We start from the raw sequence: 57,671 nt of genomic DNA, 5'->3' as shown, positions 1-57,671 counted from the left end.
TTTCTCATCGAGCATCTTCAGTGCGGTTTCGCCACTGGCAGCGGTCATGCAGCGAATGCCGTCCAACGCCAGAATCTCCGCGAGCAGCTCGCGGGCGTCCTTGTCGTCATCGACGATCAGTACACGCTGCGGCGGCAGGTCGGGTTCGAGCATTACAGCGCTGAGCGCTTCACGCTCGGCGTCGCTCAAAATATCGTGGTCGGACATGGCGTTCTCTACATTTCCCAATCAATCACCTGGCTCAGTCGTCAGACATCGCCAGGCAGAGCTTCAATGTGCACTTCGTCGGATTTATTTCCAATAGCCGGGCGGGCGAATTTCCGACTGAATGTGTAGGTCACTTCCCAAATATGCCCAACGGCATCGCCAACCTAGACTTACGTCCAATGGGCACCCCGGCCGCAGGGGTCGACCATGGCTGCAACGATCCGACAACAACAATTCGAAAAAGACTGCGGTAATGGTTATGAGTAAAGCGGACGCCTTCACCCAGGCAGGGAAAACCGCGGTATTGCAGAACATTCAGGGCACTCTGCAATTCCTCCAGCGCTTCCCGCCCTTCAATCAGATGGAACACGCCCACCTCGCCTATCTGGTGGAGCAGTGTCAGCTGCGGTTTTACGGTCAGGGCGAGAGCATCATCAAACCTGCCGACGGCCCGGTGGAATACTTCCATATCGTCAAACAGGGCCGCGTGGTCGGCGAACGTCCGCACACGGCCAAGGGCGGCACTGAAACCACGTTCGAAATCACCACCGGGGAATGCTTTCCCCTGGCCGCGTTGCTGGGTGAGCGGGCAACTCGCACCGAGCATCTGGCCGGTGAAGATACTTTCTGCCTGCAATTGAACAAACAGGCGTTCATCAAACTGTTCGCCCTCTCCAGCGCCTTCCGCGACTTCGCCTTGCGCGGGGTCAGCAGCCTGCTCGATCAGGTCAATCAGCAAGTCCAGCAGAAAGCCGTGGAAAATCTCGGCACCCAGTATTCGCTGAACACCCGCCTCGGCGAGTTGGCGATGCGCCATCCGGTGACGTGCAGCCCCGACACGCCACTGCGCGAAGCGGTGAAATTGATGCACGAGCAACAGGTCGGCAGCATCGTTGCGGTGGATGAGCACAAGGCGCCGCTGGGCATTTTCACCCTGCGCGATTTGCGCCACGTGGTGGCCGAAGGTGTCGGCGATTTCAGCGAAGCCATCGAACGCCACATGACCCGCGCGCCGTTCTATCTGTCGCCGGACCACAGCGCCTTCGATGCCGCCATTGCCATGACCGAACGGCACATCGCCCACGTCTGCCTGGTCAAGGATCAGCGCTTGTGCGGCGTGGTGTCCGAACGCGATCTGTTTTCCCTGCAGCGGGTCGACCTGGTGCATCTGGCCCGGACCATCCGCAGCGCCCAACGCGTCGAACAACTGGTGACCCTGCGCGGCGAGATCGGTCAATTGGTCGAACGCATGCTGGCTCATGGCGCGTCCTCGACGCAGATCACGCACATCATCACCCTGCTCAACGATCACACCGTGTGCCGGGTGATCGAACTGACCCTCGCCGAAAAAGGTGATCCGGGGGTGCCGTTCAGTTGGTTGTGTTTCGGCAGCGAGGGCCGCCGTGAGCAGACGCTGCACACGGATCAGGACAACGGCATTCTCTTTGATGCCCGTGATGCGGCGCATGCCGCGGAAATTCGCGGCAAACTGCTGCCGATTGCCCAGCAGATCAACCAGAGCCTGGCGCTGTGCGGCTTCACGCTGTGCAAGGGCAACATCATGGCCGGCAACCCCGAGCTGTGCCTGTCCCGCGCAGAATGGGCGCGGCGTTTCGCGTCGTTTATCCGCGAGGCGACACCGGAAAACCTGCTGGGGTCGAGCATCTATTTCGATCTGCGCGTGGTGTGGGGCGATGAACAGGGCTGTGCGCAATTGCGTCGGGGGATTCTCGATCAGATCGGCGATAACCGCTTGTTCCAGCGCATGATGGCCGACAACGCCCTGCGCAATCGCCCGCCAGTGGGACGCTTCCGTGAGTTTGTGCTGGCGCGCAAGAACGGCGAGAAAGCCACCCTGGATCTGAAAGTCCAGGGCCTGACGCCGTTCGTGGATGGTGCGCGATTGCTCGCGCTGGCCAACGGCATCGATGCCAACAATACGTTGGAACGCTTCCGTCAGTTGGTGGAGAAGGGAGTCATCGAGCGACTCGACGGCGCGGCATATGAGGAGGCTTATCACTTCATTCAGCAAACGCGCATGCAGCAGCATCAGATCCAGAGTCGCGAGAACCTGCCGTATTCCAACCGGGTCGATCCCGACAGCCTCAATCACCTGGACCGGCGCATCCTGCGTGAATCGCTGCGTCAGGCCCAACGCCTGCAAAGCAGCCTGACGTTGCGGTATCAGCTATGAGTCTGTTTTCGTGGCTGCGTCCGGCCAGCCCGGTGGTGCCGGCTGATCTGCAACAGCGTCTGGCGAGCCTGCCGGCGATCAATCAACTGGGCGATTGCAGCCTGCGCGAACAGCGCTGGGTGGTGCTCGACCTCGAAACCACCGGGCTGAACCTGAACAAGGATCGACTGTTGTCCATTGGCGCCGTGGTAATCGAGGACGGCGCGATCGACTTCAGCCAGCAGTTCGAACGCACGCTGCAATGCTCGGAGGTGAAGCTCGGCGCCAGTGTGTTGATTCATGGCCTTGGGCCGAACGCGATCGCCGCTGGCAGCGACCCGGCCGAGACGTTGGTGGAATTCATGGAGTTTGTCGGTGACAGCCCGGTGTTGGCGTTTCATGCCCCGTTCGATCAGCACATGCTCGGACGGGCGCTGAAGGAACATCTGGGGCACAAATTGCAGCATGTGTTTCTGGATGTCGCCGACATTGCGCCGTTGGTGTGCCCACAGGCGAACATTCGCGAGGCCGGGCTGGATGAGTGGATCGAGTGGTTCAAGCTTGAGGTCTTCGAGCGGCACAACGCGAGTGCCGATGCGCTGGCGACGGCGGAGTTGGCGTTGATACTGTTCAGTCGGGCGCGGGGGCAGCAGATTCATAGTCCGTTGAATTTGCAGCAGCGATTGAGCCAGTGGAAACGTCGGCAGCAGGCGCCCTCTTTCTGAGTCTCTAGATCAATCAAAAGCCCCTCACCCCAGCCCTCTCCCGGAGGGAGAGGGGGCCGACCGAGGTGTCTTGCGCTATCCATCGACCTGAAAGTCCGCGGCGATTATGGATCAGCCACGGCATCAGACCTGGGTCGGTTGTGGATTCGGCACAGAACGCTCAGGTCGGTTTATCTCCGGAATATCCCCAGATCAGTCCCCTCTCCCCCTGGGGGAGGGTTAGGGTGAGGGCCTGCCCCTAAGCAACAACCACCCGACCAGTGGCCAATTGCTAACCATTCCCACCTCTGCCACAATCGCGAACAGTTCGCGTTAGTTAATATTTCCCAATCGGTGATGTCCGGTGTCGTCAGTCCCAAGCCCTCACAGTGAGCTCGTCGGTGCGATGTATCGCGACCATCGCGGTTGGCTGCTGGCGTGGCTGCGGCGCAATGTGGCGTGTCCGCAGCGTGCCGAAGACCTGAGCCAGGACACTTTCGTACGCCTGCTCGGCCGCGATGAACTGCTGACACCGCGCGAGCCCCGGGCCTTCCTGGTCGCGATCGCCAAAGGTCTGCTGTTCGATTACTTCCGCCGCGCTGCGCTCGAACAGGCTTACCTCACCGAACTGATGCTGATTCCCGAAGGTGAACAACCATCGGTGGAAGAACAGCAACTGATCCTCGAAGACCTCAAGGCCATCGACCGCCTGCTCGGCAGACTGTCGACCAAGGCCCGCGCTGCGTTCCTTTATAACCGCCTCGATGGCCTCGGCCATGCCGAGATCGCCCAGAAGCTCGGTGTGTCGGTGCCCCGCGTGCGCCAGTATCTCGCTCAAGGCATTCGTCAGTGCTATATCGCGCTGTACGGTGAGCCAACATGAGTCCGGCCAGTTCCAGATCGGTGCCGGCGCATGTGCTGGACGCGGCGATAGCCTGGCAACTGACGCTCGATTCCAGCAGTCCGCTGGAGCGCGAAGAATTCGTCAAGTGGCATGCGGCCCATGAAGAACACGCCCGCGCCTGGCGCCAGTTGGGCATGCTCGATCAGCGATTCAGCGTCGCCAAAGGGCCAGCCCGCAGTGCGCTGCTGCAATCACGCGAAAGCATTCGCCGCCGCGTACGCAAATTGGGGAGTGGTCTGGCCAGTGTTGTCGCGGTGGTGGGTCTGACCTTGTTTGCCGGTGAACGCTATCTGCCGCTCGATTACTGGCTCGCCGACCAGCGTACCGCCACCGGCGAACAGCGCATTGTGCGGTTGGCCGACGGCACGTTGCTCAACCTCAATACCCACAGCGCCGTGGATGTGCGTTTCGATGAAAAGCAGCGCCTGATTGTTTTGCAGGAAGGCGAAATCCTCATCGAAACCGCTCACGGCGATACGCGACCTTTCATTGTCGAGACTCGCGAAGGCAGCATGCGCGCGCTCGGCACACGGTTCCTGGTCAAGCGCGAGGAACAAGGCACGCGCCTGAGCGTGCTGCAATCGGCGGTGGCGGCACATACGCAATCGAACCCTGAAGAACAGATCCTTCGCGAGGGCCAGCAAGTGCTGCTGCGCAGTGACGGGCTCGGCTCGATTGTCGCCCTCACTCCCGGCGCCGATGCCTGGACTCGCGGGATGCTGGTGGTCGACAACGCGCGACTGAGCGATCTGGTCCATGAACTGGGTCGCTATCGCCGCGGGCATTTGGGCGTGGCGCCGGAAGTGGCCGATTTGCGCATTACCGGCAGCTTCCCGTTGCATGACACCGATAAAGCCTTGAGCGCGCTGTTACCGACCCTGCCGGTGCAGATCGAGCAGCACACACCGTATTGGGTCACCGTGGCGAAGGCTGATACCACACCTGAGTAATTGGTTGCCTGAGCTGCCGCCATCGCTGGCAAGCCAGCTCCCACAGGGTTTGTGCTGAGGATGAGTTTTGTGTATAGCCCTGAAAAATGTGGGAGCTGGCTTGCCAGCGATGAGGCCCGCACAGTCTCCATTTCCAGTTAATCGAAATTATTTTCATCCAGCCCTATCACTTTTTGATTTTCATCCGGCACACAGGCAATTGAGAAATATTTTCATTCAGGAGCCTCCGTATGTCCCGTTCGCTAGACACCTTGTTGCGCCCCAGTTTGCTGGCGGTTGCCATTGCCCTCAGCGCTCCGCTGGTCAGCAGCCAACTGATCGCCGCTGAACAAGCGTCCAGCGTTCGCGCCTACAACCTGCCGGCCGCGCCGCTGTCGACCACCCTGAACCAGATCGCCAGTCAGGGCGGCCTCGCGCTGTCGCTGAACCCGGCGCTGGCGGCGGGCAAAACGTCAGCGCCCGTGAGCGGCCAATACGACGCCGCCGGCGCTTTGCGTGCAGCCCTGCGTGGCACCGGCCTGCAACTGGAACAAAGCAGCACCGGCACTTACACCTTGGTGGCTGTGCCGGAAGGCGTGATGGCGCTGCCGGAAACATCGGTCATCGGCGTAGAGAATCTGGAAACAGCCTGGAGCCCGGTCGAGGGCTACACCGCCACCCGCACCGCCGCCGGCAGCAAAACCGACACAGCACTGGTCGAAGCGCCACGTTCGATCTCGGTAGCGACCCGTCAGCAAATGGAAGACCGAGGCGTGCACAGTCTCGATGACGCCGTGCGGTACATGCCGGGCATCACCGCCAGCAGCTACGGCAGCGACACTCGGGCCGACTGGCTGCGCGTACGCGGCTTCGAGCCGACCCAGTTCCTCGACGGTCTGCCGCTGCCAAAAGGTGTGTACGCCAATCCGAAACAGGAAACCTGGAACCTCGACCGCCTCGCCCTGCTCCGCGGCCCGGCGTCGTCCGTCTACGGCCAGACCCCGCCGGGCGGCTTGCTGGACATGGTCAGCCGTCGCCCAAGCGACGTCGCCAGCAGTGAAATCCAGTTGCAGTACGGCAGCGACAACCATCGCCAGATCAACTTCGCCAGCACCGGCAAGATCGACGAGGCCGGTCAGTTTCTCTATGGCATCAGCGGCGTGGTGCGTGACAGCGGTACGCAGGTCGACCACGTCGACAACAAGCGCTACAACATTGCGCCGAGCCTGACCTGGAACATCGACGACGACACCAAATTCACCCTGCTGTCGCAATTCACCCGCGACGATACCGGCATAACCAGCCAGTTCCTGCCGATTCAGGGCACCAAAATCAAATCGCCATTCGGTGATATTTCCCATCACAAAAATCTCGGTGATCCGGATTGGGAATATTACGACCGCACCTACTACGCGCTGGGTTATGCCTTCGAACATCGCCTGAACGACACCTGGCAGTTCAAGCAGAACCTGCGTTACACCAAGTCGGACCTGTCGTTCCAGGCACTCACGGTTGGCTCGTATCCATTCACTGAAGTCAATGACCAGGGCAACGTCGGTCGCTCGTCAACGAGCGTCGATGAGGACATCAGCCAGTTCGCCGTGGACAATAACTTCCAGGCCGACTTCACGACGGGTGACATCCGCCACACCCTGCTGCTGGGTCTGGATCATCAGCGCAGCAACACCAACTACACCTCGATTTTCGGCTTTTCGGATACCACCCCGGGCACCAACGTGATCAACCCGATCTACGGCCAGCCAATCGTGCGTCCGGCGCGCTCCACGGCGTTCTACGACTACAACCAGAAGACCTACCAGACCGGCCTGTACGTGCAGGACCAAATGGCCCTCGACCAGTGGCGCCTGACCCTCGGCGGGCGTGAAGACTGGGTCCACACCAGCACTCAGTTCATCAACAGAGGCGATGCCACCAACACCCAGCGCGACAAGGCGTTCAGCGGCAACGCGGCGCTCAGCTATGTATTCGATTCGGGTTTCGTGCCATACCTGTCGTATGCCGAATCCTTCCAGCCGACCACTGGCGCCGACGCCACCTCCACCGGTTCGCTCAAGCCCACCGAAGGCAAGCAATGGGAACTGGGCATCAAGTACCAGCCGCCGGGCAGCAAGACCCTGCTGAGCGCCGCCGTGTATGACCTCACCCAAAAGAACGTCTCGGTCAACACCTTCGTCGACGGCGTGTCGATCACCAGCCAGACCGGCGAAGTGAAAGTCAAAGGCCTGGAGCTGGAAGCGGTCTCCGACGTCACCGAAAACCTGAAAGTCATCGCCGCCTACACCTTGGCCAAGTCTGAAGTGCAGAATGGCGCCGACAAGGGCAATCGCCTGCAACTGATGCCGAACCAGCAGGCCTCGCTGTGGACCGACTACACCTGGCACACCGGCGTGCTTGACGGTTTCGGCGTGGGCGCCGGCGTGCGTTACACCGGCAACACCTACGGTGACAAAGCCAACACCTGGCTGGGCAAGGCGGACGCTTACACCGTGTTCGACGCGAGCGTGCATTACGACCTCGGTCGTCTGGACAACAGCCTCAAAGGTGCGTCGCTGGCACTCAACGCGACCAACCTGTTCGACAAGGAATACATTTCCACCTGCGACAGCTTCTATTGCTACTACGGCGACACGCGCAGCGTCGTCGCCAGCGCCACCTACAAGTGGTAAGCGACTGAGCTGAAACAGGCCCTTTACCCTCCGTGAGGGCCTCTTCGCGAACAAGCTCGCTCCCACAGGATTTGCGCCCTTCAAAAATGGCGCATGACCCTGTGGGAGCGAGCTTGCTCGCGAAGACGGTCTGTCAGACGACAAAGATCCGTTCCCTGTGGACGGCTTTGGTGTTTTTGAAGGTCATGCAATGAAAAGTAAAACAATTCGCCGCTGGTCGTTCGTTCACACCTGGACCAGCCTGATCTGCACTGTGTTTTTGCTGATGCTGGCATTGACCGGACTGCCGTTGATTTTCAGCCACGAAATCGACCATCTGCTGGGTAACGCCCCCGAGTTGCGCGAGATGCCGGCCGACACGCCGCAGCTCAACCTGCAACAACTGGTCGACGCCGCGCAGAAGCATCGCCCGGGCGAGGTCATGCAGTACTTCGGCTACGACGACGAAGAGCCGAATGCCGCATTCGCGATCATGGCGAAAACCGCCGACACCGAACCGAACTCCTCGCACACCTTCATGCTCGACGCGCGCACCGGCGAAGCGCTGGAAACGCCTTCGGCCAACGGCGGTTTGATGCTGTTCATCCTGCGCCTGCACGTCGACATGTTCGCCGGGCTGCCGGGCAAACTGCTGCTGGCGTTCATGGGTTTGCTGTTTGTCATCGCGATTGTTTCGGGGACGGTGTTGTACCTGCCGTTCATGCGCCGGTTGAAATTCGGCACCGTGCGCCAGGACAAATCCACGCGCCTGCGCTGGCTCGATCTGCATAACCTGATCGGCGTCGTCACCCTCACGTGGGCGCTGGTCGTGGGCGTGACCGGCGTGATCAGCGCCTGCGCCGACTTGCTCATCGCCGCTTGGCGCAACGATGCGCTGACCACGCTGGTCGCACCCTATCGCGATGCACCGCCGCTGACGCACCTGGCACCGGCCACACGCTTGCTCGATATTGCGGCGGAAGTTGCCCCAGGCATGAAGCCGGATTTCATCGCCTTCCCCGGCACGCGTTTTTCCAGCGAGCACCATTACTCGGTGTTCATGAAGGGCGGTACGCATTTGACCTCACACCTGCTGACGCCGGTACTGATTGACGCCACGACGTTGAAGGTCACCGCCGTGGCCGAACGCCCGTGGTACATGGACGCCATGGGCATGTCGCAGCCGCTGCACTTTGGCGACTATGGCGGCATGCCAATGAAAATCCTCTGGGCGACGCTCGATGTGCTGACGATCATCGTGCTCGGCAGTGGCGTGTACCTGTGGGTGGTTCGGCGCAGGGCAGCCAAGCCTGTGCTGGACACTGCGGAGGCCTGCGCATGAAGCCGCGTCAGTCGAATTTCTGGAAGGTGTTCAGCACGCCGCTGGTGATTGCGTTGCTCAGTGCGGCGGGGTTGTTCGCGGCATTGTTGGGTGATGGCCTCTGGGATGCGTTGAGCTGGATCGGGCTGGGCGTGCCTGCGGTTCTGGCCATAAAAGGATTGCTGCAGCACGGGTGATTTTCAGGTTGCCCGTGATGGCCTCATCGCTGGCAAGCCAGCTCCCACAGTGAGCACCAGTGAACCCGGAATTTGCATTGAGCACAAAACCTGTGGGAGCTGGCTTGCCCGCGATGGCAATCTCAGGGGCACCCTCAAACTCCTCGCCAGCTACGCGGCTTATGACTAGGCTAACCTCCTGCTCTTCGACGACCACCGAGGTTTGCCAATGTCCGCCCCCAGCATGACCCTGTTCCACAACACGCTCTCCCCGTTCGTACGCAAAGTGATGGTGTTGCTGCATGAGACCGGTCAGCAGGATCGCGTTGCGTTGCAAGACTGCGTCCTCAGCCCGGTCAGCCCGAGTGCCGAGCTCAACGCCGACAACCCGTTGGGCAAGATTCCGGCCCTGCGCCTGGCCGACGGCACCGTCATCCATGACAGCCGCGTCATCCTCGAATACCTCGATCACCAGCATGTCGGCAACCCGCTGATCCCCCGCGAAGGCTCGGCCCGCTGGCGGCGCCTGACCCTGGCCTCGATGGCGGACGGGATCATGGATGCTTCGGTCATGGTGCGTTATGAACTGGTGCTGCGCGCGCCAGAAAAACACTGGGACGAGTGGCTCGAAGCGCAACGCGAGAAAATCCGCCGCGCTCTGGATCTGCTGGAGAACGACGCCATCGCCGAGCTGACCAGCCTCTTCGACATTGCCGCGATCAGCGTGGCCTGTGCCCTGGGTTATCTCGACCTGCGCTTCCCGGACCTGGGCTGGCGCGAGGCCAACCCGCAACTGGCCAACTGGTTCTTTGAAGTCAGTCAGCGACCGTCCATGATCGCGACCATGCCCAAGCCCTAGATCGGCGATGTCTGTTCCGGCCTCATCGCTGGCAAGCCAGCTCCCACAGTGGATATGGGTGTAACAGAGATATCTGTTTCATCACAGAACCTGTGGGATACAGGTATGGCAGAGATATCCGGTACGGCACAGAACCTGTGGGATCCAGGTGTGACAGAGAAATCTGCTTCAGCACAGAACCTGTGGGAGCTGGCTTGCCAGCGATGGCACCATCTCGGTTCCGGCGGTAGTGACGCAACAATCAGCGTCACCAGCACCTCAGCCTCCCGCTGATCCTCTCGCAATCCACTCATTGCATCGCCTCCACATCAAACTCCAGCGACTTGGCCGGTTTCTGCCCGATCCCGTACCAATCCAGTCTGCGCGTCAGCACCATGAATACCCCCAACAAGCCAAACAGCAGCAACGAGCCCATCAACAGCGCATAGTCCTCGGCGCTCAACAAGCCATAGAGCAAGCCATACAACGCCGCCAAACCCGCCGAAAAACTCAAGCCATGCCGCACGCTGTGCAGCACATGGCAGACATAGAACCCGATCAACACCACACAACCGCTGGCCGATAGCAGATACGCCGGGCCAAAACCGATGTGCTCCGACAGCGACAGCAACAACAGATAAAAGAACGCCAGCGCCACACCCACCAACGCGTACTGCACCGGGTGCACCGCCAGGCTCTTGAGCACTTCGAACAGGAAGAAACCGGCGAACGTCAGCACGATGAACAGCAGCGCATATTTGATCGCACGGTCGCTCTTCAGGTACTGATCCACCGGATCGATGAAACTCACGCCAAAGCTGCGGGCGTTGAAGGCCTCGCAATCATTGCTGCTCACGCAGCGGCTCATGGCGTCCTGCAAGTTGGTGGAGAAGAACGTGGTCTGCCAGTCAGCGCTGAAACCGGCGTCATTGATTTCACGTTTGGCCGGCAGGAAGTTGCCGATAAAACTTGGATGCGGCCAATTGGCGGTGAGGCTCACGCTGCTGCTCTTGCCCACCGGCAGCACTTGCAGCGAGCCGGTGCCTTGCAGGCGCAGATCAAAGCCGAACGCCAGTTCCGTGGTTTTGCTGGCGTCGAGCGGTGGCAACGTCACCCGTACCCCTTCGCCTAGCCAGCCGACTTGCGTACCGGGAACGAAGTCCAGGCGCTGGCCGTCGAGTTCCAGTTTCAAGGCGTTTTCGATGCCGCGAATGTCGCTGATGCCGACCGCAAGAAACGGTGCATCGAACTGGTAGTCGACGAAGTCTTCCTTGATGCCCAATTGCGCCGGCAGGGAGAAATGCCCGTTGATGCGGTTATCGGCGTGGAACAGCCGCGCCTCGTAAATGCCCCGCGCGCGCAGTTCGGTTTGCACCTGACCATCGAGCTCGAAGCGTTCCGGCAGGAAGTACAAACGCCCGCGCTCTTCGCCAGGCTCGTCATACCGCTGATTGGTCTTGTCGTTGATCTTCCAGTTGTGCACCACTTTGCGATACGGCACCACCATCACCGGCCCGCTCAACTGCTGGCTGTAACTGGCGCTGCGGGCGATGTCTTCAAGCACGCCGTCACGCAGTTGCTGACGATCATCGATGACGCCGTCAATCATCAGCAACGGCACCAGCAACAGCAGGATCAACAGGCCAATGGCCCCGAGTTTTATGGTCAGACTTCGGTTCATAAGGACGCTCCCTTGTTGGAATGGGATCGAGTCTGAGAGCGCTGCATGGTTTTGTTATGGAGGTTGTGTGGGATTTGCGTGGAAATACGTGTAGAACCCGTTTCTCGGCAAGCGCGGTTTATTTCAAACCGGCTCACCTGGAACACTCTTTGGGTAAAGGACTATCACGTTGCACAACAACTCATTCGATTTGATCAGGCACATCGCTGCGTTGCTGGTGCTGGTCAGTCACCACTTTGTACTATCGGGCCGGGAAGAACCGGGTATTGCCGGTTACAACTCGCTGGGCGGCATCGCCGTCACCGTGTTTTTTGCGATATCCGGCCTGTTGATTACCCAGAGCTACATCAATGCGCGCAGCTTCGGCGATTACCTGAGCAAACGCGTCGCGCGAATCTTCCCCGCGTTGATCCTATGCGCGTTCGTCATGACTTATATCGCTGGCAGTCTGTTCGCCGAAGGTTATGTCAGCGGTTCAAGTGCCTTGATCGACTTCATGCGTATTTCGGTTTTTGGCAGGGCCGACATCAGAGAAATTACCGACGGCTTTATTTTCGCCGACTCCTTTAATGGCAGTTTGTGGACACTGAAAATCGAGTTCGGTTTTTATCTGCTGCTGGCGCTCGCGCTTGGACTCTTCCGACGATCTCTGCTGCCTTGGATTCTGTTGGCGATGTTTGTGATGGCCACCTACGTTCTGGGCAATCACGTGACGGGCGCGCTGGCGCAGAAACTGGCGGTGTACAGCACGGCCGGCATCGCGTTCTTTGCCGGGGCCGTGATGGCTTTCTATAAACAACACTTGAGCGACCCGCGCGTGCTGGCTATCACGCTGGCAGCCGGGATTGGCCTGGTATTGGTCAGCATCGGGACGACGTTGGCCGGTGTACTCGCGACGCTTGGCTTTTGTATCGCCACCGTGAGTATCGGCTTACTGTATGTCGACCAAAGCATTCGCGGGCGCTTCGATATTTCCTACGGCATTTATCTTTACGCATTCCCGGTACAGCAACTCGTGATAAACAAAACGTCGCTTGGTTTTGGTTGGTCGATGCTGGTGTCCACGCTGATCGTGATTGCGCTGGCAACCGTGTCCTGGCGTCTGGTCGAGCAACCGGCGCTGCAATATATCCATCGCAAGCATCGTCAGCGCGCTGTACAGGCATCGGCGCCAACCTGAGCCTGCGCAATGCCTCTAAGGCAGGCGCACTGTCACTTGCACACCGCCCGGCACATTGCAGATCGCGAGTTGGCCACCATGCAACTTGACCACTTCTTCAACGAAATTGAGCCCAAGCCCGGTGCTCTTGCGCCCACTGTCCGGACGCGGCAGCGAGTAAAAACGTTCGGTCAAACGCGGTAAGGCGTAATCAGGAATCGGTGAGGTTTCATTGAACAAGCGCACTTCGATCTGTTCCCCCAACCGTTCGGCACTCACGCGCAGCAAGCCCTGACGCGGGGTGAAATCCAGCGCATTCTCCAGCAGATTGCCCAACGCCTGACGCAGCAGAAATGGCTCGCCGATCAGCAACAGATCCGCCGCGACCGCTTGCTCAACGCGCAACTGTTTGCCTTCAATTCGCGCAGCCTGGGCGTGCAACAACTCATCGACCAATACTGCCAGCGGCACGGCCACGCGTTCCTCCAGACCCTGGCGCTGCTCCACTTGCGCCAGATTCAGCAAGCGCTCGATCAACTGCTGCATTCGTGCACTTTCGCTGTCGATGTTGCCGACAAAACGCAGGCGCTGCACCGGTGCCATCTCACCTTGCAACAACTCCGCCGCGCCACGAATCGCCGCCAGTGGACTTTTCAGTTCATGGGTAAGTGTGTGCACGTAACGCTCGACGTAGGCCTTGCCCTCCAGTTGCGTGCGCATCTGCTCCACCGCTGTCGCAAGCTGCTCCAACTCACCACCGCGATAGTGCGGCACTTCCACCCGCCGCCCTTCGCTGACGGCCTGAGCGTAACCGGTCAAGCGATGCAGCGCGCGACTCAGCCACCACGATAGCAATGCGCCGAACAGCAGACCGAGGCCGATCAACCCGGCGCCGTAAAGCAACAGGCGCCGCTCGGTGCGATCAACATACGGCTGCAAAGAGCTGTTGGGCTTGGCCACCGTGACCACACCGATAATGCGGCCGTTGTCACGAATGGGCGCGCCGACGTGCATCACCGAAGAACTCGGGTCATCCGCATCGCTGCGACTGGAACGGGCACCGTATTCACCGCGCAGGGTCAGGTAGACGTCGTTCCAGCGCGAATAGTCCTGCCCCACCGCCACGCCATTGGAGTCCAGCACGACAATGCCATTGGCGTCGGTGACATAGATGCGGTGGTTGACCTGATTCTTCGGCAAGCCCCAGATCGTCGCTTGCGGCTGGCGTTCGCCGTAAGCGCGGAGCAATTGCGGCCAGCGATTCTCACTGAGGGTGCCGGCCTTGAAGTCGTCTCGCAGGATCTCCGCCATCAGGTTGGCGGTATCAACCAGCGTTTCTTCGGTGGACTGACGTACACCGGGGCGGATTTCTTCCATCACTGTGTTGAGCACGAAATAACCGGTCAGGCCGACAAACAGCACATACACCAGAAAAATTCGCAGGCCCAACGACATCAGCTATGCCTCGGGCTGTAGCTGTAGCCGAGACCACGATGGGTCTGGATCGGCTCGGCTTCAGCGCGGACCAGGCGCAATTTGGCGCGTACGCTTTTGATATGGCTGTCGATGCTGCGCTCGTATCCGGCATCGGCGGCCACGCCCAGCGCATCGAGTAATTGTTCGCGACTGAACACCCGCTCCGGTTGTTCGAGCAGGCATTGCAGCAGGCGGAATTCATGGCGCGTAAGGCTCAATGTCTGATCGCGATAGCTGATCTGGACGCGCTCGGGATCAATGCGAAACAGTGTCGAAGTGGCCTCAATGACAGGACGCGGCGCCATACGCTTGAGGATTGCCCTCACCCGCGCCGCGACTTCCCGTGGGCTGAACGGCTTGACCACGTAGTCGTCAGCGCCGATTTCCAGCCCCACCACACGATCAATCTCGGCATCGCGAGCACTGAGGAACAGCACCGGCACTTCACTGAAACGCCGCAGCTGTTTGCAGGTTTCGAAACCACTGATGTCCGGCAGGCCGATGTCAAGGATGATCAGATCGGCCGGCGTCTGCCGTTGATGCTCAAGCGCCGCCTCGCCAAGGCTCACCCACGTGGTGGTGAACCCCTCGCCCTGCAAGGCAAAAATCAGCGTGTCGGCAATCGCCGCTTCGTCTTCGACAATCAGGATATGAGGCATGGCATCCGAGCCCGTGGGTTATGTGCGCGAACGTTGCCCCAAGCCTGACGTTACGTCAATGAGACCACTTAGCAGTCAGGCTTGTCAGCCGTGTAACGACGTGCCGGGTTTACTGCCGCGTCAAACTCACGCAAGGCTTTGGCCCCGATCAGCAGCGGATAGTTGAAATGGCTGCGGTCGGTCAGGTTGACCTCCACGGTACGCTTGACGTTACCCAGGCACAGCTCCAGATCCACCACCGGGCGTTTGGCCGCTTCAGTGGTTTCGCGCTCCTCGTCGTCCTCGTCGGAACGGCTTTTGATCTTGCTGATGCGCGCGACCTTGTGTTCATAAACCTTGTTGCTGGCATCTTTGGTGGCGAGACGGAAACGAACCCAATCGTCGCCATCGCGGGTGAAGGTCTCGATGTCCTTGGCCGACAGCGAGGCAGTCAGCGCGCCGGTATCCATCTTGGCCTTGAGCACTTCACCACCGATTTCCGGCAACGCGATGTATTCATAGCGCCCGTAGAGGGTCGGCTCAGCGGCCATGACCGGCAGAGCGACAAGGGCAAACAGTGCAAGGAGGGATTTCACGTAAGGGACTTCCTTGGGTGAGTTAGGCAATGGGATTTTAGACCGTTGTCTTTGAATTCGTTCGGCAAACCCAAGATCAAAGGTGAAACACTCGTCAGCGCAAATTTGGCCTGTCGCCCGAAGCTGCTTATCATGGCGAGCACATCCGTCTTCAAAGAGTTGCTTATGCGCCGCCTGCTCACCGGCTGTTTCGTCACCCTGCTGCTGTTGCTCAACACCCTGATCCTGATCGGGCCGTTGCTGGTGTTTGCCTTGCTCAAACTGATTGCGCCCGGCCGCTGGCGCGATCATGCATCAGCGGCAGTGATGTGGATCGCCGAGACCTGGGCGGAAATCGACAAGCTGATTTTCCGCCTGTGCATCCCGACTCAGTGGGACATTCGCGGTGGCGAAAACCTGCGCCGGGACACCTCGTATCTGGTGGTCAGCAACCATCAGTCGTGGGTCGACATTCCGGCACTGATCCAGACCCTCAACCGACGCACGCCGTTCTTCAAGTTCTTCCTTAAAAAGGAGCTGATCTGGGTGCCGTTCCTGGGTTTGGCCTGGTGGGCACTGGATTACCCGTTCATGAAGCGCTACACCAAGGCTTTTCTGGCGAAAAACCCGGAGCTGGCGGGCAAGGATCTGGACATCACCAAAGCCGCCTGTGAGCTGTTCAAGCGCCAGCCGGTGACGGTGGTGAATTATCTGGAAGGCACGCGCTACACGGCGGCCAAAAGCAGCCAGCAGCAATCACCGTTCAACCAATTGCTCAAGCCCAAGGCCGGCGGCGTGGCGTTTGTGCTGGCGGCGATGGGTGAACAGCTGGACGCGATTCTCGACGTCACCGTGGTTTATCCACAGCAGAAGATTCCGGGATTCTGGGACTTGATCAGCGGCGGCGTGCCGCGAGTGATCGTCGACATCCAGACCCGCGAACTCGACCCCGCGCTGTGGCAGGGCGATTACGCCAACGATCCGGTGTTTCGCGAGAAGGTCCAGAACTGGGTCAACCAACTCTGGACGCTCAAGGATCAACGCATCACCGAGTTACGCGGCCAGCGGAGCTGATTCAGCTACCGGTGCCGGTGCCCCAGATGCTGCCAAGGCTGCTCAACAGCGAACCACCGACGCCCTGCTGACCGAGGTATTGCAGGATCACCGGGGCAAATTGGCCGATCATGCCGCTGTCCATGCCCAACGCGCTGAACGCATTGTTCAGGTCATGGGTGTCCTTGACGTTGCCCAGCGCGTTTTCCAGACCGGCGGATTTGCCCGACGAACCGAGCAAACCGCTCAATGCCGCCAGATTGCCGCTGCCACCCGAGAGCTTGTCGATGCCCGGCACTTCCTTGGCCAGCTGCGAGTAGTCAGTGCTGCTCAGCTGGTTTTTCGCCAGGCCCAGCATCGCACTGGTGCCACCCACGGCTTGCTGCGGCGTGACGTCCAAAGCGCTAAGCGCGCTCAACAGACCGGCGGTTTCCGAGGTCGGCGCCGCGGCGGCAGCCTTGTCACCGCCCTGCATGCCCGAAACCGCCCCCGCTACATCGTTGAGGCTGAAACCGGCAAGCGCGGGGCCTGCGGCCAGCGCCATCAATGAGGCCAAGGCAAAACCGCGTGCAATCTTCATTTCAGACATCCTCTTGTGGCGTGAGAACCACCCATCACGGGCGGTGAAAACTGCCGTTTTGACCGGAAGTCCTCCGGCATGTTCCGAAGCAGTGCGTCCATATTTACCGCGCTCGCGTATATAAATCGTGAAACCAGCGAGTGCCCTCACCCTAACCCTCTCCCAGAGGGAGAGGGCTGGGGTGAGGGGTCGCTCCTGATCTGATCTTCCAATAAAAACGGCGACCCGAAGGTCGCCGTTTTTCGTTGCCTGATGATTACGCCGCACTGAACAACTTGTGCGGATCAATCACAAACTTCTTCGGTACACCCGCATCGAACTCGCCGTACCCTTCCGGCGCCTGATCGAGGCTGATGACCTGCACGCCAACCACTTCGGCAATGTTGATGCGATCCCACATGATCGCCTGCATCAGTTGGCGGTTGTACTTCATCACCGGCGTCTGGCCGGTGTGGAAGCTGTGGGATTTGGCCCAGCCCAGGCCGAAACGAATGCTCAGGCTGCCCATTTTCGCCGCGGCGTCGACGGCGCCCGGATCTTCAGTCACGTAAAGGCCCGGGATACCGATCTTGCCGGCCACGCGCACGACGCCCATCAACGAGTTGAGTACGGTGGCCGGGGCTTCGGATTTGACGCCGTCGTGACCGTGTCCACGGGCTTCGAAGCCAACGCAGTCCACCGCGCAATCCACTTCCGGCTCGCCCAGCAGCGCGGCGATCTGTTCGTGCAGCGGGGTGTCTTTCGACAGGTCGACGATCTCAAAACCCTGCGCTTTGGCGTGGGCCAGGCGGATGGTGTTGACGTCGCCAACGATCACTACCGCTGCGCCGAGCAGGCGTGCCGATGCGGCAGCGGCCAGACCGACCGGGCCGGCACCTGCGATGTAAACCGTGCTGCCCGGACCTACGCCCGCGGTGACTGCACCGTGATAACCGGTTGGCAGGATGTCGGAGAGGCAAGTCAGGTCGCGGATTTTCTCCATGGCCTTGTCGCGGTCCGGCAGTTTCAGCAGGTTGAAGTCGGCGTACGGCACCAGCACGTATTCAGCCTGGCCACCGGTCCAGTCGCCCATGTCGACGTAACCGTAAGCGCCGCCGGCACGGGCCGGGTTGACGGTCAGGCAGACGCCGGTGTGTTGCTCTTTGCAGGAACGGCAGCGCCCGCAAGCCACGTTGAACGGTACGGACACCAGATCGCCGATTTTCAGGTTTTCGACGTCGGAGCCTTTTTCGATCACTTCGCCAGTGATCTCGTGGCCCAGCACCAGACCGGTCTGCGCCGTGGTACGGCCGCGCACCATGTGCTGGTCGGAGCCGCAGATGTTGGTGGAAACCACTTTGAGAATGACCCCGTGCTCGATCTTGCGACCGCGCGGGTCCTGCATTTTCGGATAGTCGATTTTCTGTACTTCGACCTTGCCAGCGCCGAGATACACCACACCACGATTGCCAGACATGCTTTCACCTCGCTGTTGTTTTTATGGAACCGCGTTGCCCAGACAGGCAGCGCGTTGAGTGCTCGGGTACAGATGCTGTGTATGTGTTGCCTGTTATGGCCTCATTGCTGGCAAGCCAGCTCCCACAGGATTCGGGTTGGATTGAAATTTTGTAACCAACAAAAATCCCTGTGGGAGCTGCGGTGCGACGATTCGACTTGCCAGCGATGGCGATCTAAAGGACGACCGTACGATTGGCGTTAAGAAACACCCTGCGCTCTATGTGATAGCCAACGGCGCGGGCCAACGTCAGGCCTTCGATATCCCGCCCCTTGGCAATCAAATCTTCCGGGTAATGGCTGTGATCCACCGCCTCGACACCTTGGGCAATGATCGGCCCTTCATCGAGATCGTTGTTGATGTAGTGCGCCGTCGCGCCGACCAGTTTCACGCCCTTGTTGTAGGCCTGGTGATACGGTTTGGCGCCCTTGAAACCCGGCAGCAACGAGTGATGAATGTTGATCGCCTTGCCATCGAGCTTGCGACACAGCTCTGGCGACAGCACCTGCATATAGCGGGCGAGGATGACCAACTCGGCGCCAGACTCTTCGATCACCTGCCAGACCTGGCGCTCTTGCGACGGTTTGTCGTTGGGATCGAGAGGGAAATGGTAGTAGGGAATCTGGTGCCAGTCGGCCAACGGCTTGAGATCCGGATGATTGGACACCACCGCTGCCACGTCCATCGACAATTGACCGATGCGCTGGCGGTAGAGCAAGTCGTTGAGGCAGTGATCGGCCTTGGAAACCATGATCACCACTTTCGGCCGGTAGTTCGGCGCGGTCAGTTCGAAGATCATGCCAAACGCCTGACCCCGTTCTGCGAGGCCGGCGCGAAAGGCTTGTTCGTCGAAGCCGTCGGGCTGGCGAAATTCCACGCGAATGAAGAAGCGGCCGGAGAGCCGGTCATCGAACGAGTGGTGCTCGGTGACGTAGCAACCCTGCTCGAACAGAAAACGCGTGACCGCGTCCACAGTGCCGAGGACGCTGGGGCAGTCGGCGGTCAGAATCCATGTGTCTGGGGCGCGGCTCATGGTGCGGTGACTCCTGTTCTTTTGTGCGGGGTGTCAGGTTTTCCCCTCACCCTAGCCCTCTCCCGGAGGGAGAGGGGACTGACCGAGTTGTGCTTTCGAGCTACGCCGACCTGAAATTCCGAAAGTGAATGCAGATCGCAAAAACACCCGAGATCTGCTCCCTTTCCCCTCTCTCCCTTGGGGGCGGTCCGACGTTTCGGGAGGGCTGGGGTGAGGGGGAAAAAATCTCCAGCCCTACACGCAAGCACGCTCAACGCAATTCACTTCAAGCCTGAACACTAAGCCCGTATTCAGCCGAAGCATCCTGCAACCACAACCACCAGTAATCCGAGAAACTACGACGGATCAGCAACTCCCAAGTGTCTTCAGCAGTATGGCGAATCATCAGTTGCGACTTGGCGAACACCGTGCCCACCGCTTTACCGACCGGGAAGCTGTTCGGATGCACGTCGTAGCTGGTGGACTTCATCAGCACCTGACGCACGTTCGGCCCGCTCAGTTCGAGCAATTGCTGGCCACCGCTGACGTTGACGATCGCGATGTGCAGATCGCCCAACGCTTCACGCAGTTTCTGTTCGGCGGCGAATTCTTCACCGCTTGGCACGATCAGCAGCCACTCATCCGGGCCCATCCATTGCAGGCTGGTTTCGCCTTTGACGATCACGCTCAGGGCGCCGGGCAATTCGATGCCCAGGGCTTTGTGCACGCCAGCGGCGAACGCTGCATCGTGACCATCGCCACGAATGGTCAGATGGCCGAGGAGTTTACGCTCGCGCACGATCACGCCGGCGTTCTTGCGGCCCTTGCCGACCAGGCTGGCGAGGTCGGCATGGTGCAGCGACGACTCGGCACGGGCACCGGTGGTGGGGCGTTGTTGGTACACGTTGGCTGTGGTCATAAAGCACCTATATCAATTCTGTTGGTTCCGGCCCTTGGGGTGGCTGCTTTGCCGCCTTCGCGAGCAAGCTCGCTCCCACACTGGACTGATGCCTGACACAAATCCCATTAACAACCCGAAACCTGTAGGAGCGAGCTTGCTCGCGAAGGCGATATCCGCCACCCCACAGGACCCGAAGCCATCAAATATTCTGGCGATCACCCTTCGGATCGAAGAACACCGAAGAAACGATTTCCGCCTCGATCACGCTGCCATCCGCCAACGGTGCAAACACCCGCTCGCCAAGACGCTTCAAACCGCCCTTCACCACGCCCATCGCAAACGAATAGCCCAGGGAGTTGTGCGCATAGCTGGAAGTCACGTGGCCGACCATGGTCATCGGGATCGTCTGTTTAGTGTTGAACACCAACTGCGCGCCTTCCGGCAGCCATTTGGTCGGATCGATCGGCTTCAGGCCCACCAACTGCTTGCGCTGATCACGCACGCAGTCTTCACGGTTCATGCCGCGCTGGCCGATCCACGAGAACGGTTTGGTGCGACCGACACACCAGCCCATGTTCAAGTCGTCCGGGGTCATCGAGCCGTCAGTGTCCTGGCCGACGATGATGAAACCCTTCTCGGCGCGCAGGACGTGCATGGTTTCGGTGCCATACGGCGTCAGGTTGTACTGCTTGCCCGCCTCGACGATTTTCTCCAGCACGCCCATCGCGTAGTCGGCCTGCACGTTGACTTCGTACGACAGCTCACCGGTGAACGAGATGCGGAACACCCGCGCCGGCACACCGCCGACCTCGCCTTCTTTCCACGTCATGAACGGGAACGCTTCGTTGCTCAAATCGATATCGGTGACCGCGCTGAGCAGCTTGCGGCTGTTCGGGCCGGACAGGGTCATGGTCGCCCAGTGGTCGGTGACGGAGGTGAAATACACCTTCATGTCCGGCCATTCGGTCTGGTGGTACAGCTCCAGCCACTGCAGCACGCGCGCCGCGCCGCCGGTGGTGGTGGTCATGACGAAATGGTTGTCCGCCAGGCACGCCGTCACGCCGTCGTCGAAGACCATGCCGTCTTCTTTGCACATCAAACCGTAACGGGCCTTGCCCACATCGAGTTTGGTCCAGGCGTTGGTGTACACGCGGTTAAGGAACTCGCGGGCATCCGGGCCTTGAATGTCGATCTTGCCGAGGGTCGAGGCGTCGAGCAGGCCGACGCTGTCGCGCACGGCTTTGCATTCGCGCTTCACCGCGGCATGCAGGTCTTCACCGTTTTTCGGGAAGTACCACGGACGCTTCCACTGGCCGACGTCTTCGAACTCGGCGCCGTTTTTCAGGTGCCATTGATGCAGTGCGGTATAACGCACCGGCTCGAAGATGTGCCCGCAGTGGCGGCCGGCGATCGCGCCGAAAGTCACTGGCGTGTAGTTCGGGCGGAACATCGTGGTGCCCATCTGCGCGATGGTCACGTTCAGCGAACGGGCGGCGATGGCCAGACCGTTGACGTTGCCCAGCTTGCCCTGATCGGTGCCGAAGCCCAGCGCGGTATAGCGTTTGACGTGCTCGACCGATTCAAAGCCTTCGCGGGTCGCCAGTTCGATCCCGCCTGCGGTGACGTCGTTCTGTAAATCGACAAACTGCTTCGGCGCACGCGCAGAATTCTTTTCATGCGGCACCTGGAACAGCGCCAGCGTCGGCTCTTCGTGACGGCTCAAGGCTTTTGGCAGCACGCCTTCAACGGTCTGGAAACCGGCTTCGGCAGCGGCGCGCACGCCACCTTCAAAACCGTCAGCCAGCGAATCGCCAAGACCGTAGACACCGTTGATGCCACCGACGCACACGCGTTTCTGCGGTGCTTCACCCGGTACGAAACCGAGGATGTCTTCGCGCCAGGTCGGCTTGCCGCCCAAGTGCGAGGCCAGGTGAACCACCGGGCTGTAGCCGCCGGAACTGGCGACCACGTCGCAGTCGAGCCATTCGCCCGGACTGGTCACGGCGTGCGCTTTGACATCAATCGCGGCGACGCGGGCAGCAGTGACGCGCTTGCTGCCTCGGGTCTCGATCACGGCGCTGCCGGTGAGGATGCGGATGCCTTTGGCGCGAGCCTCTTCAACCAAGGCACCACGCGGATTGCTGCGAGCATCGGCGATGGCCACCACTTGCAGGCTGGCATCGAGCCAGTCCAGCGCCACGCGGTAGGCGTGATCGTTGTTGGTCGACAGCACAAGCTTCTTGCCCGGCGCCACGCCGTAACGGCGCACGTAAGTCGAGACCGCACCGGCGAGCATGTTGCCCGGCACATCGTTGTTGCCGTAGACCAGTGGACGCTCGCAAGCGCCAGTGGCCAGCACCACACGCTTGGCGCGAACGCGGTGGATGCGCTGACGCACCTGACCGATCGGCGCACGGTCGCCGAGGTGATCGGTGAGGCGTTCGTGAATGGTCAGGAAGTTGTGGTCGTGGTAACCGTTGACCGTGGCCCGCGGCAGGATCAGCACGTCCGGGGTATTTTTCAGTTCGGTGATGACGCTGGCAACCCACTCAATCGCTGGTTTGCCGTCGAGGCTTTCGCGCGAATCGAGCAGGCTGCCGCCGAACTCTTCCTGCTCATCGGCGAGGATCACGCGAGCACCGCTACGCGCAGCGGCCAGTGCTGCAGCGAGACCGGCCGGGCCACCGCCAACAATCAACACGTCGCAGTGCTGGTTCATGTAGTCGTAGGTGTCCGGATCATTCTCGGTCGGCGAGCGGCCAAGACCTGCAGCCTTACGAATGTACTTCTCGTAAGTCATCCAGAACGATTGCGGGTACATGAAAGTTTTGTAGTAGAAACCCGGCGGCATCAGCTTGCCGCCAACCTTGCCGAGAATGCCCATCATGTCGTTGTTGACGCTCGGCCAGCCGTTGGTGCTGGTCGCGACCAGACCTTGATACAACGCCTGTTGCGTGGCGCGCACGTTGGGGATCTGCGTGGCTTCGGTAGCACCGATCTGCAGCACCGCATTCGGCTCTTCGGCACCGGCAGCGAAGATCCCGCGAGGACGCGAATACTTGAAGCTGCGGCCGATGATGTCGACGCCGTTGGCGATCAGCGCCGAGGCCAGCGAGTCACCCTCGAAGCCTTTGTAGCTCTGACCGTTGAAGGTGAAGCTCAGCACTTTGTTGCGGTCGATCCGTCCACCGTTGGACAGGCGATTGGTCTGGCTCATACCTTCTCTCCCAGCGCCGTCGTGGCTGTTTTCGCAGCATCAGCCTTGTCGGTGAATTGCGGCTTGGTGCCGATCTTGTAGGTTTCGAGAATCTCGTAGGTCACGGTGTCGCGGGTGACGTTGAAGTACTGGCGGCAACCGGCAACGTGATCCCACAGCTCGTGGTGCAGACCGCGCGGGTTATCGCGGAAGAACATGTAGTCGCCCCACTCCGCATCGGTGCAGCTTGCAGGGTCCAGCGGGCGCGGAATGTGCGCCTGACCGGAGGCATGGAATTCCTCTTCAGAGCGCAGCTCGCCGCAGTGAGGACAGAAGATATGCAACATGGGATTTCTCCTGTTAGTGGGCGACAGCCGCAGCGCCGTGTTCATCGATCAACGCACCGTTGTGGAAACGGTCGATGGAGAAAGGGGCGGCCAACGGGTGCATTTCACCCTTGGCCAGGCTCGCGGCAAACACGTTGCCCGAGCCAGGTGTTGCCTTGAAGCCACCGGTGCCCCAACCGCAGTTAAAGAACATGTTCGGCACCGGGGTTTTCGAAATGATCGGGCACGCATCCGGCGTGGTGTCGACGATGCCGCCCCACTGACGGTTCATGCGTACACGCGACAGCACCGGGAACATCTCGACGATGGCCTGAATGGTGTGCTCGATCACCGGGTACGAACCGCGCTGGCCGTAGCCGTTGTAGCCGTCGATACCGGCGCCGATCACCAGGTCGCCCTTGTCGGACTGGCTGATGTAACCGTGCACGGCGTTGGACATGATCACACTGTCGATAATCGGTTTGATCGGCTCGGACACCAGCGCTTGCAGCGGGTGGGATTCGATTGGCAGACGGAAACCGGCGAGTTTGGCCATGTGCCCGGAGTTACCGGCCGTCACCACGCCGACGCGCTTGGCGCCGATGAAACCCTTGTTGGTTTCAACGCCGATGCACACGCCGTTTTCCTTACGGAAACCGATCACTTCAGTCTGCTGGATCAAGTCCACGCCCAGAGCATCAGCGGCACGGGCAAAGCCCCACGCCACGGCATCGTGACGGGCGACGCCGCCGCGACGCTGGACGGTTGCGCCGAGCACTGGGTAGCGAGTGTTTTTCGAGCAATCGAGGTACGGAATCTCGTTGGCGACTTGCTCAGTGTTGAGCAACTCGCCGTCGACGCCGTTGAGGCGGTTGGCGCTGACCCGGCGTTCGGAATCGCGAATATCCTGCAAGGTGTGGCACAGGTTGTAGACGCCGCGTTGGGAGAACATCACGTTGTAGTTCAAGTCTTGCGACAGGCCTTCCCACAATTTCATCGCGTGCTCGTACAGATGCGCCGACTCGTCCCACAGGTAGTTGGAACGCACGATGGTGGTGTTGCGCGCGGTGTTACCGCCGCCCAGCCAGCCCTTCTCGACCACGGCGACGTTGGTGATGCCGTGCTCTTTCGCCAGGTAATAAGCAGTTGCCAGACCGTGCCCGCCGCCGCCGACGATGACCACGTCGTAGACCTTTTTCGGGGTCGGCGTGCGCCACATTTTCTGCCAGTTTTCGTGATGGCTGAGCGAGTGTTTGAAGAGGCCGAAGCCCGAATAGCGTTGCATAGTCATGTACTCCAGAACGCTCAGCGATAAACCGGGAAATCAGCGCACAGGGCCGCGACGTTTTTCGCCACATCCGCCTCAACATCGGCATCGCCAAGGTTATCGAGGATGTCGCAGATCCAGCCGGCCAGTTCAGTGCACTGCGTCACTTTGAAGCCGCGAGTGGTGACGGCCGGGGTGCCGATGCGCAGACCGGACGTCACGAACGGCGACTGCGGATCGTTCGGCACCGCATTCTTGTTGACGGTGATGTGTGCACGGCCAAGGGCGGCGTCGGCGTCTTTGCCGGTCAGGCCCTGACGGATCAGGCTGACCAGAAACAGATGGTTGTCGGTCCCGCCGGACACTACATCGTAGCCACGTTTGATAAATACGCTCGCCATCGCCTGGGCGTTGTCGATCACTTGCTGCTGATAAGCCTTGAAGCCCGGCTCCAGCGCTTCCTTGAAGCACACGGCTTTACCGGCGATTACGTGCATCAGCGGGCCGCCCTGAGCGCCGGGGAACACCGCAGAGTTGAGTTTCTTTTCAATTTCTTCGTTGGACTTGGCCAGGATCAAGCCACCACGCGGGCCGCGCAGGGTTTTGTGCGTGGTGGTGGTGACCACGTCGGCGTACGGCAGCGGATTCGGGTACAGACCGGCCGCGACCAGACCGGCGACGTGAGCCATGTCGACGAACAGCAGCGCACCGACCTTGTCGGCGATCTGGCGGAAGCGCGGGAAATCCAGCGTCTTGGAGTAAGCCGAGAAGCCGGCGATGATCATTTTCGGCTGGCACTCGACGGCCAGACGCTCGACCTCGTCGTAATCGATCAGGCCGGTATCGGTGTTGATCCCGTACTGCACGGCGTTATAGAGCTTGCCCGAGGACGACACTTTGGCGCCGTGGGTCAAGTGACCACCGTGGGCCAGGCTCATGCCCAGAATGGTGTCGCCCGGCTGGATCAACGCCAGGTACACGGCGCTGTTGGCCGAGGAACCGGAGTGCGGCTGGACGTTGGCGTAATCGGCGCCGAACAGTTGCTTGGCGCGCTCGATGGCCAGCGCTTCGACTTTATCCACATGCTCGCAGCCGCCGTAGTAGCGCTTGCCCGGATAGCCTTCGGCGTATTTGTTGGTGAGGCCGCTGCCCTGGGCTTGCATCACGCGTTTGCTGGTGTAGTTCTCCGACGCGATCAGCTCGATGTGATCTTCCTGACGTTGCTCCTCGGCATTCATCGCCGCCAGCAGTGCATCGTCGTAACCCTGGATCTGGTCTTGCTTGCTGAACATCGCGTCTCTCCCAGCGGCGGCGGTGCGCCATTCGTCTCGGTCAGGCACCTGCGTGCCCTTTGATGCGATGGTATGACCGGCGCAGACAGCTCAAATGCCTACGGACGCCACGCAAAGGTGCGTTTACGACATGGCCGGAAATGCCCTTGCCAGACTCGATCTCAAAAACACCAGAGAACCTTGTGGGAGCTGGCTTGCCAGCGATGGCGGTGACACATCAGGCATCGATGGCGGCTGACCCAACGCGATCGCTGGCAAGCCAGCTCCCACAGGGTCAAGCGGCGATCTGGCGGATAAGGAGTAACAGCAGGAAATGTGCCGGATACAGGGCATAGGCCCAGCGCCGCATGGGTGGCGGCTGGGTCGTTCGGGCATGTCGCAAAAGAACCCTCCCAAGCAATGGCGCAATCAGGCAAATGATGAGGCCGAAAATCGCCAACTCATTGCCGAACCGCGCAGATTCGAACAACACCCGCCACTGATTCGCCACCAGGCACACCAGCCCCGGCAACAGCGCGAAATGCCACGGGCGACGAATCACCCACAACGTCGCCAGCGGCAGCAAAACCCCAAAGAAACCGAACATCAGCCGTTCCGAGAACAACACAGAAACCAGCAACGCGCCGGCACCGAGCACGCGCGATGCCAAGGCCCGATCCTGCCAGCCTCGCGCCACCAGCAATCCCAACGCCAGCGTTGGCATGACGTTCAACGTGTCGGGATCAGGAATGTACAACCGATACGGAATCTCGCTGATCAGGCTGAACAACAGCAACCAGCCCAGATACCGCCACTCGGTCTGGCGCGCACCCGCACGATCAAGATTCGCCGCCATTGCCAGACAAAACCATGGAAACGCCAACCGCCCGGGCACATACAGCCAATCGACGGAGAACCCGACATATCGCAGGTGATCGAGCAACATGCTCAACAGCGCCAGCCACTTGAGCAGATCCAGCGCGCCGTCGCGTTTTCTCAGGTGCATAATCGGCCCGTGTCCTTGTAGAGTTTTGACAGCGACATCTCGTGTGCTCCCCGGAAGATCTTCGGTAAAGTGCGCACCATCATTGACCAACGAAGCGCCACAAGCGTTTCGATCACGGAAGCCGGCCATGACCGACAAGAGCCAACAATTCGCCAGCGACAACTATTCCGGCATTTGCCCTGAAGCCTGGGCTGCCATGGAACAGGCCAACCACGGCCACCAACGCGCTTACGGCGACGACGAATGGACCGCTCGCGCGGCCGACCATTTCCGCAAGCTGTTCGACACCGATTGCGAAGTCTTCTTTGCCTTCAACGGCACCGCCGCCAACTCGCTGGCCCTGTCGTCGCTGTGCCAGAGTTATCACAGCGTGATCTGCTCGGAAACTGCCCACGTCGAAACCGACGAATGTGGCGCCCCGGAATTCTTCTCCAACGGCTCGAAACTGCTGATCGCCGGCACTGAAAACGGCAAGATCACCCCGGCCTCGATCCGCGAAGTCGCGCTCAAGCGTCAGGACATTCACTACCCTAAACCGCGTGTCGTGACCCTGACCCAGGCCACTGAAGTCGGTAGCGTCTACACCCCGGAAGAAATCCGCGCCATCAGCGCCACCTGCAAAGAGCTGGGCCTGAACCTGCACATGGACGGTGCGCGTTTCTCCAACGCCTGCGCGTTCCTCGGCTGCTCGCCAGCGGACCTGACCTGGAAGGCCGGTGTTGATGTGCTGTGCTTCGGCGGCACGAAAAACGGCATGGCCGTCGGTGAAGCGATCCTGTTCTTCAACCACAAACTGGCCGAAGACTTCGATTACCGCTGCAAACAGGCCGGACAACTGGCCTCAAAGATGCGCTTTCTGTCGGCACCGTGGGTGGGCATCCTCGAAAACGACGCCTGGCTCAAATACGCCCGCCACGCCAACCACTGCGCGCAACTGCTGGCCGAATTGGTCAGCGACATTCCGGGCGTCGAGCTGATGTTCCCGGTCCAGGCCAACGGCGTGTTCCTGCAACTGTCCGAGCCCGCCATCGCCGCACTGACCGAGCGCGGCTGGCGCTTCTACACCTTTATTGGCAAGGGCGGTGCACGCTTCATGTGCTCTTGGGATACCGAAGAAGAGCGCGTACGCGAACTGGCCCGCGACATCCGCGAAGTCATGAGCGCCTGACCTGACACAACCCCCTCTCCCTGTAGGAGCTGCCGCAGGCTGCGATCTTGAATCGCAACCTGCGGCAGTTCTGCACGGCCCCTTCGTCGATTGCCTTTCTGCGCTTGGTCTACATTGTCTGTCGAGCCCTCCGCTCACATAACAATAAGCAGGAGCATCGGCATGTCGTTACAAGGCAAAACCCTGTTCATCACCGGCGCCAGCCGTGGCATTGGCCGTGAGATCGCGCTGCGGGCCGCGCGGGACGGGGCCAATATCGTGATTGCGGCGAAAAGCGCCGAACCCCATGCCAAGTTGCCCGGCACCATCCACAGCGTCGCCGCGGAAGTCGAAGCGGCGGGCGGCAAAGCCTTGGCGTTGCAGCTGGATGTGCGTGACGACGACGCGGTGCGCCAGGCGTTAGCGCAGGCCAACGAACATTTCGGCAGCATCGATGCGCTGGTGAACAACGCCGGGGCGATCAAATTGACCGGCGTGCAACACATCGAACTCAAGCGTTTCGACCTGATGCACCAGATCAACACCCGCGCAGTACTGCTGTGCAGCCAAGCCGCCCTGCCCTATCTGAAGAAATCCGCCGGGCACATTCTCAACCTGTCGCCGCCACTGAACCTGGCGACCCAGTGGTTCGCCCAATACAGCCCCTACACCGTGACCAAATATGGGATGAGCATGCTGACACTGGGCATGAGCGAGGAATTCGCCGGGTACGGGATCAGCGTCAATTCACTGTGGCCGCAGACGATGATTGCCACGGCAGCGATTGAGTTTCAGCTGGGCAACAGAGAGTCGTTCAAGCATGCGCGCACGCCCGAGATCATGGCGGATGCGGCGTATGTGATTTTGAGTAGCAGCAAGCGGCAGATCACGGGGCGATTGCTGATTGATGAGGAGATTTTGCGCGAGAGCGGTGTGAGCGAGTTTGAGCACTATCGCTTTGAAGCGGGCAGCAGCGCGGCGTTGATGACGGATTTGTTTGTTGACTGAAAGAGCCCCTCACCCTAGCCCTCTCCCGGAGGGAGAGGGGACTGACCGAGGTGTTTGGTCGAGGTACGCCGACGTGAAATACCGAGTCGAACTTAGATTTTGAACAACATAAAAATCGGCTCCCTCTCCCTCGGGAGAGGGCTGGGGTGAGGGGCAAGCCGAGCGCAGCAGCCCGCCCCACCGCCAATCAGAACTCGATACGGACGTCGCCCTTCGGCACGCTGCAGCACGACAAGATAAATCCTTCCGCCTCGTCGTCCTCGGTAATCCCGCCGTTGTGCTCCATCTCCACTTCGCCCCCAAGCTTGAGCACCTTGCACGTCCCGCAAATCCCCATGCCGCAGGCTTTCGGGATCATCAGGCCAAGCTTGGCCGCCGCCGCATGCACCGTCTCGCCCGGTGCCACGCGAATACTCTTGCCGGACGAAGTGAATTCCACCTGATGCAGATCCGCCGCGTCGATTTCCGGGGCGTCGGCTGCCTGCTCGGCCTGTTCGACAGCATCGGCGCGAGCCTCGGGTGGCGTGGCACCGAAGGATTCTTCGTGGTAGCGCGACATGTCGTAACCGGCGGCTTCCAGCAGCCGCTTGACGGCGTGCATGTACGGCGTCGGCCCGCAGCAGAACACTTCGCGCTCGAGGAAGTCCGGCACCATCAATTCAAGCATCTTGTGATTGAGGTAACCGCGATACCCGGCCCACGGCTCACCCAAGCCATGCTTCTCGCAGATCAGGTGCAGGCTGAAGTTGTCGATCCGCGAGGCCATGTGTTCCAGCTCGCGGTGGTAAATGATGTCTTTGGGCGAGCGCGCGCTGTGGACAAAGGTCATGTCGACATTGGCGTTGGTGTCGTAGAACCAGCGCGCCATCGACATGCATGGCGTAATACCCACGCCGCCGCTGAGGTACAGGACTTTCGGACTCGGATAGTCCATGGCATTGAACAGCCCGACCGGCCCGTGCACCGCCAGCTCCTGGCCTTCATGCAGCGTGTCGTGCAGCCAGTTGGAAACCTTGCCGCCCGGCACCCGTTTGATCGTCACCGAAAAGCTGTAAGGCACCGACGGCGAACTGGAAATGGTGTACGAACGCATGATCGGCTGGCCTTCGATTTCCAGCTCCAGGGTGACGAACTGCCCGGGCTTGAAGAAGAACAGGATCGGCTGATCGGCCATGAAGCAGAAGGTGCGCACGTCCCAGGTTTCCTGGATGACTTTGACGCAACGGACAATGTGTCGACCATTGGCCCAGGTCTGGGTGGTGACCGGATTCAGGAAGCTGTTGGACATGCTGTTCTCCACGGCCGACTGTCGGCCTTCATGTGGCGATTCTGCGTATAGCGCAGACCGCCCGTTTACCTATCCGCGACATCGGCATACTTATCGCGACCAGCCCCCAACCACCGGGGGTTGCGCGTCGGGAACAGATTGCACCATGTCGCCCATGGATAAGGTTCCGCCCAGCGCCGGGCCCACACTCGCCCCAACACCAAGACAGATTCTTTACACCTTGCGTAGCAACCGTTAGCAGCACACCTGATTAGCCACTTTCGCCGGCCACGCAGATGGCCATGAGGATCACATCGATGGACGTCACCGCAAAAATCAGCCTGGGCGATCCGCTGGAACCCGCACGCAAGGCCACCGCCCAAATGTTGCAGGAGCGCGAGCGCACCTTCTCGCTGCCGCAACCGTTCTACAGCGACGAGCGGCTGTTCGATATCGACATGCAGGAGATTTTCCAGAAAGAGTGGTTGATCGCCGGCATGACCTGCGAAATCCCGACCAAGGGCAACTACCTGACCCTGCAGGTCGGCAAAAATCCGATCATCGTCATCCGCGGCGCCGAAGGTGTGGTGCATGCGTTCCATAACGTCTGCCGCCACCGTGGCTCGCGCCTGTGCACCAGTGAAAAGGGCAAGGTCGCCAAACTGGTCTGCCATTACCACCAGTGGACCTATGAGCTGGACGGTCGCCTGCTGTTCGCCGGCACCGAAATGGGCGCTGACTTCGACATGAAGCAGTACGGCCTCAAACCGGTAAACGTGAAGACCGCTGGCGGCTACATCTTTATCAGCCTGGCGGAGAATCCACCGGCCATCGATGACTTCCTGTCGACGCTGAACCACTACATGGAACCGTACGACATGGAGAACACCAAGGTGGCGATCACCACCACCCTGGTGGAAAAGGCCAACTGGAAACTGGTGCTGGAAAACAACCGCGAGTGCTACCACTGCAACGCCTCGCACCCGGAACTGCTGAAAACCCTGCTGGAGTGGGACGACGTCACCGACCCGCGCGCCGATCAGGCGTTCAAGGATCACGTTGCGGCCTCCGCAGCGGCCTGGGAAGCCGAAAAGATCCCGTACGCCCACGCCAGTTTCGGCCTGCGCAACCGCATCGTGCGCATGCCGCTGCTCAAGGGCACCGTGTCGATGACCCTCGACGGCAAACAGGGCTGCGCCAAACTGATGGGCCGCATCAAGAACCCGGATCTCGGTTCGATGCGCATCCTGCACCTGCCGCACTCGTGGAACCACTGCATGGGTGATCACATCATCGTCTTCACCGTGTGGCCGATCAGTGCCCAGGAAACCCTGGTTACCACCAAGTGGATCGTGCACAAGGACGCGGTCGAAGGCGTCGATTACGACGTAGAACGCATGCGCCAGGTGTGGGACGCGACCAATGATCAGGATCGGCGTCTGGCCGAAGAAAACCAGCGCGGCATCAACTCCACGGCGTACCAGCCGGGGCCGTACTCGAAGACCTATGAGTTTGGCGTGGTGAATTTTGTCGATTGGTACAGCGAAAGACTGCTGAGCAATCTCGGCGCAGAACCTGCGCCTTACCTCAAAGGCGTCCCTGTCCAGGGTTAAAGCAAGATCAAAAGATCGCAGCCTTCGGCAGCTCCTACAGGTTTTTGTGTCGCTCACAAATTCGGTGAACACCAACAACCCTGTGGGAGCTGGCTTGCCAGCGATGGCGTCCTGACATTCACCTTTGACATCCAGTGGATGAATTTTGATCAACCACGCCACACACCATACCCACCAAGCCCCCCAGCCTTCCGCAAACAACTTATCCACATACCCACCCACAGCAAATGGGGACAACTGTGGATGACTCGAAAAATATTCCACTGGTTTGCCAAGAAAAACCGTGACTTATGCAGAACTACGGTTTGGGACAGGTATTGGGTGTTTTTTGATCACATCTCTGCATGCAGCGGTTTGTATGGCTTGCAGAGGATGACGAACACCTTATCCACAGAAGCGCCGACAGAGATCGGGGGTAACTTTGCTGACGCTGTGGAAAACCATCCAAAACCTTCATAAACCGAGGCTTTCAAGGTTTTAATCGGAATTCGGAAGCACATTGATCACTATTCAACCAAATGGTCCAAGGCCTTCATATACAAGGCCTGTGGCCAATAGCGAACATCTTATCCACAGAAGCGCCAACAGACTTTGGGGGCAAATCGAAAATAAGCAGGAGCCTTATCCACACAAAAAAACCCGCAAAAACCGTGGGTTAGCCTGATCAGTTTTCATACAGCAGGCTACAGGCCCCGCTTTACGTGCCCCACAGAGAACCACAAACAACTTATCCACATGCGTGTGCACAGCGATTGTGAGTAACATGCTACCGGCTTGAAAATCGCGCGAAATCACTCGGGCCAAAAGTTCATCTACACTCACTTTTGCAGTTATATCCAATGGCCTGGGTTAATGCAGAAGTCCTTGGCGTTATAAAAGGAGGTAGACCAGTGATGTGGCAGGGCACGCCCAGCCATCACTGCGCCAAAAGTTTTACGCTGATTGAATTACTACTGACGCTGGCCTTACAGGCCACGTTTTCGACAGTGGCCTATCTGCTGACGGCGTTGATGGATAAACGCAACCGGGGACTTGACCTGCAACGCTGGTTGCGGGAAATACGCCGTGCGGTTGACGCCTGTAAAGAAGCCAGCCACGACAGTCGCCTTGAAAAAACTGTCAGTGGCAGCGTCCACCCGCCCTCTTTGAGGGTATTAATCGAGAGGGGCACGCCCCAGCACTTGCGCCTGCACACCAAAGCCCGGCAAGCCGTGCTGCGTAATCACTCGTCCTCCATTCGCCAAACACTGGGCCCATACCGCGCGCCCCCACTCTCTGCAAATCCTTCTGGAGCGCCGCTCCCTGCGTCGGGCCTTTGCTCGCCCACTGGCCGGCACGGCCAACTGGGGTGGCGGGCGCCAAGCCATTCGCGCCAATCAACTCTCAGTCATCAATCACAGCTTTACAGGGCAAGGCTGTTATCAAGGGTGGATGTTTCTGTCTGGCCCTGGGCAGAACAACTCTGCAACTTGCATCACTCCCATGGGAGATCAGCTAACCCCTGATGCCAATTGAACCAGCACACTGATCGTTCCAGCAGTTCGGAACTTGTTTATCTGAATTGAAGGTGGACTAGAGCATGAATAAATACGCGAAAGGATTTCTCCAATGGACGCTGGCAGCTTTTTGTTTGGCGCCGACCTTGAGCTGGGCCCATGGCGCCCTGGATTTCCCGGCATCTCGTGCGGTGAACTGTCAGGCTACCGGAGGCTACTGGCAATCAGAAGATGGCTCCTCCATCGTCGATAAAGGTTGCCGAGAATCAGCCAAACTCTTTAATACCCCTGCCGAAAAAGCATTCGCCGCCCAACAATGGAATGAGGTTGCACACATCCCGGAGATTGATAATCCATCGTTGGATCAGATCAAGGCCATTATCAAAGATGACCAGATCTGCGCCGCGAATGACCCCAGAAAAGCCAGCCTGGATTACCCCACACCCTTCTGGACCAAGACCGACGTTGTATCCGGGCAGGCACTGACCCTGCGGCTTATTGGCACCGCCCCCCATGTCCCCAGCAGGTTCTATGCATTTACCAGTAAACCAGGCTTCAACTCGGCAACTGACAAACTAAAGTGGAGCGATCTGGTGCAGTTGGGCCAAGAACAAGTCTTTACCGTGGCTGAAACAAACTGGGGGGAGCTACCCAAACTACCCGCATCAGGATATTTCGAGATAGTCAGAACTATCCCTGACGGGCTTTCAGGGAATGGGCTGGTTGTCGGCATCTGGATACGGAACGACCCGAATGGCGAGTTTTTCATTTCGTGTTCGGACGTGAGCTTCAAAGGTGGAGGTGTACCCGAAGAACCTTACAATATCGGCAGCTTTATCAACGGCGATATGGCTGCCCTCAAGCCGGGCGACTCTGTGCACTTTCGGATCTTTGGTAACGATGGGGCAAAAAAAGAACTGGTCGATATCATTCATAAAATCAGCGCAGCTAATTTGCCGCCTGCTCAATGGGGAAAGGAAATAGCTGACCAAGTCGACCCCGCTATCGCCCGTATTGGCGAGCTGGACGGTTCGACCGTTACTTACAACGTGCAAAACCCTTCAAGCAACTCGACATATGCCACTCAAAAAGGTTACAGCCAGGCCATGTCGATCATCACAGGCGAGGACCCAGGCCCTGTTAATCCGGCGCCACCGGTCGCGCGCATCACCGGGCCTGCGACATTGAAGACGGGACAACCTTTCACGTTCAACGGCACGTCATCATCGGCAAGTAATGGTGCCCTGCTCTTTCAGTGGGCCGTTCCAGGGATGACAGGCGCACAGAACGGCCCGACCGTCAGCGGCATCGCATTACCCGTCACACAGCCCAGCAAGTTCACGGCCCGCTTGAATGTTCGCGATCCGAAAAATGGCAAAACGGACCAAGCAGAGTTCGAATTTACCGTAACGCCAGCCAGCGACGGCGGAGAGTACCCGCCCTACAAAGAAGGCACCCCGTACAGGGCCGGCGATATCGTGACGAACGCGGGCAAAAACTATCAGTGCAAACCCGAACCTGTTACTGCCTGGTGTGCCGGCGCCGCGTGGGCTTATGCCCCAGGGGCAGGCTCTTCATGGAAAGAGGCCTGGGATGAAGTTGAGTGAATCATCAGCCCGCAAGTACACGTCGCATAGCGCCTTATTTCGAGCACCACTGTGGACCATGGACTTGAACTGCAACAGGCCGGGCGCGTTATCCACATGAAGATCAGCTTGCCGGCGATGGCGGTGTAACGGTCAGCTATATTTTGACTGTTGTGCCGCTATCGTCGGCAAGCCGGCTGCTACGAGGGTTGGCGTGCCCATGAATTAACGGATCACACCTTCTTCGATCAGCAGCTTGAGAATCGCCTGAGCGCCCTCTTCGGCGCTCACGCCCTTGAGCACCTGTCCCCCGCCACCACTGGCCTTGGCCGTGGCGGCTTTCATGCGGTCGGCACCGCTCTTGGCTTTGATGACCTTTAAACGTTTTGGCCGAGGCTTGGCCGGTTGCAACGTGGCGACAGACAAAAGCTCATCGTCGATCACTTCGACGTTATCAGCCTCCAAGAGCCCGCGCCGCGCCGGTCCATAGGCACTCTGCCTCGGCTTCGGCGCCGCGTTATCCACAGTGGCCAGAAACGGCAGCTTCACCTTCAACCGTCTCCGTTGCCCACGCGGTAGCGCTTGCAACACCAATGCCGAGCCATCATTGATCGACTCGACCTGAGCCAATCCGACCACCAGTGGCCAGCCCAAACCTTCGGCCAGAAGGAACGGCAACATGCCCGAGCCCTCGCCGGTTTCTGCCTGGCTACCGGTCAGCACCACTTGAGCACCGGCCTCACGCAGATACGCCGTCAGCGCCGGCAACGCGTCCGCGCCCGCCGGTTGCTCCAGCACATGCATCTGCTCCAGGCCCATGCCCAGATAGGCGCGCAACGCCGGTTCGGCAACGTCGCCGGCATGCAGCACTTGCAGGTTATCCCCAGCCAGTTGCAAACCCAGTTCCACTGCCCGTGCATCCTGCTCCGCCCGGCGTGGGCGGCCGGAGGTTGGATGGGCGCCGATTGAAACCAGACTGATGATTTTTGTGTTCATAGCGTTTCCTTAAGCCGCATCGCGCTTGGCGTCGTTGCGGTAGGCCGCTACCGCCGCGATCAAGGCTTGAAGAATCTCTGCGCTCTCGCCGATCACCGACAGGTCGGCACGTTTGATCATGTCGCAACCCGGATCAAGGTTGATCGCCACCACTTTGTCGCAGGCGCCAATGCCTTGCAGATGCTGGATCGCACCGGAAATCCCCACCGCCACATACACCCGCGCAGTGACCCAGGTACCGGACGCGCCGACCTGACGATCACGCGCCATGTAGCCGTCGTCCACCGCCACCCGCGAAGCGCCTTCGGTGGCACACAGTGCGGCAGCAGTCTGGTGAAACAGCGCCCAGTCCTTGACCCCGTTACCGCCAGAGAAGATGAACTCGGCCTCGGCCATCGGAATGGCCGCCGGGTCCACCGCCACCGCGCCCAGATCCTCGATTCGCGACAAGCTGCGCGCAACGCTTGTGGATAACTCCACGGGCAGCGCTTCGTGGCGGGTTTCGCTGACCGGTTCGGCACATTCGGCCGAGGCCAGAATCAATCGTGCGACCGGACGCGCGAGGTCTTGCAGCCCCGCACCGGCGCGGCCGATGCATTGCTCATCCTTCACCTGCCAGACCCGTGTGGCCGGGCGTTCCCCCAACGCTGCAGCAAAGCGACGGCCGAGTTCACCGCCACCGCTGCGACTGTCCGGCAGCAGCCAGTGACGCGGATTGAACTGGTTATGCACAGCCCGCAGGCCCTGCACCCGTTGTTCCGGTGCATAACCGTTGAACGCTTCGCCATCGAGTACCAGCAAGCGATCAACGCCCGCCGTGGCAAATGCGCTTTCCTTGTGCTCGCCGAACACCACCGCCAGCACCGCCCCATCCTTGCCGGCCAACTCATGGGCAAGCCCCAGCAAGTCGCGGTCGTGGCTGCTCAAGCGGCCACCGACCATGTCCGGCACCACGCTGATGTAGAAGGCCGGGGCCGGCACCTGATGCAGGGGCAATTGCACCTCTACAGCGGCGGATCGTTTAGTCGCCCCGCCCTGTTGCGCGCCGCTGCGGTCAATACGCTTGATGCCGTTGGGGCCAATAAAACCGATGCCGTGCAGGTTTTTACGGATGACGCCGTTCGGCCCCATCCAGCTGTGTTGTGCCGGTTGCATCGCCGCGTGCAGCGGATGCAGTCGGTTGCGGGCGATCCATTCGGCGCGCGGATCGCGGCGGATAATGTCGCTCATCAGTGGGCCTCCGCGGGTTCACGTTTGGCCGGCGTGGTCGGCTTGCTTGGCGCGGCGTCTTCGAGCAGCGCGTCGGCAACCAGTTCGGCAATGTCCTTGATCAGCGGACGCGGTTCGACCACGCCTTCGAGCATCGCCGTGCACTGTGGACAACCCACGGCCACCAGTTCAGCGCCGGTTTCGCGGATGTCGTCCATGCGCATGTCGGGGATACGCTGTTTGCCCGGAATGTCGGTGATCGGCGCACCGCCACCGCCGCCGCAGCAACGCGAACGGAAGCCGGAACGTTGCATCTCTTTGACTTCGATACCGAGCGCACGCAGCACCTCACGCGGCGCTTCGTACTCGCCGTTGTAGCGGCCGAGATAGCATGGATCGTGATAGGTCACGCTGTTGCCTTTGTGCTGCCCGAGGTTGAGCGCGCCGGCCTGAATGATTTCCGCCATGTAGGTGCTGTGGTGCTGCACCCGGTAATTGCCGTCGAACGCGCCGTACTCGTTTTTCAGCACATGAAAACTGTGCGGATCACAGGTGACGATGCGGTTGAAGCTGTACTTGGCCAAGGTCTGGATATTGCGTTTGGCGAGCTGCTGGAACGTCGCTTCGTCGCCCAGACGACGGGCCACGTCGCCGCTGTCGCGTTCCTCAAGACCGAGTACGGCGAAGTCGACTTTCGCGGCCTTCAGCACTTTGACGAAGGCGCGCAAGGTGCGCTGGTTGCGCATGTCGAAGGCGCCGTCGCCAACCCAGAACAGCACGTCGGTGGATTTCTTTTCGCTGAGCAGGTTCAGGTTCAAATCCGCCGCCCAGTTCATCCGCCCGCCCGGTGCGAAACCGCCGGGGTTGTCGGTGGCGATGAGGTTTTCCAGCACCTCGGCGCCCTTGTTCGGCGTTGCGCCTTTTTCCAGGGTGAGGTGGCGGCGCATGTCGACGATGGCATCGACGTGCTCGATCATCATCGGGCACTCCTCCACGCAGGCGCGGCAGGTGGTGCACGACCACAGGGTCTCGGCGTCGACCAGACCGTTGACGATCGGTTGATGCGGATTGCCTGCATGCTCGCCGACGGGTTTGCCTGGATACGGGCTGCCTGCGAACTTGGCATCGGTGCCGCCAGCGAGGCCGACGACCATGTCCTGAATCAGTTTTTTCGGGTTCAGCGGCTGGCCGGCAGCGAACGCCGGGCACGCGGCTTCACACTTGCCGCACTGCACGCAGGCATCAAAACCGAGCAACTGGTTCCAGGTGAAATCCTTGGGTTTTTCCACACCCAGCGGTGCTGTCGGGTCGTTGAGGTCCAGCGGTTTCAAACCGGTGGAACGACCGCCGCCAAAACGTTCGGCGCGACGGTGCCAGGCCAGATGCAGGGCGCCAGCGAAGGCGTGCTTCATCGGCCCGCCCCAGGTCATGCCGAAGAGCAATTCCGACACGCCCCAGAGCACGCCAATCCCGAGAATCACTGCCAGCAGCCAGCCACCGAAGTGCTCCGGGAGTATCCCGGCCACCGGCAACGTCACCAGAAAGAATGACGCCGAGAAGGCCAGCAGGCTTTTCGGCAGGCGCATCCACGGGCCTTTCGACAGCCGTGCCGGCGGGTTGCGCCGACGCAGATAAACGAAGATCGCCCCGACGAACATCACCGCCGACATCAGCAGCAAGGCGTAACCGAGGATGCGGTTATGCAGGCCAAAGCCGTGCACCAGAATCGCCAGCACAATCGACGCCACCGCGCCGCCGGCCGTGGCCACGTGGGTATTGGCGATGTATTTGTCCCGCGCCACCACATGGTGCAGATCGACCATGTAACGCTTGGGCATGGCCAGCAGGCCGCCGATCAGATCGACCTTCGAGGCTCGGCCCCGACGCCACATCGCCACCCGCCGCAACGCGCCAAGGACAGCGAGGCCCAGGGCTGCGAACAACAGGATTGGAAGAAGGGTGTTCAACATAGGTGAAGCTCCCAAAGACCTCGGGTCTTGCAGGTCGAGATGCCTTACTCGGTTCCTGTGGGAGCGAGCTTGCTCGCGAAGGCGGACTGACATTCAACATCGATGTCGACTGACCCACCGCTTTCGCGAGCAAGCTCGCTCCCACAGGGTTGTGTGCAAGCCTTTAGAAGTCTTTGCACAGTCTGAGTGCGTCGTAGATCGCGGCGTGTGTATTGCGCTGCGCCACGCAGTCGCCGATGCGGAACAGCAAGTAGCCGTCCCCCGTGGTGCTCAGCGATGGCTGCGGCTTGATCGCAAACAACGCATCGATATCGATCTGGCCTTTGTTGCGCGATCCTTCCTTGAGCCCGTAATACAGCTCTTCGTCCGGACGCACGCCGTTTTCCACGACCACCTGATCGACCACCCGCTCCTCTTTGGCACCGGTGTATTCGTTCTCCAGCACCGCGATCAGTTTGTCGCCCTCGCGGTAGACCTTCTCGAGCATCATGTCGCCGGTCATGATCACTTCTTTCGGATACATGCTGCGGTAGTAGGTCGGGAACGACGTACCGCCAACGGCCACACCCGGTTTGATGTCGTCGGTGACGATCTCGACCTGGCTGCCCTTGTCGGCGAGGAAGTCGGCAACCGACATCCCGGTGAACTCGCAAATGGTGTCGTAGACCAGCACGTTCTTGCCCGGCGCAACCTTGCCGTCAAGCACGTCCCAACTGCTGACCACCAACCCTTCGGCCGCGCCCCAGTGTTCGTTCTGCTCAAGAAACGGATGTCCGCCAACCGCCAGCACCACCACGTCCGGACGCAAATCCATGATCGTCGCGGCATCAGCCGCAGTGCCCAGACGCAGGTCGACTTTCAGCCGCGCCAGTTCCAACTGGAACCAGCGGGTAATGCCGGCGATCTGGTCGCGCTGAGGTGCTTTCGATGCAGTCGTGATTTGCCCGCCGATGAATTCTTTCTTCTCGAACAGCGTCACGTCATGGCCGCGTTCAGCGGACACCCGCGCCGCTTCCATCCCGGCCGGGCCGGCACCGACGACCACGACTTTGCGCTTGATGCCGGTGGATTTTTCGATGATGTGCGGCACGCCCATGTATTCACGGGACGTCGCGGCGTTCTGGATGCACAGCACGTCCAGACCTTGGTATTGACGGTCGATGCAATAGTTGGCGCCGACACACTGTTTGATCTGGTCGATCTGACCCATCTTGATCTTGGCGATCAGGTGCGGGTCGGCGATGTGCGCGCGGGTCATGCCGACCATATCGACATAACCGCCCTCGAGAATCCGGGTGGCCTGGTTCGGGTCCTTGATGTTCTGCGCATGCAGAACCGGGGCTTTCACCACCTCTTTGATACCGGCCGCCAGGTGTAGAAACGGCTCCGGTGGATAACTCATGTTGGGGATAACGTTGGCCAGGGTGTTGTGGGTGTCGCAACCTGAACCGACCACGCCGATGAAGTCGAGCATGCCGGTATCGTCGTAGTACTTGGCGATCTGTTTCATGTCCTCGTGGGACAAGCCGTCCGGGTGGAATTCGTCGCCGCACAAGCGGATGCCGACGCAGAAATCGTCGCCGACTTCCTTGCGCACAGCCTTGAGCACTTCCAGACCGAAACGCATGCGGTTCTCGAAGCTGCCGCCCCATTCATCGGTGCGCTTGTTGACGCGCGGACTCCAGAACTGGTCGATCATGTGTTGGTGCACGGCGGACAGCTCAACGCCGTCCAGACCACCGGCCTTGGCGCGGCCAGCAGCGGTGGCATAGTTGCCGATCACCCGCCAGATCTCTTCCGGCTCGATGGTTTTGCAGGTCGCGCGGTGCACTGGTTCACGGATGCCCGACGGCGACAGCAGGGTTGGCCAATGCTCACCGTCCCAGCGTGAGCGACGGCCCATGTGGGTAATCTGGATCATGATCTTGGCGCCATGCTTGTGCATGGCGTCGGCCAGGTTCTGGAAGTGCGGGATGATCCGGTCGTCCGCCAGGTTTACCGATTTCCACCAGCCTTGCGGGCTGTCGATGGCCACACTGGACGAACCGCCGCAAATCGCCAGGCCGATGCCGCCCTTGGCTTTCTCTTCGTAATACTTGACGTAGCGGTCGGTGGTCATGCCGCCGTCGGTCGCGTAGACCTCGGCGTGCGCGGTGCTGAGCACACGGTTGCGGATGGTCAGTTTGCCGATCTGGATCGGCTGGAACATTGCTTCGAAAGCCATGACGGGTTCCTCGACTTACAACGGCTTGACGGTGAACAAGCCGTCTTCGTGGCCTTCTTCGGAGCCACCGTACACTTGCTCGGCAACCGTGCGAATCTTGCTGCCGCGAGCCTCAAGAATCTGATCCATCGCGCCGGCAAACCAGCCGGTGAACATGTAGTCGACCTTGCGCCCGACCTTGCCGTAGACGTAGACAAACGCCGAGTGTTCGAGCTTGACGCTGGCGGTGCCTTTATCGAGGTCGATGTCCTGAATCTTGAACAGACCCCAGCCGCGCTGCGACAGACGCTTCATGTAATGTTCGAACACCGCAACGCCTTCCAGGCCGTGGCATTCAGCCTCTTTTTCACACCAGTGCCAGGCAGATTTGTAGCCGGCCTTGTAGAGGATCTCGGCGTAGGCTTCGGCGCCCAGCACTTCCTCGATGCCCATGTGGTTATTAACGAAAAAGTGACGCGGCACGTACAGCATTGGCAGGGCGTCGGAGGTCCAGACACCGGTTTCGCTGTCGACTTCGATAGGCAATTGCGGGGCGATCTTGGCCATGGAAACTTAACTCCAGAAAAGTTTTGGATTCAGTGTTGGCCGCAGCCCTCACCCCAGCCCTCTCCCGCAGGAGAGGGGGCAGTTCGGCGGCGGTCTTGGAAAGCGTTACTCGCCCCAGACGTCTTTCAAGACGTTGACCCAGTTTTCGCCCATGATCTTGCGCACCACACGTTCGGGATGGCCGCGCTTGAGCAGGGTTTCAGTCAGGTTCGGGAACTCGCCGACGGTGCGGATGCCCAGCGGGTTGATGATCTTGCCGAAGCTGGTCAGACGGCGGGCGTAGCCCTTGTCGTGGGTCAGGTATTCGAAGAAGTCCTGGCCGTGGCCCTGAGTGAAATCGGTGCCGATACCGATGGCGTCTTCGCCGACGATGTTCATCACGTATTCGATGGCTTCGGCGTAGTCGTCGATGGTCGAATCGATGCCCTTGGCGAGGAACGGCGCAAACATGGTCACGCCGACAAAACCGCCGTGGTCAGCAATGAATTTGAGTTCTTCATCGGACTTGTTGCGCGGGTGCTCCTTGAGCCCCGACGGCAGGCAATGGGAGTAGCAGACCGGTTTTTTCGATTCGAGGATGACTTCTTCGGAAGTCTTGGAACCGACGTGGGACAGGTCGCACATGACACCCACTCGGTTCATCTCGGCGACGATCTCGCGACCGAAACCCGACAGCCCGCCATCACGCTCGTAGCAACCGGTGCCGACCAGATTCTGGGTGTTGTAGCACATCTGCACGATGCCGACGCCGAGCTGCTTGAACACCTCGACATAGCCGATCTGGTCTTCAAACGCATGGGCATTCTGGAAGCCGAAGAGGATGCCGGTCTTGCCCTGTTCCTTGGCGCGACGGATGTCGGCGGTGGTGCGCACCGGCATCACCAAGTCGCTGTTCTCGCGGATCAGCTTCTGGCTGGCGGCGATGTTGTTGACGGTCGCCTGAAAGCCTTCCCACACCGACACAGTGCAGTTGGCCGCCGTCAGACCGCCCTTGCGCATGTCTTCGAACAGCTCGCGGTTCCATTTGGCAATGATCAGACCGTCGATAACGATGCTGTCGGCGTGTAATTCGGCTGGGCTCATCAGGCGTCCCCTTATTGGCGATTCATGCGCCGAATCGTCTGCCGGCGCTTTGGGGCCAGCATATGCCTCGGTGCAGGGGCGACCGGGTGCAAAAACGACAGGGGAATTGCCGAAAGCGTCAATCCGCGACAAAGGGTCGTCAGGCGGCCCGACCAGCCACCTGTTCAAGCCCGCAAGCTTGAGCCAGAATCCCCGCATCTTGGATACACCACTGGATGAGAGCGGCGACCTCAATGAAATCGATCTTCCTGGCCCTGGCACTGATTGCGACCGGCGTACATGCCGCCGAAGAGTCCGACAACAACCCGTGCGACGCAGTCGAAAACGACGTGCAGACCCTGGAATGCTCGACCTACAGCCGCACCACGGCCGAAGACCTGCTCAAGGACAACTACGCCAGCCTGACCGAACGCATGCAGACCGCGTACGGCAAAAACCCGACGCAATTGGCGGACATCACCGCCAAACTCAAAACTGCCCAGCAGCAATGGTTGAAGACGCGGGATGCGGATTGCGCGGTAGAAGCCTTCCCGGCGACGGATGGCAGCAAGGCATTCAAGATCGCGCAAAACGATTGCGTGGCGCGGATGAGTGACGAGCGGTCGGAGTTTTTGGAGTCGATTGGTCAGGAGTGAGTGTCTGATCTGTAAGCTGCACATCTATAGCTAATCAAAGGACACCCATGAACATCTGCGGCATCGAAATCAAAGGCAGCGAAGCGATCATCGCCGTGGCCGCTCTCGACGGTTCGACCCTGAGCCACATTCCTCTGGCCACCAAGAAAATCGCCCTCGACGATGACGATGAGGCAGCCAACGTCAAACGCTTCGCCGCGCAGGTCGCGTCGTTTGTGCGGGAGAACTCGATTGACCGGATTGCGATCAAGAAGCGCAGCAAGAAGGGTGAATTTGCCGGTGGGCCGACGACGTTCAAGATCGAGGGGGTGTTTCAGTTGCTCGATGGGTGTGAGGTGACGCTGCTGTCGCCGCAGACGATCAATGCACAGGCCAAGAAGCACAATTTCGAGCTGCCGGGGACGCTGAACAAGTATCAGCATGAGGCTTATAAAGCGGCGTGCTCGGCGTTGGTGAAGAAGTAACACCACTTCCCGAAATCGCATCGAACCCTGTGGGAGCGGGCTTGCCCGCGATAGCGGTAGGTCAGTCAATATCAGTGTTGAATGTGCCGCCCTCATCGCGGGCAAGCCCGACTCCCACAGGTTGATCGGGTATTGCTGAAATTGGGTCAGCCCTCTGATCAGGCTTGTTCCCTGCGGCGGTCTTCTCGCGGACAGCGTGCGAACTTCGCCCGGTAGCTACGGGTGAAATACGACGGTGATTCAAACCCGCAGGCAATGCTGACTTCGAGCACGCTCATATCCGTCTGGCGCAACAACTGCCGAGCCTTCTCCAGCCTTAAGCGCAGATAGAAATTGCTCGGCGTGTCGTTCAGGTGCAGCCGAAACAACCGCTCAAGCTGTCGCCGCGTGACTTTGATCGATTCCGCCAGTTGCAGCGTGCTCAGCGGCGGTTCGCTGTGCTGTTCCATCTCGCCAATCACCTGCACCAGTTTCTTGTTGCTGATGCCATAACGCGTGGCGACCTCCATGCGCTGGTGGTCTTTGCGCGGGCGGATGCGGCCTAACACAAACTGCTCGCTGACCTGGATCGCCAGTTGCGGGCCGTGGGCCTGGGCGATCAGATCGAGCATCAAATCGATGGAAGCGGTGCCACCGGCCGAAGTGATGCGCCGCCGGTCAATCTCGAACAGCTCCTGCGTCACGCTGAGTTGTGGATAAGATTCCTTGAACGCGTCGATCGCCTCCCAATGCAAGGTCAGGCGATGGCCCTCGAGCAGGCCCGCCTCGGCGAGGACGAAGCTGCCGGTGTCGATGGCGCCAAGGGTGACGCCTTCGTTATCCAGGCGGCGCAGCCAGTGCTCAAGCGTCGGCGTGGCGAATTTCAGCGGTTCGAATCCGGCGACCACCAACAGCGTCGCGCCCTTCTTCAGCGGCTCCAACGCCGCGTCGGCGTTGACCGACATGCCATTACTCGCCAGCACTGCCCCGCCATCGGCGCTCAGAACATGCCAGCGGTACAGCTCGCCGCGAAAACGGTTGGCCACCCGCAGCGGTTCGATCGCGGAGATAAAACCAATGGCGGAAAACCCCGGCATCAGCAAAAAGTAAAAATCCTGGGACATGGGCGCACTCGGTTGGCGGGTCGCGTGGGTCGTTGATACGCCGATTGTCGTCAGCGTTCAAGAGCACAGGTCGCTACAGTGCAAGTGCCAGTCGCCGTAGTGCGCTTTCACGGGCGCATTGCTGCGTAACTTTGCATCACCGGCGCATCAGACGCCGGGACCCACAATAAACGACCTGCCGAGGAACCCGACATGAAACGACTGATCAGCAGCTGTGTTCTTGCACTCAGCGGTACCGCTTTCTTGAGCGCCAGCGTCATGGCGGCCGAACCCGCGTCTTGCCAGAACGTACGCATGGGCGTGGTCAACTGGACCGACGTGATCGCTACCAGCGCCATGACCCAGGTCCTGCTCGACGGCCTCGGCTACAACACCAAACAAACCAGCGCGTCCCAGCAAATCATCTTCGCAGGGATCCGCGATCAGCGCCTGGACCTGTTCCTCGGCTACTGGAACCCGCTGATGACCCAGACCATCACCCCGTTCGTCGACGCCAATCAGGTCAAAGTCCTCGAAGCGCCAAGCCTCAAAGACGCCCGCGCCACGCTCGCCGTACCGACTTACCTGGCTGACAAGGGTCTGAAAACTTTCGCCGACATCGCCAAATTCGAGAAAGAACTGGGCGGCAAGATTTACGGCATCGAGCCAGGCTCGGGCGCCAACACGCAGATCAAGGCAATGATCGCCAAGAATCAGTTCGGTCTCGGCAAATTCCAGCTGGTCGAATCAAGCGAGGCCGGCATGCTCGCGGCGGTTGATCGCGCCGTGCGCCGCAAAGAGGCTGTGGTGTTCTTCGGCTGGGCGCCGCACCCGATGAACGTCAACGTGAAGATGACTTACCTCACTGGCAGCGAAGACGCCCTCGGCCCGAACGAAGGTATGGCCACCGTATGGACGGTAACGTCGCCCAAATACGCCGAACAGTGTCCGAACATCGGTCGACTGCTGACCAACCTGACGTACACCGCCGAAGACGAGAGCCGGATGATGCAACCGCTGCTCGATCACAAGGACGCCTTCGAATCCGCCAGGCAATGGCTCAAGGATCACCCGCAAGACAAACAGCGCTGGCTCGAAGGTGTGACGACTTTCGACGGCAAACCGGCGGCTGAAAACCTGAAACTGACCAGCAAGTAAATCACCCCTGAATCATCGCTTCGCAGCCCGACAAGGGCTGCGGACAGACCCATCACGCCTGAAGGAAACCGCCTCATGAACCACGACGTCATCATCACCTGCGCACTCACCGGTGCTGGCGACACGACCGCCCGCAGCCCGCACGTGCCGGTCACCCCGAAACAGATCGCCGCTGCAGCGGTGGAAGCCGCCAAGGCTGGCGCGACGGTCGTGCATTGCCATGTGCGCGATCCGCAGACCGGCAAGTTCAGCCGCGACGTGGCGCTGTACCGCGAAGTGATGGAGCGGATCCGCGAGGCGGACGTCGACATCATCGTCAACCTCACGGCCGGCATGGGTGGCGACCTGGAAATCGGCGCGGGCGAGAACCCGATGGAGTTCGGCCCGAACACTGATCTGGTCGGCCCGCTGACCCGCCTCGCGCATGTCGAAGAACTGTTGCCGGAAATCTGCACCCTCGATTGCGGCACGCTGAACTTCGGCGACGGCGACACCATTTACGTATCCACCCCGGCGCAACTGCGCGCAGGGGCCAAACGCATCACCGAGCTGGGTGTGAAGGCCGAACTGGAAATTTTCGACACCGGCCACCTGTGGTTCGCCAAGCAGATGATCAAGGAAGGTCTGCTCGACAACCCGTTGTTCCAGCTGTGCCTGGGCATCCCGTGGGGCGCGCCGGCCGACACCACCACCATGAAAGCCATGGTCGACAACCTGCCCGCCGATGCTGTTTGGGCGGGGTTCGGCATTGGCCGCATGCAGATGCCGATGGCGGCGCAAGCGGTGCTGCTCGGTGGCAACGTGCGAGTCGGCCTGGAAGACAATCTGTGGCTGGACAAAGGCGTGCTCGCGACCAACGGTCAACTGGTCGAACGCGCCAGCGAAATCCTCAGCCGCCTCGGCGCCCGCGTGCTGACCCCGGCTGAAGGCCGCCAGAAGATAGGCCTGACCCAGCGCGGTTAATTCGAACTTACCCATGACCTTGTGGGAGCGGGCTTGCCCGCGATGACGGCTGTTCTACCGACAGATTTTTTCAGTAGTGCCGACGCCATCGCGGGCAAGCCCGCTCCCACAGGGTTCTGCGAATTCTTTAGGACATGACCAATGAGCTTTATCACCGAAATCAAAACCTTCGCCGCCCTGGGCAGCGGTGTCATCGGCAGCGGCTGGGTCGCGCGTGCCCTCGCCCACGGCCTCGACGTGGTGGCCTGGGACCCGGCGCCCGGCGCTGAAGCGGCATTGCGCAAACGCGTCGCCAATGCCTGGGGTGCGCTGGAGAAAAACGGCCTGGCGACCGGCGCCTCGCAGGATCGTCTGCGCTTCGTCGCGACCATCGAAGAATGCGTGCGTGATGCCGATTTCATTCAGGAAAGCGCGCCGGAACGGCTGGAACTGAAGCTCGAGTTGCACAGCAAAATCAGCGCATCTGCCAAGCCGAACGCGTTAATCGGTTCCAGCACTTCTGGCCTGCTGCCGAGCGAGTTTTACGAGAGCTCAACCCACCCGGAACGCTGCGTGGTCGGCCATCCGTTCAATCCGGTCTACCTGCTACCGTTGGTGGAAGTGGTCGGCGGCAAGAACACCGCGCCTGAAGCCGTGCAAGCGGCGATGAAGGTCTACGAATCCCTCGGCATGCGCCCACTGCATGTGCGCAAGGAAGTGCCAGGGTTCATCGCTGACCGTTTGCTTGAAGCGCTGTGGCGCGAGGCGCTGCACCTGGTCAACGATGGCGTTGCCACAACGGGCGAGATTGACGATGCGATCCGCTTTGGCGCGGGTCTGCGCTGGTCGTTCATGGGCACGTTTTTGACTTACACGCTGGCCGGTGGTGATGCCGGGATGCGCCACTTCATGTCGCAATTCGGCCCGGCCTTGCAGTTGCCGTGGACCTATCTGCCGGCCCCGGAACTGACTGACAAGTTGATTGATGACGTGGTCGATGGCACCAGCGAGCAGTTGGGCGAGCGCAGCATTTCGGCGCTGGAGCGCTATCGTGATGATTGTCTGCTGGCGGTACTGGAGGCGGTCAGGACTACCAAGGAAAAGCATGGGATGAGTTTCAGCGAGTGATGGGTTTGGCATGACATTGCTGCCCTCACCCTAGCCCTCTCCCAGAGGTAGAGGGGACTGACCGCGGTGCTCTTGCGAGTGACGCCGACCTGAATTACCGAGCCGAACTCAAGTTTTCAATCGCATAAAGATCGGCTCCCTTTCCCCCTCGCCCCCTTGGGGGCGGTCCGACGTTTCGGGAGGGCTGGGGTGAGGGGGTAGCTCTTGATCTTCACCACCAACCTTCTGCTGGAACCCAATCATGCCCGCCCTCACCACCTACCAAACCCGCATCATCCCCGACTGGGTCGACTACAACGGCCACCTGCGCGATGCCTTTTACCTGCTGATTTTCAGCTACGCCACCGACGCCCTGATGGATCGCCTCGGCATGGACAGCAACAACCGCGAAGCCAGCGGCCACTCGCTGTTTACCCTCGAACTGCACCTCAACTACCTGCACGAAGTGAAGCTCGACGCCGAGGTCGAAGTGCACACGCAAATCATCGGCCACGACAGTAAGCGCCTGCACCTCTATCACAGCCTGCACACAACCGGCGATCCCCAGGAACTGGCCGGCAACGAGCAAATGTTGCTCCATGTTGATCTCGCCGGCCCACGCTCGGCGCCGTTCACCCCCGACACGCTGCGTCACCTGCAAGCCATCGTCGCCGCGCAAGCCGATCTGCCTGCCCCCGCTTACATCGGCCGCGTCATCGCCCTGCCGCCTGCCCGGTAGACCGCATCATCGTTCATCGCGGGCAAGCCCGCTCCCACAGGGTCAGGCGTTGGTCAAAACCTGTGGGAGCGGGCTGGCCCGCGATGAATCCACTTCGGTCTTGCTGATTCACAGCCAAAAAAAACCCGATACCAGCCGTGACTGGATCGGGGCAGAGGCTACTGTTGAGGAGCTGCGATGCGAGGGTGACCAAACCTTCGTGTTGCAAGCTGAGTCCAGTGTGCCTACTCGCCTGAACACCGAGTTAGCCGAAAACGACCTGTTCATAGCCGTTGCGGCCACTGCGACAAATCGCTCTTGCCGTCACTTCAGCCGCCTACCAGAATCGAACCACGACCTCCGTTGCCGAAGAAGGATTCGCCTCATGATGTACGCCGACTTGATTGATCAGGAAGACCTGTTGGGACAGCTCAAGGCATTGGGGTTTCAGGTGCCGATCGGCTCCACGGCTGAGCAGGCCTGCGAGTGTGCGGTGCGTGGGCTGGATAATGTAAGGGCATCCGAGCTGCGCAAGATGGTCAAGGACATGTACACCAGTGGCGCCAGTATCCAGCCCGCCGTGCGTCAGGCCATCGACAAACAGTTGCTGCCAGCGTTGGCGGATTACCAGCAAAGCCATAGCGCCTGACAGGCCGCCATCGCTGGCAAGCCAGCTCCCACAGTGATCCGGGTGAACACAACATTTGTGTCCAACACAGATCCTGTGGGAGCTGGCTTGCCAGCGATGAAAGCGCCTCGGTCTACAGCCTTACACTGGCAAACGTCGACTCATTGCGCGCCTGGCTCAACGCCGACATCGGCCCCGACAGCGGCGACATCACAATCGCTTGCGGCAGCGGCAGCATCGCCACTTGCTGGGTGGTGTTGGACCCTACGCGCTCGTCACGCGGCGGAATGCCGAAATATTCGCGGTAGCACTTGGAGAAGTGCGGCGTCGACACGAAACCACACACCGACGCTACTTCGATGATCGACATCGGCGTCTGCTTGAGCAATTGCCGAGCGCGAATCAGGCGCAGCTTGAGGTAGTAGCGCGACGGCGAACAGTGCAGGTATTTCTGGAACAGGCGCTCAAGCTGCCGACGCGACACGGCGACGTACACCGCCAGTTCATCCAGATCGATCGGCTCCTCCAGATTGGCTTCCATCAGCGCGACGATTTCCTGCAGCTTCGGCTGGTTGGTGCCGAGCATGTGCTTGAGCGGCACACGCTGGTGATCCTGCTCGTTGCGGATACGCTCGTAGACGAACATCTCGGAAATCGCGGCGGACAGTTCACGGCCATGATCGCGGCTGATCAGGTGCAGCATCATGTCCAGCGGCGCGGTACCGCCGGAACTGGTGAAACGGTTGCGGTCGAGGGTGAACAAACGAGTGCTCATCGCCACGCGCGGGAAAGCTTCCTGCATCGCCGCCAGACATTCCCAATGCACGCTGCAATCGAAACCGTCGAGCAGGCCGGCGCAGGCCAGGGCCCAACTGCCGGTGCACACGGCACCGAGACGTTTGGACTGACGCGCCTGGCTTTGCAGCCATGAGACGTGTTCACGGGTAACGGTGCGCTGGATGCCGATGCCACCGCAGACGATCACGGTGTCCAGCGGCGGCGCTTTGTGCATGGAGGCGTCAGGGGTGATTTGCAGACCGTCACTGGCCCACACCTGGCCGCCATCGACGGTGAGGGTGCTCCAGCGATACAGCTCGCGACCGGACAATTGGTTGGCCATGCGCAGAGGTTCAACTGCGGAGGCCAGAGAAATCAGCGTGAAATTGTCCAGCAGCAGAAAGCCGATGGATTGAGGCGCACGGTTCTGGGGTTGGGCCCCGGAGTTGAACGACGTCATCGCGGTATCTCCTCACACAAAGCGGGTGATGGCCTCAGGCGGAGGCTCTTGTTATTGCCGGCGTTCTCACAGGGGAGACGGGCTTTGTTATGACAGAGCAATTGCCATGCCTAAATTTGAATGGCCGTTCAACAACTCCTGAAAACGACGTCGCGACGTGTCTATTCGAGACGTCCGACGAAGGGTATTTCGAAGTGCCATCGCCGCCATTGAAAGCCCTGCCCCGAGGGGTGTGAGCATATCGGTATCACTTGTGGGAACTGGCCTGCGCACGGTTGTCGGGGAGTGTCACCTAAGGCACGGGTGACGGACGGTAGGAGTGCCGATCGCCGATAACAGCTGGGAAAGACGCTTATCTGATTGCGACGCGCTAAAAGGTGGCGCGTTTGCTCAGCTGTGTTCACTTGGTGAGCAGTTTTGACTGGTCTGGCCCCTTCGCGAGCAAGCTCGCTCCCACAGTAGATCTCCAACGAACACAAAATCTGTGAATGCCTGGTTCCAATGTGGGAGCGAGCTCGCGAAGAATTCACCTCGGTGTCACTGACTCAGCACTCGACCGCGCTCACCGCCAACCCACCGCGCGACGTCTCTTTATATTTGTCATGCATATCGGCGCCGGTATCGCGCATGGTGCGAATGACCCGGTCCAACGAGATAAAGTGCTGCCCGTCGCCACGCAGCGCCATCTGCGCGGCGTTGATTGCTTTCACCGCCGCAATCGCATTGCGCTCGATGCACGGCACTTGCACCAGGCCACCCACCGGATCGCACGTCAGCCCAAGGTTGTGCTCCAGGCCAATCTCCGCCGCATTGCACAGTTGCTCGGGTGTGGCGCCAAGAATCTCCGCCAGCCCTGCCGCCGCCATCGCGCACGCCGAGCCGACTTCGCCCTGACAGCCGACTTCAGCACCGGAGATCGACGCATTCTTCTTGCACAGAATCCCCACTGCCGCCGCACCGAGGAGGTAATCGACGACATTGGCGTCAGTCACCGCCTCGCTGAACTTCATAAAGTAGTGCAACACCGCCGGAATGATCCCCGCCGCGCCATTGGTCGGCGCCGTGACCATGCGCCCACCCGCGGCGTTCTCTTCATTCACGGCGAGGGCGAACAGGTTGACCCACTCCATTGCGCTCAGCGTCGAACCAATCACATTCGGTTTGCCCAGCTCCTGCAGGCTACGGTGCAACTTCGCCGCACGCCGCCGCACATTCAACCCGCCGGGCAAGATGCCCTCGTGTTTCAAGCCCTGCTCGACGCAGTCCTGCATCGCCCGCCACAGCTTCATCAGCCCGGCACGGATCTCTTCTTCACTGCGCCAGACTTTTTCGTTGGCCAGCATCAGTTCCGCCACACGCAGGTTGTGCTTCTTGCACAGTTCCAGCAGCTCGACGGCGCTGGAAAAGTCATAAGGCAACTCAGTGCGATCCAGATCCACCACACCGCTGGACGCCTGCGCCTCATCCACGACAAATCCACCACCGACCGAATAGTAGGTGTCGCGATGCAGCTCACCGTGATCGCCTTCGGCAACCAGGGTCATGGCGTTGGGATGAAACGGCAGGTTTTCCTCGATCAGGCGCATGTCGCGGGCCCAGACAAATGGCACCGACAAGCGACCATCCAACAGGAGTGTGTGGGTTTCACGCAGGGCCTGGATGCGCGGGCCGATCTGCGACGGATCAATCGCGTCCGGCCACTCGCCCATCAAACCCATGATCACCGCATTGTCGCTGCCGTGTCCGATACCTGTGGCCGACAGCGAACCGAAAAGCTGAACCTCAATGCGCCGCACCTGTTCCAACTGATGCCTGTCGCGCAACGATTCGACGAACAATGCCGCCGCGCGCATTGGCCCGACGGTGTGGGAACTGGAAGGGCCGATGCCGATTTTGAACAGGTCGAAAACGCTGATAGCCATTGCTGCAGAGCTCCTGAGGATGCTGATCCGGGGCGTGAAGCGCCCGCTGGCGGAGCTGCTACGCTCAAGCTGCGATCCGCCGGAATGCCCGCATCATCAGGCTTTTGATAGCTCGTACGGCGTCTGGCACCGACGCACTCATGCTCACTAACGCCGTAGCGGTTTGCACGCCTGTTTGCGCCGTTTTTATGCAGTTCAGATGGCCAGACAGGGCAGAAAAAAGCTGTAAACGACGTCACTGACACTGGATGCGACCATCCCTGTACTGGATACGACCCCCCCTGTAGGCGTCAGATTTTCACTGGTACATGATCGTTATGACTCGATTGCAAGGCGACGTGGTAGAGCTGTCTCCAGAACGCCATCCAACCGCAACCCATAAGTGCGGTGGTCCAGTCGGAACACTGCCAAAAAAAACACCAAGGAGTCCATCCATGAAAGGTTCCCCGTCGTTGTTGTTGGCCGCGATGCTGAGTCTGCCGTTACTGGCGCAAGCTGCAGAACCGGCACAGTGCAGTACCGTAAATTTCTCCGATGTTGGCTGGACCGACATCACCGCCACCACCGCTACCACCTCCGTCGTCCTCAACGCCCTCGGCTACAAGACCAAAACCACCATGATCTCCGTGCCCGTGACCTACAAGTCGCTGGCCGACGGCAAGAACATGGACGTGTTCCTCGGCAACTGGATGCCGACCATGGAAAACGACATCAAGGCCTACCGCGACGCCGGCACCGTGGAAACCGTGCGCACCAACCTTACCGGCGCCAAGTACACCCTCGCCGTGCCGCAAGCCCTGTATGACAAAGGTCTGCATGACTTCGCCGACATCGCCAAATTCAAGAAAGAGCTCGACGGCAAGATTTACGGCATCGAGCCTGGCAACGACGGCAACCGTCTGATCCAGAGCATGATCGACAAGGACGCCTTCGGCCTGAAAACCGCCGGGTTCAAAGTCGTCGAATCGTCTGAAGCGGGCATGCTCTCGCAGGTCGACCGGGCTTCGCGCCGTGGCACCGAAGTGGTGTTCCTCGGCTGGGCGCCGCACCCGATGAACAAGCGGTTCAAGATTCAATACCTGACCGGCGGCGACGAGTTCTTCGGCCCCGATTTCGGTGCGGCCACCGTAGCGACCAACACCCGCAAGGGTTACGCCACGGAATGCAGCAACGTCGGTCAGTTGCTGAAGAATCTGGAGTTTACCGTCGACATGGAAAGCGAACTGATGGGCAACATCCTCGACGACAAGATGAAGCCTGACGCGGCCGCCAAGGCCTGGCTGAAAAAGAATCCACAGGTGCTCGATACCTGGCTCGCTGGCGTGACCACCATTGACGGTAAGCCTGGCCTGGAGGCCGTGAAAGCCAAGTTAGCTCAGTAATCGCTTATGCCGGGCAGGTTCGCCTGCCCGGGCTGTTTATTTCCTTGCATGCGGACGTTCACTACCATGCTGATTGATCAGAAAATACCTTTAGGCCAGTACATCGCGGCATTCGTTGAATGGTTGACGCAACACGGCGCCAACACCTTCGACGCAATCGCCGTGACGCTGGAAACGATGATCCACGGCGTGACGTTTGCGCTGACCTGGTTCAACCCGCTGGTCTTGATCGGCCTCATCGCCCTGATTGCGCATCTGATCCAGCGCAAATGGGGGCTCACCGCTTTTGTCGTCGCATCGTTTTTGCTGATCCTCAATCTGGGGTACTGGCAGGAAACCATGGAAACCCTCGCCCAGGTGTTGTTCGCCACTTTTGTCTGCGTGCTGATCGGTGTGCCGCTGGGCATCATCGCCGCGCACAAGCCGATGTTCTACACGGTGATGCGCCCGGTACTCGATCTGATGCAGACCGTACCGACTTTTGTTTACCTCATTCCTACCCTGACCCTCTTCGGGCTGGGTGTGGTGCCGGGCCTGATCTCCACGGTGGTGTTCGCCATCGCGGCGCCCATCCGCCTGACCTACCTGGGCATCCGCGATGTCCCGCAAGAACTGATGGACGCCGGCAAGGCCTTCGGCTGCTCGCGTCGCCAATTGCTCTCACGGATCGAACTGCCTCACGCCATGCCGAGCATCGCTGCCGGCATCACCCAATGCATCATGCTGTCGTTGTCGATGGTGGTGATCGCGGCACTGGTGGGCGCCGACGGACTCGGCAAACCGGTGGTCAACGCACTGAACACTGCTGATATCGCCCTGGGCTTCGAAGCAGGCCTGGCGATCGTACTGCTGGCGATCATGCTCGACCGTATCTGCAAACAACCCGACGCCAAAGTAGGGGGTGACGCATGAGCATAATTCGCTTCGAAGACGTCGACGTAATCTTCTCCAAAGATCCGCGCGAGGCACTCAAGCTGCTGGATCAGGGCATGACCCGCAACGAGATCCTGAAAAAGACCGGGCAAATCGTTGGTGTGGAAAAAGCCACGCTGGACATCAACAAAGGCGAAATCTGCGTGCTGATGGGCCTCTCGGGTTCCGGCAAGTCGAGCCTGCTGCGCTGCATCAACGGCCTCAACACCGTCAGCCGCGGCAAGCTGTTCGTCGAGCATGAAAACCGCCAGATCGACATCGCCTCCTGCACGCCTGCCGAACTGAAAATGATGCGCACCAAACGCATCGCCATGGTGTTCCAGAAATTCGCCTTGATGCCTTGGCTGACGGTGCGCGAGAACATCAGTTTCGGTCTGGAAATGCAGGGGCGCCCGGAGAAGGAACGCAAGAAACTGGTCGATGAAAAACTCGAACTGGTGGGCCTGACCCAATGGCGCAACAAGAAGCCTGACGAACTCTCCGGCGGTATGCAGCAACGTGTGGGCCTGGCCCGGGCGCTGGCCATGGATGCCGATATTCTGCTGATGGACGAACCGTTCTCGGCACTCGACCCGCTGATCCGCCAGGGTTTGCAGGATGAACTGCTGGAGCTGCAACGCAAGCTCAACAAGACCATTGTGTTCGTGAGCCACGACCTTGATGAGGCGCTCAAACTGGGTAGCCGCATCGCGATCATGAAGGACGGCCGGATCATTCAATACAGCGTGCCGGAAGAGATTGTGCTGAACCCGGCGGACGACTATGTGCGCACCTTCGTCGCGCATACCAATCCGCTCAACGTGCTGTGCGGTCGCAGCCTGATGCGCACGCTGGACAAGTGCAAACGCATCAACGGCTCGGTGTGTCTCGATCCGGGCGGTGATTCGTGGCTGGACCTGGCCGAAGGCAACACCATCAAAGGCGCGCGGCAGAACGGCACGGCCCTCGACTTGCAGAATTGGGCACCGGGGCAAGCGGTGGAAGGGCTGGAGCGCCGGCCGACGCTGGTCGACTCGAATATCGGCATGCGCGATGCCTTGCAGATTCGTTACCAGACCGGCAACAAACTGGTGCTGCACGATAACAATCATGTGGTGGGGATCCTGGGCGACAGCGAGCTGTATCACGCGTTGCTGGGCAAGAATCTCGGTTAAGGCGGGATAAAAAAAGGGATCGCGGTTAGCGATCCCTTTTTTATTGGGTCAAGGAAAAAGCCCCTCACCCTAGCCCTCTCCCCGAGGGAGAGGGGACTGATCGGGGGATACTGCAGCGGTACGCCGACCTGATTCTGCTTCACCGAAGCCATATTCGACTCGATCTTCAAGTCGATGTACAACGCCGCACAACTCGGTCAGCCCCCTCTCCCTCCGGGAGAGGGTTGGGGTGAGGGGACTTTTGACTTTAGCTGTACACCCGGCCAAGGAGCTGCCGATGGCTTTCAAACTGATCGAGCACATCCCGCGTGATCTGATCCTGCGTGAAGCCCATCAGGTCGTAATCCTGGCTGCCGTTGTGCAGGTACACCTCGGCGCGGTAGTAGCGCTGGCGCGCCTCTTCCGAGTCCGCAGATTCAGTCGGCGTCGCGAGGTAGCCCTCCAGGCTCACCTCATAAACGAAAGGGTTCCCCTCTTCCATTTCGATGCGCACGCCCATGCAACGCTTGGATTTACCCAGCAGCGTCTGTACTTCCAGACCCTGCGCACGCATTTGCGCGGCCGCATCTTCCAGCGCCGGGCTGACTTGCTTGTCCATGAAACGCTGAAC

General features: G+C 60.1%; 50 protein-coding genes (2 of these 50 running past the window's edge). 24 read left to right on the top strand and 26 right to left on the bottom strand.

The genetic code is table 11. The features are described 5' to 3' along the window. Positions 1–207, bottom strand: the start of a protein-coding gene (locus AB4P91_RS08115; RefSeq protein ID WP_150593683.1) for a response regulator. 240 nt of this gene lie to the left of the window's left edge; 207 of the gene's 447 nt are visible here — the first part of the coding sequence; it begins with the start codon at positions 205–207; its stop codon lies off the left edge, out of view. 253 nt (positions 208–460) lie between these two features. Here AB4P91_RS08115 and AB4P91_RS08110 point away from each other — a divergent pair, with 253 nt between their 5' ends. From AB4P91_RS08110 to AB4P91_RS08075, 8 genes are all read left to right on the top strand, one after another. Then, entirely contained in the window at positions 461–2,401 is a 1,941-nt protein-coding gene (locus AB4P91_RS08110) for a putative nucleotidyltransferase substrate binding domain-containing protein (protein WP_150593682.1), read from the top strand. After that, the gene (locus tag AB4P91_RS08105) at positions 2,398–3,105 is read left to right on the top strand and encodes a PolC-type DNA polymerase III (protein WP_150593681.1); all 708 of its coding nucleotides are present in this window, start codon (positions 2,398–2,400) and stop codon (positions 3,103–3,105) included. Before AB4P91_RS08110 ends, AB4P91_RS08105 begins: the two co-directional genes overlap by 4 nt. 385 nt (positions 3,106–3,490) lie before the next feature. Beyond that, complete coding sequence (locus AB4P91_RS08100; protein WP_263596247.1) at positions 3,491–3,967, top strand: RNA polymerase sigma factor; 477 nt, start codon at positions 3,491–3,493, stop codon at positions 3,965–3,967. Then, complete coding sequence (locus tag AB4P91_RS08095; protein WP_395604607.1) at positions 3,964–4,938, top strand: FecR domain-containing protein; 975 nt, start codon at positions 3,964–3,966, stop codon at positions 4,936–4,938. The genes AB4P91_RS08100 and AB4P91_RS08095 overlap by 4 nt, the downstream gene beginning before the upstream one ends. A 230-nt stretch (positions 4,939–5,168) precedes the next feature. Beyond that, complete coding sequence (locus AB4P91_RS08090) at positions 5,169–7,604, top strand: TonB-dependent siderophore receptor (RefSeq protein ID WP_395604606.1); 2,436 nt, start codon at positions 5,169–5,171, stop codon at positions 7,602–7,604. A 190-nt stretch (positions 7,605–7,794) separates the two neighbouring features. Then, positions 7,795–8,925 carry a PepSY domain-containing protein gene (locus AB4P91_RS08085; RefSeq protein WP_150593677.1) on the top strand — a complete coding sequence of 377 codons (1,131 nt, stop codon included), beginning with the start codon at positions 7,795–7,797 and terminating at the stop codon, positions 8,923–8,925. Then, positions 8,922–9,101: a DUF4175 domain-containing protein gene (locus AB4P91_RS08080; RefSeq protein WP_150688016.1), complete on the top strand. Its 180-nt coding sequence runs from the start codon at positions 8,922–8,924 to the stop codon at positions 9,099–9,101. Before AB4P91_RS08085 ends, AB4P91_RS08080 begins: the two co-directional genes overlap by 4 nt. Positions 9,102–9,309: 208 nt before the next feature. Then, positions 9,310–9,939, top strand: a complete 630-nt coding sequence (locus tag AB4P91_RS08075) for a glutathione S-transferase (protein WP_395604605.1) — start codon at positions 9,310–9,312, stop codon at positions 9,937–9,939. Between the two features lie 289 nt (positions 9,940–10,228). On the opposite strand, the gene creD is transcribed toward AB4P91_RS08075, so the two are convergent. Continuing rightward, positions 10,229–11,599 carry a cell envelope integrity protein CreD gene (gene creD, locus AB4P91_RS08070; protein WP_395604604.1) on the bottom strand — a complete coding sequence of 457 codons (1,371 nt, stop codon included), beginning with the start codon at positions 11,597–11,599 and terminating at the stop codon, positions 10,229–10,231. 217 nt (positions 11,600–11,816) lie between these two features. Between creD and AB4P91_RS08065 the strand changes: the two genes are divergently transcribed. Continuing rightward, on the top strand, positions 11,817–12,779 hold the full coding sequence (locus tag AB4P91_RS08065) for an acyltransferase family protein (RefSeq protein WP_395604948.1): 963 nt from the start codon (positions 11,817–11,819) through the stop codon (positions 12,777–12,779). Between the two features lie 15 nt (positions 12,780–12,794). Here AB4P91_RS08065 and creC read toward each other — a convergent pair whose 3' ends face one another. From creC to AB4P91_RS08050, 3 genes are all read right to left on the bottom strand, one after another. Beyond that, positions 12,795–14,213: a two-component system sensor histidine kinase CreC gene (gene creC, locus AB4P91_RS08060; protein WP_395604603.1), complete on the bottom strand. Its 1,419-nt coding sequence runs from the start codon at positions 14,211–14,213 to the stop codon at positions 12,795–12,797. Next, the gene (gene creB, locus AB4P91_RS08055) at positions 14,213–14,893 is read right to left on the bottom strand and encodes a two-component system response regulator CreB (protein ID WP_150593670.1); all 681 of its coding nucleotides are present in this window, start codon (positions 14,891–14,893) and stop codon (positions 14,213–14,215) included. Before creB ends, creC begins: the two co-directional genes overlap by 1 nt. 68 nt (positions 14,894–14,961) lie before the next feature. After that, positions 14,962–15,468, bottom strand: coding sequence for an ATP-dependent zinc protease (locus AB4P91_RS08050; protein ID WP_150593669.1), 507 nt, complete (start codon positions 15,466–15,468; stop codon positions 14,962–14,964). Positions 15,469–15,633: 165 nt separating this feature from the next. On the opposite strand from AB4P91_RS08050, the gene AB4P91_RS08045 reads away from it, so the two are divergent. Further along, positions 15,634–16,521 carry an acyltransferase gene (locus AB4P91_RS08045; protein WP_150593668.1) on the top strand — a complete coding sequence of 296 codons (888 nt, stop codon included), beginning with the start codon at positions 15,634–15,636 and terminating at the stop codon, positions 16,519–16,521. Position 16,522: 1 nt separating this feature from the next. Here AB4P91_RS08045 and AB4P91_RS08040 read toward each other — a convergent pair whose 3' ends face one another. From AB4P91_RS08040 to AB4P91_RS08000, 9 genes are all read right to left on the bottom strand, one after another. After that, the gene (locus AB4P91_RS08040) at positions 16,523–17,080 is read right to left on the bottom strand and encodes a DUF2780 domain-containing protein (protein ID WP_150598120.1); all 558 of its coding nucleotides are present in this window, start codon (positions 17,078–17,080) and stop codon (positions 16,523–16,525) included. A 256-nt stretch (positions 17,081–17,336) separates the two neighbouring features. Next, the gene (fdhA, locus tag AB4P91_RS08035) at positions 17,337–18,536 is read right to left on the bottom strand and encodes a formaldehyde dehydrogenase, glutathione-independent (protein WP_042561444.1); all 1,200 of its coding nucleotides are present in this window, start codon (positions 18,534–18,536) and stop codon (positions 17,337–17,339) included. 214 nt (positions 18,537–18,750) lie between these two features. Then, entirely contained in the window at positions 18,751–19,608 is an 858-nt protein-coding gene (gene purU, locus AB4P91_RS08030; protein ID WP_042561445.1) for a formyltetrahydrofolate deformylase, read from the bottom strand. A gap of 265 nt (positions 19,609–19,873) precedes the next feature. Beyond that, on the bottom strand, positions 19,874–20,506 hold the full coding sequence (locus AB4P91_RS08025; RefSeq protein WP_150593666.1) for a sarcosine oxidase subunit gamma: 633 nt from the start codon (positions 20,504–20,506) through the stop codon (positions 19,874–19,876). A gap of 181 nt (positions 20,507–20,687) precedes the next feature. Then, positions 20,688–23,705: a sarcosine oxidase subunit alpha gene (locus AB4P91_RS08020; RefSeq protein ID WP_150593665.1), complete on the bottom strand. Its 3,018-nt coding sequence runs from the start codon at positions 23,703–23,705 to the stop codon at positions 20,688–20,690. Further along, a complete protein-coding gene (locus AB4P91_RS08015; RefSeq protein WP_042561448.1) occupies positions 23,702–24,031 on the bottom strand; it encodes a sarcosine oxidase subunit delta in 330 nt (109 codons plus the stop codon). The genes AB4P91_RS08020 and AB4P91_RS08015 overlap by 4 nt, the downstream gene beginning before the upstream one ends. Positions 24,032–24,044: 13 nt before the next feature. After that, positions 24,045–25,295 carry a sarcosine oxidase subunit beta gene (locus tag AB4P91_RS08010; protein WP_047303829.1) on the bottom strand — a complete coding sequence of 417 codons (1,251 nt, stop codon included), beginning with the start codon at positions 25,293–25,295 and terminating at the stop codon, positions 24,045–24,047. Between the two features lie 20 nt (positions 25,296–25,315). Next, a complete protein-coding gene (glyA, locus tag AB4P91_RS08005; RefSeq protein WP_042561450.1) occupies positions 25,316–26,569 on the bottom strand; it encodes a serine hydroxymethyltransferase in 1,254 nt (417 codons plus the stop codon). A 274-nt stretch (positions 26,570–26,843) separates the two neighbouring features. Beyond that, positions 26,844–27,554, bottom strand: a complete 711-nt coding sequence (locus tag AB4P91_RS08000) for a TraX family protein (RefSeq protein WP_395604602.1) — start codon at positions 27,552–27,554, stop codon at positions 26,844–26,846. A gap of 127 nt (positions 27,555–27,681) precedes the next feature. Between AB4P91_RS08000 and AB4P91_RS07995 the strand changes: the two genes are divergently transcribed. Together AB4P91_RS07995 and AB4P91_RS07990 are read left to right on the top strand one after the other, a co-directional pair. Continuing rightward, positions 27,682–28,722 carry a low specificity L-threonine aldolase gene (locus AB4P91_RS07995; RefSeq protein ID WP_042561452.1) on the top strand — a complete coding sequence of 347 codons (1,041 nt, stop codon included), beginning with the start codon at positions 27,682–27,684 and terminating at the stop codon, positions 28,720–28,722. A 162-nt stretch (positions 28,723–28,884) separates the two neighbouring features. Beyond that, on the top strand, positions 28,885–29,709 hold the full coding sequence (locus AB4P91_RS07990; RefSeq protein WP_395604601.1) for an SDR family oxidoreductase: 825 nt from the start codon (positions 28,885–28,887) through the stop codon (positions 29,707–29,709). A gap of 187 nt (positions 29,710–29,896) precedes the next feature. Here the strand turns inward: AB4P91_RS07990 and gbcB are convergent, their stop codons facing one another. Continuing rightward, on the bottom strand, positions 29,897–30,997 hold the full coding sequence (gene gbcB / locus AB4P91_RS07985; protein ID WP_042561454.1) for a glycine-betaine demethylase subunit GbcB: 1,101 nt from the start codon (positions 30,995–30,997) through the stop codon (positions 29,897–29,899). Between the two features lie 296 nt (positions 30,998–31,293). On the opposite strand from gbcB, the gene gbcA reads away from it, so the two are divergent. Continuing rightward, entirely contained in the window at positions 31,294–32,589 is a 1,296-nt protein-coding gene (gene gbcA / locus AB4P91_RS07980) for a glycine-betaine demethylase subunit GbcA (RefSeq protein ID WP_042561455.1), read from the top strand. A gap of 965 nt (positions 32,590–33,554) precedes the next feature. Here gbcA and AB4P91_RS07975 read toward each other — a convergent pair. Beyond that, positions 33,555–33,725 carry a hypothetical protein gene (locus AB4P91_RS07975; RefSeq protein WP_395604600.1) on the bottom strand — a complete coding sequence of 57 codons (171 nt, stop codon included), beginning with the start codon at positions 33,723–33,725 and terminating at the stop codon, positions 33,555–33,557. Between the two features lie 443 nt (positions 33,726–34,168). On the opposite strand from AB4P91_RS07975, the gene AB4P91_RS07970 reads away from it, so the two are divergent. After that, positions 34,169–35,692 (top strand): lytic polysaccharide monooxygenase, encoded by a 1,524-nt coding sequence (locus AB4P91_RS07970; RefSeq protein WP_150598114.1) that lies wholly within the window; start codon positions 34,169–34,171, stop codon positions 35,690–35,692. Between the two features lie 204 nt (positions 35,693–35,896). Here the strand turns inward: AB4P91_RS07970 and AB4P91_RS07965 are convergent, their stop codons facing one another. The 6 genes from AB4P91_RS07965 to AB4P91_RS07940 all read right to left on the bottom strand — a co-directional run bounded on the left by AB4P91_RS07965 (position 35,897) and on the right by AB4P91_RS07940 (position 43,699). Further along, positions 35,897–36,667, bottom strand: coding sequence for an electron transfer flavoprotein subunit beta (locus AB4P91_RS07965; protein WP_395604599.1), 771 nt, complete (start codon positions 36,665–36,667; stop codon positions 35,897–35,899). A gap of 9 nt (positions 36,668–36,676) precedes the next feature. Then, entirely contained in the window at positions 36,677–37,897 is a 1,221-nt protein-coding gene (locus AB4P91_RS07960) for an electron transfer flavoprotein subunit alpha/FixB family protein (protein WP_395604598.1), read from the bottom strand. Further along, positions 37,897–39,846 (bottom strand): dimethylglycine demethylation protein DgcB, encoded by a 1,950-nt coding sequence (dgcB, locus tag AB4P91_RS07955; RefSeq protein ID WP_395604597.1) that lies wholly within the window; start codon positions 39,844–39,846, stop codon positions 37,897–37,899. Before dgcB ends, AB4P91_RS07960 begins: the two co-directional genes overlap by 1 nt. Before the next feature lie 163 nt (positions 39,847–40,009). Then, positions 40,010–42,070 carry a dimethylglycine demethylation protein DgcA gene (gene dgcA / locus AB4P91_RS07950; RefSeq protein ID WP_042561460.1) on the bottom strand — a complete coding sequence of 687 codons (2,061 nt, stop codon included), beginning with the start codon at positions 42,068–42,070 and terminating at the stop codon, positions 40,010–40,012. A 15-nt stretch (positions 42,071–42,085) separates the two neighbouring features. Beyond that, positions 42,086–42,616 carry a DUF5943 domain-containing protein gene (locus AB4P91_RS07945; RefSeq protein ID WP_047303843.1) on the bottom strand — a complete coding sequence of 177 codons (531 nt, stop codon included), beginning with the start codon at positions 42,614–42,616 and terminating at the stop codon, positions 42,086–42,088. A 105-nt stretch (positions 42,617–42,721) separates the two neighbouring features. Then, positions 42,722–43,699 (bottom strand): dipeptidase, encoded by a 978-nt coding sequence (locus AB4P91_RS07940; protein ID WP_034153590.1) that lies wholly within the window; start codon positions 43,697–43,699, stop codon positions 42,722–42,724. Between the two features lie 233 nt (positions 43,700–43,932). On the opposite strand from AB4P91_RS07940, the gene AB4P91_RS07935 reads away from it, so the two are divergent. Further along, positions 43,933–44,334, top strand: coding sequence for a lysozyme inhibitor LprI family protein (locus AB4P91_RS07935; protein ID WP_150617788.1), 402 nt, complete (start codon positions 43,933–43,935; stop codon positions 44,332–44,334). 47 nt (positions 44,335–44,381) lie between these two features. Then, on the top strand, positions 44,382–44,798 hold the full coding sequence (locus AB4P91_RS07930) for a DUF3010 family protein (protein WP_150593657.1): 417 nt from the start codon (positions 44,382–44,384) through the stop codon (positions 44,796–44,798). Between the two features lie 158 nt (positions 44,799–44,956). Here AB4P91_RS07930 and AB4P91_RS07925 read toward each other — a convergent pair whose 3' ends face one another. Beyond that, positions 44,957–45,901, bottom strand: coding sequence for a GlxA family transcriptional regulator (locus AB4P91_RS07925; RefSeq protein ID WP_150593656.1), 945 nt, complete (start codon positions 45,899–45,901; stop codon positions 44,957–44,959). Positions 45,902–46,093: 192 nt separating this feature from the next. Between AB4P91_RS07925 and AB4P91_RS07920 the strand changes: the two genes are divergently transcribed. From AB4P91_RS07920 to AB4P91_RS07900, 5 genes are all read left to right on the top strand, one after another. After that, entirely contained in the window at positions 46,094–47,038 is a 945-nt protein-coding gene (locus AB4P91_RS07920; RefSeq protein ID WP_395604596.1) for a choline ABC transporter substrate-binding protein, read from the top strand. Between the two features lie 75 nt (positions 47,039–47,113). After that, positions 47,114–48,001 carry a 3-keto-5-aminohexanoate cleavage protein gene (locus AB4P91_RS07915; RefSeq protein ID WP_395604595.1) on the top strand — a complete coding sequence of 296 codons (888 nt, stop codon included), beginning with the start codon at positions 47,114–47,116 and terminating at the stop codon, positions 47,999–48,001. 141 nt (positions 48,002–48,142) lie between these two features. After that, entirely contained in the window at positions 48,143–49,108 is a 966-nt protein-coding gene (locus tag AB4P91_RS07910; RefSeq protein ID WP_150593653.1) for an L-carnitine dehydrogenase, read from the top strand. A 241-nt stretch (positions 49,109–49,349) separates the two neighbouring features. After that, positions 49,350–49,826, top strand: a complete 477-nt coding sequence (locus AB4P91_RS07905; RefSeq protein WP_395604594.1) for a thioesterase family protein — start codon at positions 49,350–49,352, stop codon at positions 49,824–49,826. A gap of 364 nt (positions 49,827–50,190) precedes the next feature. Continuing rightward, positions 50,191–50,454, top strand: coding sequence for a hypothetical protein (locus AB4P91_RS07900; RefSeq protein WP_150593754.1), 264 nt, complete (start codon positions 50,191–50,193; stop codon positions 50,452–50,454). 112 nt (positions 50,455–50,566) lie between these two features. On the opposite strand, the gene AB4P91_RS07895 is transcribed toward AB4P91_RS07900, so the two are convergent. Beyond that, positions 50,567–51,670 carry a GlxA family transcriptional regulator gene (locus tag AB4P91_RS07895; RefSeq protein WP_007949927.1) on the bottom strand — a complete coding sequence of 368 codons (1,104 nt, stop codon included), beginning with the start codon at positions 51,668–51,670 and terminating at the stop codon, positions 50,567–50,569. Between the two features lie 545 nt (positions 51,671–52,215). Further along, positions 52,216–53,592, bottom strand: a complete 1,377-nt coding sequence (locus AB4P91_RS07890) for an L-serine ammonia-lyase (protein ID WP_150593651.1) — start codon at positions 53,590–53,592, stop codon at positions 52,216–52,218. A 434-nt stretch (positions 53,593–54,026) separates the two neighbouring features. Between AB4P91_RS07890 and AB4P91_RS07885 the strand changes: the two genes are divergently transcribed. From AB4P91_RS07885 to choV, 3 genes are all read left to right on the top strand, one after another. Further along, positions 54,027–54,974 carry a choline ABC transporter substrate-binding protein gene (locus tag AB4P91_RS07885; RefSeq protein ID WP_042561471.1) on the top strand — a complete coding sequence of 316 codons (948 nt, stop codon included), beginning with the start codon at positions 54,027–54,029 and terminating at the stop codon, positions 54,972–54,974. 66 nt (positions 54,975–55,040) lie between these two features. Next, positions 55,041–55,886: a choline ABC transporter permease subunit gene (gene choW, locus AB4P91_RS07880; RefSeq protein WP_042561472.1), complete on the top strand. Its 846-nt coding sequence runs from the start codon at positions 55,041–55,043 to the stop codon at positions 55,884–55,886. Next, positions 55,883–57,061 carry a choline ABC transporter ATP-binding protein gene (gene choV, locus AB4P91_RS07875; RefSeq protein ID WP_150593650.1) on the top strand — a complete coding sequence of 393 codons (1,179 nt, stop codon included), beginning with the start codon at positions 55,883–55,885 and terminating at the stop codon, positions 57,059–57,061. The genes choW and choV overlap by 4 nt, the downstream gene beginning before the upstream one ends. Before the next feature lie 247 nt (positions 57,062–57,308). Here the strand turns inward: choV and AB4P91_RS07870 are convergent, their stop codons facing one another. Next, positions 57,309–57,671 carry the 3' end of a BCCT family transporter gene (locus tag AB4P91_RS07870; RefSeq protein WP_395604947.1) on the bottom strand. The gene runs 1,578 nt beyond the window's last position, so 363 of the gene's 1,941 nt are visible here — the last part of the coding sequence; its start codon lies off the right edge, out of view; its stop codon occupies positions 57,309–57,311.

The sequence above is a fragment of the Pseudomonas sp. B21128 genome, from assembly GCF_044218865.1.
GTDB lineage: Bacteria > Pseudomonadota > Gammaproteobacteria > Pseudomonadales > Pseudomonadaceae > Aquipseudomonas > Aquipseudomonas iridis.
Note: the sequence above shows the minus strand (reverse complement) of the source record. Positions and strands in the feature narration are given on the sequence as shown.

Bases quoted from the DNA above. Each gene is read 5' to 3' on its own strand.
- AB4P91_RS08110 (WP_150593682.1), top strand. From the start codon at position 461: ATGGTTATGAGTAAAGCGGACGCCTTCACCCAGGCAGGGAAAACCGCG.
- AB4P91_RS08105 (WP_150593681.1), top strand. From the start codon at position 2,398: ATGAGTCTGTTTTCGTGGCTGCGTCCGGCCAGCCCGGTGGTGCCGGCT.
- AB4P91_RS08100 (WP_263596247.1), top strand. From the start codon at position 3,491: ATGTATCGCGACCATCGCGGTTGGCTGCTGGCGTGGCTGCGGCGCAAT.
- AB4P91_RS08095 (WP_395604607.1), top strand. From the start codon at position 3,964: ATGAGTCCGGCCAGTTCCAGATCGGTGCCGGCGCATGTGCTGGACGCG.
- AB4P91_RS08090 (WP_395604606.1), top strand. From the start codon at position 5,169: ATGTCCCGTTCGCTAGACACCTTGTTGCGCCCCAGTTTGCTGGCGGTT.
- AB4P91_RS08085 (WP_150593677.1), top strand. From the start codon at position 7,795: ATGAAAAGTAAAACAATTCGCCGCTGGTCGTTCGTTCACACCTGGACC.
- AB4P91_RS08080 (WP_150688016.1), top strand. From the start codon at position 8,922: ATGAAGCCGCGTCAGTCGAATTTCTGGAAGGTGTTCAGCACGCCGCTG.
- AB4P91_RS08075 (WP_395604605.1), top strand. From the start codon at position 9,310: ATGTCCGCCCCCAGCATGACCCTGTTCCACAACACGCTCTCCCCGTTC.
- creD (WP_395604604.1), bottom strand. From the start codon at position 11,599: ATGAACCGAAGTCTGACCATAAAACTCGGGGCCATTGGCCTGTTGATC.
- creC (WP_395604603.1), bottom strand. From the start codon at position 14,213: ATGTCGTTGGGCCTGCGAATTTTTCTGGTGTATGTGCTGTTTGTCGGC.
- creB (WP_150593670.1), bottom strand. From the start codon at position 14,893: ATGCCTCATATCCTGATTGTCGAAGACGAAGCGGCGATTGCCGACACG.
- AB4P91_RS08045 (WP_150593668.1), top strand. From the start codon at position 15,634: ATGCGCCGCCTGCTCACCGGCTGTTTCGTCACCCTGCTGCTGTTGCTC.
- AB4P91_RS08040 (WP_150598120.1), bottom strand. From the start codon at position 17,080: ATGAAGATTGCACGCGGTTTTGCCTTGGCCTCATTGATGGCGCTGGCC.
- fdhA (WP_042561444.1), bottom strand. From the start codon at position 18,536: ATGTCTGGCAATCGTGGTGTGGTGTATCTCGGCGCTGGCAAGGTCGAA.
- purU (WP_042561445.1), bottom strand. From the start codon at position 19,608: ATGAGCCGCGCCCCAGACACATGGATTCTGACCGCCGACTGCCCCAGC.
- AB4P91_RS08025 (WP_150593666.1), bottom strand. From the start codon at position 20,506: ATGACCACAGCCAACGTGTACCAACAACGCCCCACCACCGGTGCCCGT.
- AB4P91_RS08020 (WP_150593665.1), bottom strand. From the start codon at position 23,705: ATGAGCCAGACCAATCGCCTGTCCAACGGTGGACGGATCGACCGCAAC.
- AB4P91_RS08015 (WP_042561448.1), bottom strand. From the start codon at position 24,031: ATGTTGCATATCTTCTGTCCTCACTGCGGCGAGCTGCGCTCTGAAGAG.
- AB4P91_RS08010 (WP_047303829.1), bottom strand. From the start codon at position 25,295: ATGCAACGCTATTCGGGCTTCGGCCTCTTCAAACACTCGCTCAGCCAT.
- glyA (WP_042561450.1), bottom strand. From the start codon at position 26,569: ATGTTCAGCAAGCAAGACCAGATCCAGGGTTACGACGATGCACTGCTG.
- AB4P91_RS08000 (WP_395604602.1), bottom strand. From the start codon at position 27,554: ATGCACCTGAGAAAACGCGACGGCGCGCTGGATCTGCTCAAGTGGCTG.
- AB4P91_RS07995 (WP_042561452.1), top strand. From the start codon at position 27,682: ATGACCGACAAGAGCCAACAATTCGCCAGCGACAACTATTCCGGCATT.
- AB4P91_RS07990 (WP_395604601.1), top strand. From the start codon at position 28,885: ATGTCGTTACAAGGCAAAACCCTGTTCATCACCGGCGCCAGCCGTGGC.
- gbcB (WP_042561454.1), bottom strand. From the start codon at position 30,997: ATGTCCAACAGCTTCCTGAATCCGGTCACCACCCAGACCTGGGCCAAT.
- gbcA (WP_042561455.1), top strand. From the start codon at position 31,294: ATGGACGTCACCGCAAAAATCAGCCTGGGCGATCCGCTGGAACCCGCA.
- AB4P91_RS07970 (WP_150598114.1), top strand. From the start codon at position 34,169: ATGAATAAATACGCGAAAGGATTTCTCCAATGGACGCTGGCAGCTTTT.
- AB4P91_RS07965 (WP_395604599.1), bottom strand. From the start codon at position 36,667: ATGAACACAAAAATCATCAGTCTGGTTTCAATCGGCGCCCATCCAACC.
- AB4P91_RS07960 (WP_395604598.1), bottom strand. From the start codon at position 37,897: ATGAGCGACATTATCCGCCGCGATCCGCGCGCCGAATGGATCGCCCGC.
- dgcB (WP_395604597.1), bottom strand. From the start codon at position 39,846: ATGTTGAACACCCTTCTTCCAATCCTGTTGTTCGCAGCCCTGGGCCTC.
- dgcA (WP_042561460.1), bottom strand. From the start codon at position 42,070: ATGGCTTTCGAAGCAATGTTCCAGCCGATCCAGATCGGCAAACTGACC.
- AB4P91_RS07945 (WP_047303843.1), bottom strand. From the start codon at position 42,616: ATGGCCAAGATCGCCCCGCAATTGCCTATCGAAGTCGACAGCGAAACC.
- AB4P91_RS07940 (WP_034153590.1), bottom strand. From the start codon at position 43,699: ATGAGCCCAGCCGAATTACACGCCGACAGCATCGTTATCGACGGTCTG.
- AB4P91_RS07935 (WP_150617788.1), top strand. From the start codon at position 43,933: ATGAAATCGATCTTCCTGGCCCTGGCACTGATTGCGACCGGCGTACAT.
- AB4P91_RS07930 (WP_150593657.1), top strand. From the start codon at position 44,382: ATGAACATCTGCGGCATCGAAATCAAAGGCAGCGAAGCGATCATCGCC.
- AB4P91_RS07925 (WP_150593656.1), bottom strand. From the start codon at position 45,901: ATGTCCCAGGATTTTTACTTTTTGCTGATGCCGGGGTTTTCCGCCATT.
- AB4P91_RS07920 (WP_395604596.1), top strand. From the start codon at position 46,094: ATGAAACGACTGATCAGCAGCTGTGTTCTTGCACTCAGCGGTACCGCT.
- AB4P91_RS07915 (WP_395604595.1), top strand. From the start codon at position 47,114: ATGAACCACGACGTCATCATCACCTGCGCACTCACCGGTGCTGGCGAC.
- AB4P91_RS07910 (WP_150593653.1), top strand. From the start codon at position 48,143: ATGAGCTTTATCACCGAAATCAAAACCTTCGCCGCCCTGGGCAGCGGT.
- AB4P91_RS07905 (WP_395604594.1), top strand. From the start codon at position 49,350: ATGCCCGCCCTCACCACCTACCAAACCCGCATCATCCCCGACTGGGTC.
- AB4P91_RS07900 (WP_150593754.1), top strand. From the start codon at position 50,191: ATGATGTACGCCGACTTGATTGATCAGGAAGACCTGTTGGGACAGCTC.
- AB4P91_RS07895 (WP_007949927.1), bottom strand. From the start codon at position 51,670: ATGACGTCGTTCAACTCCGGGGCCCAACCCCAGAACCGTGCGCCTCAA.
- AB4P91_RS07890 (WP_150593651.1), bottom strand. From the start codon at position 53,592: ATGGCTATCAGCGTTTTCGACCTGTTCAAAATCGGCATCGGCCCTTCC.
- AB4P91_RS07885 (WP_042561471.1), top strand. From the start codon at position 54,027: ATGAAAGGTTCCCCGTCGTTGTTGTTGGCCGCGATGCTGAGTCTGCCG.
- choW (WP_042561472.1), top strand. From the start codon at position 55,041: ATGCTGATTGATCAGAAAATACCTTTAGGCCAGTACATCGCGGCATTC.
- choV (WP_150593650.1), top strand. From the start codon at position 55,883: ATGAGCATAATTCGCTTCGAAGACGTCGACGTAATCTTCTCCAAAGAT.